The 56,319-nt window shown below is 74.9% G+C and carries 50 protein-coding genes and 1 tRNA gene (1 of these 51 running past the window's edge); 24 read left to right on the forward strand and 27 right to left on the reverse strand.

The window, feature by feature from the left end; translation table 11 throughout:
* Positions 1 to 45: 45 nt before the first annotated feature.
* Positions 46 to 1,257, reverse strand: a complete 1,212-nt coding sequence (locus PATMI_RS0117420; protein ID WP_026911796.1) for an aminotransferase-like domain-containing protein — start codon at positions 1,255 to 1,257, stop codon at positions 46 to 48.
* Between the two features lie 116 nt (positions 1,258 to 1,373).
* On the opposite strand from PATMI_RS0117420, the gene PATMI_RS0117425 reads away from it, so the two are divergent.
* Complete coding sequence (locus PATMI_RS0117425) at positions 1,374 to 2,066, forward strand: glutathione S-transferase family protein (protein WP_026911797.1); 693 nt, start codon at positions 1,374 to 1,376, stop codon at positions 2,064 to 2,066.
* 19 nt (positions 2,067 to 2,085) lie between these two features.
* Here the strand turns inward: PATMI_RS0117425 and efeB are convergent, their stop codons facing one another.
* Genes efeB through efeU form a run of 3 tightly spaced genes read right to left on the reverse strand, consistent with a single transcriptional unit; the run spans position 2,086 to position 5,422 of the window.
* Complete coding sequence (efeB, locus tag PATMI_RS0117430; protein ID WP_026911798.1) at positions 2,086 to 3,387, reverse strand: iron uptake transporter deferrochelatase/peroxidase subunit; 1,302 nt, start codon at positions 3,385 to 3,387, stop codon at positions 2,086 to 2,088.
* A 5-nt stretch (positions 3,388 to 3,392) separates the two neighbouring features.
* Complete coding sequence (gene efeO / locus PATMI_RS0117435; RefSeq protein ID WP_026911799.1) at positions 3,393 to 4,538, reverse strand: iron uptake system protein EfeO; 1,146 nt, start codon at positions 4,536 to 4,538, stop codon at positions 3,393 to 3,395.
* Complete coding sequence (efeU, locus tag PATMI_RS0117440) at positions 4,535 to 5,422, reverse strand: iron uptake transporter permease EfeU (protein ID WP_051471936.1); 888 nt, start codon at positions 5,420 to 5,422, stop codon at positions 4,535 to 4,537. The genes efeO and efeU overlap by 4 nt, the downstream gene beginning before the upstream one ends.
* A gap of 214 nt (positions 5,423 to 5,636) precedes the next feature.
* Between efeU and PATMI_RS0117445 the strand changes: the two genes are divergently transcribed.
* The 3 genes from PATMI_RS0117445 to PATMI_RS34930 all read left to right on the forward strand — a co-directional run bounded on the left by PATMI_RS0117445 (position 5,637) and on the right by PATMI_RS34930 (position 9,492).
* Complete coding sequence (locus PATMI_RS0117445) at positions 5,637 to 6,380, forward strand: HAD family hydrolase (protein WP_026911801.1); 744 nt, start codon at positions 5,637 to 5,639, stop codon at positions 6,378 to 6,380.
* A complete protein-coding gene (locus tag PATMI_RS0117450) occupies positions 6,377 to 8,818 on the forward strand; it encodes a glycoside hydrolase family 65 protein (protein WP_026911802.1) in 2,442 nt (813 codons plus the stop codon). The genes PATMI_RS0117445 and PATMI_RS0117450 overlap by 4 nt, the downstream gene beginning before the upstream one ends.
* A 68-nt stretch (positions 8,819 to 8,886) precedes the next feature.
* Positions 8,887 to 9,492 carry an MBL fold metallo-hydrolase gene (locus PATMI_RS34930; RefSeq protein ID WP_051471938.1) on the forward strand — a complete coding sequence of 202 codons (606 nt, stop codon included), beginning with the start codon at positions 8,887 to 8,889 and terminating at the stop codon, positions 9,490 to 9,492.
* A gap of 6 nt (positions 9,493 to 9,498) precedes the next feature.
* Here the strand turns inward: PATMI_RS34930 and PATMI_RS0117460 are convergent, their stop codons facing one another.
* Both PATMI_RS0117460 and ggt read right to left on the reverse strand, forming a co-directional pair.
* The gene (locus tag PATMI_RS0117460) at positions 9,499 to 10,032 is read right to left on the reverse strand and encodes a ribonuclease H family protein (RefSeq protein WP_051471940.1); all 534 of its coding nucleotides are present in this window, start codon (positions 10,030 to 10,032) and stop codon (positions 9,499 to 9,501) included.
* A gap of 48 nt (positions 10,033 to 10,080) precedes the next feature.
* Complete coding sequence (gene ggt / locus PATMI_RS0117465) at positions 10,081 to 11,895, reverse strand: gamma-glutamyltransferase (protein ID WP_026911804.1); 1,815 nt, start codon at positions 11,893 to 11,895, stop codon at positions 10,081 to 10,083.
* A gap of 69 nt (positions 11,896 to 11,964) precedes the next feature.
* On the opposite strand from ggt, the gene PATMI_RS0117470 reads away from it, so the two are divergent.
* A complete protein-coding gene (locus tag PATMI_RS0117470; RefSeq protein ID WP_026911805.1) occupies positions 11,965 to 12,225 on the forward strand; it encodes a hypothetical protein in 261 nt (86 codons plus the stop codon).
* Positions 12,226 to 12,258: 33 nt separating this feature from the next.
* Here the strand turns inward: PATMI_RS0117470 and PATMI_RS0117475 are convergent, their stop codons facing one another.
* The 6 genes from PATMI_RS0117475 to PATMI_RS0117500 all read right to left on the reverse strand — a co-directional run bounded on the left by PATMI_RS0117475 (position 12,259) and on the right by PATMI_RS0117500 (position 19,312).
* Positions 12,259 to 12,567: a hypothetical protein gene (locus PATMI_RS0117475; protein ID WP_026911806.1), complete on the reverse strand. Its 309-nt coding sequence runs from the start codon at positions 12,565 to 12,567 to the stop codon at positions 12,259 to 12,261.
* Positions 12,564 to 12,866 carry a hypothetical protein gene (locus PATMI_RS0117480; protein ID WP_026911807.1) on the reverse strand — a complete coding sequence of 101 codons (303 nt, stop codon included), beginning with the start codon at positions 12,864 to 12,866 and terminating at the stop codon, positions 12,564 to 12,566. The genes PATMI_RS0117475 and PATMI_RS0117480 overlap by 4 nt, the downstream gene beginning before the upstream one ends.
* Positions 12,867 to 12,989: 123 nt before the next feature.
* Positions 12,990 to 14,378 carry a polyprenol phosphomannose-dependent alpha 1,6 mannosyltransferase MptB gene (mptB, locus tag PATMI_RS0117485; protein ID WP_157260829.1) on the reverse strand — a complete coding sequence of 463 codons (1,389 nt, stop codon included), beginning with the start codon at positions 14,376 to 14,378 and terminating at the stop codon, positions 12,990 to 12,992.
* 556 nt (positions 14,379 to 14,934) lie between these two features.
* Positions 14,935 to 16,740 (reverse strand): adenylate/guanylate cyclase domain-containing protein, encoded by a 1,806-nt coding sequence (locus PATMI_RS0117490; RefSeq protein ID WP_026911809.1) that lies wholly within the window; start codon positions 16,738 to 16,740, stop codon positions 14,935 to 14,937.
* Positions 16,741 to 16,826: 86 nt separating this feature from the next.
* On the reverse strand, positions 16,827 to 18,611 hold the full coding sequence (locus tag PATMI_RS34935; protein ID WP_051471942.1) for a Vgb family protein: 1,785 nt from the start codon (positions 18,609 to 18,611) through the stop codon (positions 16,827 to 16,829).
* Complete coding sequence (locus PATMI_RS0117500; protein ID WP_169738389.1) at positions 18,608 to 19,312, reverse strand: Crp/Fnr family transcriptional regulator; 705 nt, start codon at positions 19,310 to 19,312, stop codon at positions 18,608 to 18,610. The genes PATMI_RS34935 and PATMI_RS0117500 overlap by 4 nt, the downstream gene beginning before the upstream one ends.
* Positions 19,313 to 19,423: 111 nt before the next feature.
* Between PATMI_RS0117500 and PATMI_RS0117505 the strand changes: the two genes are divergently transcribed.
* On the forward strand, positions 19,424 to 20,599 hold the full coding sequence (locus PATMI_RS0117505) for a pyridoxal phosphate-dependent aminotransferase (protein ID WP_026911811.1): 1,176 nt from the start codon (positions 19,424 to 19,426) through the stop codon (positions 20,597 to 20,599).
* Between the two features lie 3 nt (positions 20,600 to 20,602).
* Here the strand turns inward: PATMI_RS0117505 and PATMI_RS0117510 are convergent, their stop codons facing one another.
* The 4 genes from PATMI_RS0117510 to PATMI_RS0117525 all read right to left on the reverse strand — a co-directional run bounded on the left by PATMI_RS0117510 (position 20,603) and on the right by PATMI_RS0117525 (position 23,765).
* Positions 20,603 to 21,547 (reverse strand): DUF4272 domain-containing protein, encoded by a 945-nt coding sequence (locus PATMI_RS0117510; RefSeq protein ID WP_026911812.1) that lies wholly within the window; start codon positions 21,545 to 21,547, stop codon positions 20,603 to 20,605.
* Between the two features lie 92 nt (positions 21,548 to 21,639).
* Positions 21,640 to 21,713, reverse strand: a tRNA-Met gene (locus PATMI_RS0117515).
* Positions 21,704 to 23,269, reverse strand: a complete 1,566-nt coding sequence (locus PATMI_RS36065) for a PH domain-containing protein (protein ID WP_026911813.1) — start codon at positions 23,267 to 23,269, stop codon at positions 21,704 to 21,706. Before PATMI_RS36065 ends, PATMI_RS0117515 begins: the two co-directional genes overlap by 10 nt.
* Entirely contained in the window at positions 23,259 to 23,765 is a 507-nt protein-coding gene (locus PATMI_RS0117525; protein ID WP_051471946.1) for a PH domain-containing protein, read from the reverse strand. The genes PATMI_RS36065 and PATMI_RS0117525 overlap by 11 nt, the downstream gene beginning before the upstream one ends.
* 90 nt (positions 23,766 to 23,855) lie before the next feature.
* Here PATMI_RS0117525 and PATMI_RS31205 point away from each other — a divergent pair, with 90 nt between their 5' ends.
* Positions 23,856 to 24,788 carry a hypothetical protein gene (locus PATMI_RS31205; protein WP_051471948.1) on the forward strand — a complete coding sequence of 311 codons (933 nt, stop codon included), beginning with the start codon at positions 23,856 to 23,858 and terminating at the stop codon, positions 24,786 to 24,788.
* A gap of 64 nt (positions 24,789 to 24,852) precedes the next feature.
* Here PATMI_RS31205 and PATMI_RS31210 read toward each other — a convergent pair whose 3' ends face one another.
* The 3 genes from PATMI_RS31210 to PATMI_RS0117545 form a co-directional block, all read right to left on the reverse strand.
* A complete protein-coding gene (locus tag PATMI_RS31210; RefSeq protein ID WP_051471950.1) occupies positions 24,853 to 25,521 on the reverse strand; it encodes a ferritin-like domain-containing protein in 669 nt (222 codons plus the stop codon).
* A 19-nt stretch (positions 25,522 to 25,540) separates the two neighbouring features.
* Positions 25,541 to 26,287, reverse strand: coding sequence for a ferritin-like domain-containing protein (locus PATMI_RS31215; protein ID WP_084270038.1), 747 nt, complete (start codon positions 26,285 to 26,287; stop codon positions 25,541 to 25,543).
* A 79-nt stretch (positions 26,288 to 26,366) separates the two neighbouring features.
* Positions 26,367 to 27,533: an asparaginase gene (locus PATMI_RS0117545; protein WP_026911815.1), complete on the reverse strand. Its 1,167-nt coding sequence runs from the start codon at positions 27,531 to 27,533 to the stop codon at positions 26,367 to 26,369.
* 180 nt (positions 27,534 to 27,713) lie between these two features.
* Here PATMI_RS0117545 and PATMI_RS36850 point away from each other — a divergent pair, with 180 nt between their 5' ends.
* From PATMI_RS36850 to aspS, 4 genes are all read left to right on the forward strand, one after another.
* A complete protein-coding gene (locus PATMI_RS36850) occupies positions 27,714 to 28,079 on the forward strand; it encodes a hypothetical protein (protein ID WP_026911816.1) in 366 nt (121 codons plus the stop codon).
* Positions 28,080 to 28,126: 47 nt separating this feature from the next.
* Entirely contained in the window at positions 28,127 to 28,786 is a 660-nt protein-coding gene (locus PATMI_RS0117555) for an MBL fold metallo-hydrolase (RefSeq protein WP_026911817.1), read from the forward strand.
* Positions 28,786 to 30,063 carry a histidine--tRNA ligase gene (gene hisS, locus PATMI_RS31220; RefSeq protein ID WP_051471954.1) on the forward strand — a complete coding sequence of 426 codons (1,278 nt, stop codon included), beginning with the start codon at positions 28,786 to 28,788 and terminating at the stop codon, positions 30,061 to 30,063. The genes PATMI_RS0117555 and hisS overlap by 1 nt, the downstream gene beginning before the upstream one ends.
* A gap of 97 nt (positions 30,064 to 30,160) precedes the next feature.
* Positions 30,161 to 32,104 carry an aspartate--tRNA ligase gene (gene aspS / locus PATMI_RS0117565; RefSeq protein WP_084270374.1) on the forward strand — a complete coding sequence of 648 codons (1,944 nt, stop codon included), beginning with the start codon at positions 30,161 to 30,163 and terminating at the stop codon, positions 32,102 to 32,104.
* Between the two features lie 493 nt (positions 32,105 to 32,597).
* Here the strand turns inward: aspS and PATMI_RS31225 are convergent, their stop codons facing one another.
* Positions 32,598 to 34,703, reverse strand: a complete 2,106-nt coding sequence (locus PATMI_RS31225) for an MMPL family transporter (protein WP_036726059.1) — start codon at positions 34,701 to 34,703, stop codon at positions 32,598 to 32,600.
* 261 nt (positions 34,704 to 34,964) lie between these two features.
* Between PATMI_RS31225 and speB the strand changes: the two genes are divergently transcribed.
* Positions 34,965 to 35,945: an agmatinase gene (gene speB / locus PATMI_RS0117575; RefSeq protein WP_026911819.1), complete on the forward strand. Its 981-nt coding sequence runs from the start codon at positions 34,965 to 34,967 to the stop codon at positions 35,943 to 35,945.
* 18 nt (positions 35,946 to 35,963) lie between these two features.
* Here the strand turns inward: speB and PATMI_RS0117580 are convergent, their stop codons facing one another.
* Positions 35,964 to 36,530, reverse strand: coding sequence for a hypothetical protein (locus tag PATMI_RS0117580; protein WP_026911820.1), 567 nt, complete (start codon positions 36,528 to 36,530; stop codon positions 35,964 to 35,966).
* Between the two features lie 71 nt (positions 36,531 to 36,601).
* Complete coding sequence (locus PATMI_RS34940; protein WP_051471955.1) at positions 36,602 to 37,273, reverse strand: TetR/AcrR family transcriptional regulator; 672 nt, start codon at positions 37,271 to 37,273, stop codon at positions 36,602 to 36,604.
* A gap of 82 nt (positions 37,274 to 37,355) precedes the next feature.
* Here PATMI_RS34940 and PATMI_RS34945 point away from each other — a divergent pair, with 82 nt between their 5' ends.
* Positions 37,356 to 38,972, forward strand: coding sequence for a serine hydrolase domain-containing protein (locus PATMI_RS34945; RefSeq protein ID WP_051471957.1), 1,617 nt, complete (start codon positions 37,356 to 37,358; stop codon positions 38,970 to 38,972).
* A gap of 12 nt (positions 38,973 to 38,984) precedes the next feature.
* Here PATMI_RS34945 and PATMI_RS31240 read toward each other — a convergent pair whose 3' ends face one another.
* Both PATMI_RS31240 and PATMI_RS0117600 read right to left on the reverse strand, forming a co-directional pair.
* The gene (locus PATMI_RS31240; protein ID WP_051471959.1) at positions 38,985 to 40,286 is read right to left on the reverse strand and encodes an esterase/lipase family protein; all 1,302 of its coding nucleotides are present in this window, start codon (positions 40,284 to 40,286) and stop codon (positions 38,985 to 38,987) included.
* Between the two features lie 109 nt (positions 40,287 to 40,395).
* A complete protein-coding gene (locus tag PATMI_RS0117600; protein WP_026911821.1) occupies positions 40,396 to 42,051 on the reverse strand; it encodes a fatty acyl-CoA synthetase in 1,656 nt (551 codons plus the stop codon).
* Between the two features lie 184 nt (positions 42,052 to 42,235).
* Between PATMI_RS0117600 and mnmA the strand changes: the two genes are divergently transcribed.
* Entirely contained in the window at positions 42,236 to 43,663 is a 1,428-nt protein-coding gene (gene mnmA, locus PATMI_RS0117605) for a tRNA 2-thiouridine(34) synthase MnmA (RefSeq protein WP_051471961.1), read from the forward strand.
* 16 nt (positions 43,664 to 43,679) lie between these two features.
* Here the strand turns inward: mnmA and PATMI_RS31245 are convergent, their stop codons facing one another.
* Entirely contained in the window at positions 43,680 to 45,284 is a 1,605-nt protein-coding gene (locus tag PATMI_RS31245; RefSeq protein WP_051471963.1) for a sensor histidine kinase, read from the reverse strand.
* Between the two features lie 3 nt (positions 45,285 to 45,287).
* Positions 45,288 to 45,974, reverse strand: coding sequence for a response regulator transcription factor (locus PATMI_RS0117615; RefSeq protein ID WP_026911823.1), 687 nt, complete (start codon positions 45,972 to 45,974; stop codon positions 45,288 to 45,290).
* Between the two features lie 116 nt (positions 45,975 to 46,090).
* Between PATMI_RS0117615 and PATMI_RS0117620 the strand changes: the two genes are divergently transcribed.
* The 4 genes from PATMI_RS0117620 (at position 46,091) to PATMI_RS0117635 (ending at position 47,949) form a co-directional block, all read left to right on the forward strand.
* Positions 46,091 to 46,564: a hypothetical protein gene (locus PATMI_RS0117620; RefSeq protein WP_026911824.1), complete on the forward strand. Its 474-nt coding sequence runs from the start codon at positions 46,091 to 46,093 to the stop codon at positions 46,562 to 46,564.
* Positions 46,565 to 46,622: 58 nt separating this feature from the next.
* A complete protein-coding gene (locus PATMI_RS31250) occupies positions 46,623 to 47,102 on the forward strand; it encodes a hypothetical protein (protein ID WP_036726062.1) in 480 nt (159 codons plus the stop codon).
* A gap of 75 nt (positions 47,103 to 47,177) precedes the next feature.
* Complete coding sequence (locus PATMI_RS0117630; protein ID WP_026911825.1) at positions 47,178 to 47,597, forward strand: DUF6529 family protein; 420 nt, start codon at positions 47,178 to 47,180, stop codon at positions 47,595 to 47,597.
* 13 nt (positions 47,598 to 47,610) lie between these two features.
* Positions 47,611 to 47,949, forward strand: coding sequence for a hypothetical protein (locus tag PATMI_RS0117635; RefSeq protein ID WP_026911826.1), 339 nt, complete (start codon positions 47,611 to 47,613; stop codon positions 47,947 to 47,949).
* Positions 47,950 to 47,979: 30 nt separating this feature from the next.
* On the opposite strand, the gene PATMI_RS0117640 is transcribed toward PATMI_RS0117635, so the two are convergent.
* A complete protein-coding gene (locus tag PATMI_RS0117640; RefSeq protein WP_051471965.1) occupies positions 47,980 to 48,363 on the reverse strand; it encodes a luciferase domain-containing protein in 384 nt (127 codons plus the stop codon).
* A 245-nt stretch (positions 48,364 to 48,608) separates the two neighbouring features.
* Between PATMI_RS0117640 and alaS the strand changes: the two genes are divergently transcribed.
* The 6 genes from alaS to PATMI_RS0117670 all read left to right on the forward strand — a co-directional run.
* Entirely contained in the window at positions 48,609 to 51,302 is a 2,694-nt protein-coding gene (alaS, locus tag PATMI_RS0117645) for an alanine--tRNA ligase (RefSeq protein ID WP_245604188.1), read from the forward strand.
* A gap of 17 nt (positions 51,303 to 51,319) precedes the next feature.
* On the forward strand, positions 51,320 to 51,727 hold the full coding sequence (ruvX, locus tag PATMI_RS31255) for a Holliday junction resolvase RuvX (RefSeq protein ID WP_051472397.1): 408 nt from the start codon (positions 51,320 to 51,322) through the stop codon (positions 51,725 to 51,727).
* 246 nt (positions 51,728 to 51,973) lie between these two features.
* On the forward strand, positions 51,974 to 52,627 hold the full coding sequence (locus PATMI_RS0117655; protein ID WP_026911829.1) for a class I SAM-dependent methyltransferase: 654 nt from the start codon (positions 51,974 to 51,976) through the stop codon (positions 52,625 to 52,627).
* A 209-nt stretch (positions 52,628 to 52,836) separates the two neighbouring features.
* Positions 52,837 to 54,900: an endolytic transglycosylase MltG gene (mltG, locus tag PATMI_RS38565; RefSeq protein WP_026911830.1), complete on the forward strand. Its 2,064-nt coding sequence runs from the start codon at positions 52,837 to 52,839 to the stop codon at positions 54,898 to 54,900.
* On the forward strand, positions 54,897 to 55,736 hold the full coding sequence (locus PATMI_RS0117665) for a shikimate dehydrogenase family protein (protein WP_036726065.1): 840 nt from the start codon (positions 54,897 to 54,899) through the stop codon (positions 55,734 to 55,736). Before mltG ends, PATMI_RS0117665 begins: the two co-directional genes overlap by 4 nt.
* Before the next feature lie 195 nt (positions 55,737 to 55,931).
* Positions 55,932 to 56,319, forward strand: the beginning of a protein-coding gene (locus PATMI_RS0117670) for a GspE/PulE family protein (RefSeq protein WP_157260830.1). 1,406 nt of this gene lie beyond the right edge of the window; 388 of the gene's 1,794 nt are visible here — the first part of the coding sequence; the start codon lies at positions 55,932 to 55,934; the stop codon falls past the right edge of the window.

Here is a 56,319-nt window from a genome sequence, read left to right on the forward strand (position 1 = left end):
GTCGCGGCGCCCGCCGGGGACCGCGACTGACGGCGCAGGGCTCGGTCAGCGCCCGGCCGCGTCCGCGAACGCGTCCTTCAGTCGCCCCATCCCCGTGCGGATCTCGGCCGGGTCGTGGGTGGTGAACGACAGCCGCAGCGTGCGGGGGTCCGGGGTCGTCGCGTAGAACGGCGCGCCCGGGACGTAGGCGACCTGCCGGGCGATCGCCGCGGGGAGGATCGCCGTCGCGTCCAGGCCCTCCGGCAGGCGCGCCCAGATGAACATCCCGCCCTCGGGCCGGTTGAAGGTCGACCCCTCGGGCAGGGTGCCCGGCAGCAGCGCGAGCATCGCGTCGCGCCGCTCGCGGTAGACGTCGCGGAGCCGGTCGAGGTGCGCGTCGAGGTCCACGTGCGCCAACCAGAGCGCGGTCGCGGCCTGGTCGATCGTCGAGCTGTGGAGGTCCGCCGCCTGCTTGGCGATCGTCAGCGGGCGACGGAGGAGGGCGGGCGTCCGGACCCAGCCGATGCGGAGTCCCGGTGCCGCGACCTTCGACAGGGTCGACAGCGCGAGCGTGCGCTCGGCCGCGCCGGGGATCGAGGCCAGCGGGGTCGAGGCCTCGCCGGCGTACCGCAGCTCGCCGTACGGGTCGTCCTCGATCGCCCAGAGGCCGGTGCGCTCCATCACGGCGGCGAGCTGCACGCGGCGCTCCTCGCTCAGCGTGCGACCCGTCGGGTTGTGGAACGTCGGCACCACGTAGAGGAGCTTCGGCCGGTGCTCGGCCACGAGCCGCTCGACCGCCGCCGGGTCGATGCCGTCCTCGTCGCACGGCACGGGGACGGGGATCGCGCCGGCGAGCTGGAACGCCTGCAGGGCCGCCAGGTAGCTGGGGTCCTCGACGAGGATCCGGTCGCCGGGCTCCAGGAAGACCGTCGCGATCAGCGTCAGCGCCTGTTGCGACCCGCTCGTGATCAGCACGTCGTCCGGACCGGTCGGCAGTCCGCGGACGCTCAGGCGGTCGGCGACGCGGCGTCGCAGCTCGGGGTCGCCCTCCGTCGTGGAGTACTGGAGCGACCGGCCCGCGCTGCGCGGCTCCAGCGCCGCGGCGTACGCGGCCGCGATGCCCTGGTGGTCGAAGAGCTCCGGGGCGGGGAGCCCGCCGGCGAACGACAGGACGCCGGGCTTCTCGGTCAGCGCCAGGATCTCGCGTACCGGCGAGCTCGCGACCCCGCGCAGGCGCGCGGCGACGGGAGCTTCAGGACCGGGGGGCGTGACCGTCATCACCCCGCAGGATACGGGGGGAGCCGGCCCGGCGGTCCCCCGACCCTTGGCCGATGCAAGAACTTCTGGCGCGGCGGCATCGATGAGTCCGCGGTCCCCGGACGGTCCGTGCCCCGATGACCGCTCCGCACCTCGTCCTCCACCAGCACCCGTTCGCCTCGTTCTGCCAGAAGGCCGTGATCGCGCTGTACGAGCTCGACCTGCCCTTCGAGACCGCGCTGATCGACGGGCCCGAGGCCCACGCCGAGATGGTGGCGCTCTGGCCGACCGGGAAGATGCCGGTCCTCCGCGACGACGGAGTGGACGCGACGGTCGGCGAGTCCACGACCGTGATCGAGTACGCCGACGGGATCGCCGCAGGCGGGCCGCGACTCGTTCCCGCGGATCCCGGGGCGGCACTGACGGTGCGGATGTGGGACCGCTTCTTCGACCACTACGTCCAGGTCCCGATGCAGAAGGTCGTCGCCGACGCGCTGCGGCCTGAGGGCTCCGAGGACCCCTTCGGCGTCGCCGAGGCCCGGGAGACCCTCGACGCGTCGTACGTCACCCTCGACGACCGGCTCGCCGGGATCCCGTGGGCGGCGGGGGACGCGTTCTCGATGGCCGACTGCGCCGCCGCGCCGGCGCTCTTCTACGCCCGCATCGTGCATCCCTGGGACGAGGCCGCCCGTCCGCACCTGACGCGCTACTACCGCGACCTCGTCCACCGCCCGTCGGTGCTGCGCTCGATCGACGACGCCCGCCCGTTCCGCGGCGTCTTCCCGCTGCCGTGGCCCGACGACGCGGACGCGCACCAGCCGGCGCGCTGAGCGACCGCCGAGCGGGGCGCTACCGGAAGAGGCCCTCGCCGATGCACCCGCCGGGACGGATCCCCGGCGGCACGGCGAAGAGGCCGGAGCCCGTGTGCTGGATGTACTCCATGAGCGCGTCGCCGACGCCGAGCTTGCGCTGGATCGCCACGAACTGCCGGTGCGGGTCCTGCTGGAAGGCGATGAAGAACAGGCCCGCGTCGAGCTGGTTCGTGCGCGGGTCGACGCCGTCGGTGTAGGAGTAGCCGCGGCGCAGGATGTGCTGGCCGTCGTTGATCTCCGGCGACGCGAGGCGGATGTGGGCGTCGGGCGGGATCACGGTGACGCCGTCGCTGCCCTTGATGTCGAGGTCGACGGTGTCGAACTCCTTCGTGCCCGTGAGCGGCGCGCCGGAGACCTTGGAGCGCCCGAAGACGGCCTCCTGGTCCGCGAGGCGGTCGCGGTCCCACGTCTCGATGAACATGCGGATCCGGCGGGCGACGAGGTACGAGCCGCCCCGGAACCACTCCTGGGGCTCCTCGCGGCCGACCCAGACGAAGCGGTCCATGCCCGTCGTGTCCTCGGCACGGAGGTTGTTCGTGCCGTCCTTGAAGCCCATGAGGTTGCGCGGCGTGGCCTGCCCGCGCGTCGTCGACGAGGTGCGCCCGAAGCCCAGCTGGGTCCACCGCAGCGTCGCGGACCCGAACGCGATGCGCGCGAGGTTGCGCACGGCGTGGAAGGCGACCTGGGGGTCGTTCGAGCACGCCTGGACGCAGAGGTCGCCGCCGGTGCGGGCCGGGTCGAGCTGGTCGCCCGGCAGGTCGCCGAGCGGCTTCAGCGCGCTCGGGCGCCTGGACCGCAGGCCGAAGCGGTCCTTCCCGTCCTTCTCGAAGACGTCCGGGCCGATGCCGAACGTGATCGTCAGCTGGGCGGCGGGCAGCCCGGCGGCCTCGCCGGTGTCCTCGGGCGGCGTCTGCGGGTGGCCGGCGACGGCACCGGTCGGCCGACCCGCGCACATGAGCTCGGCGGCCCGCGTCCACTCGCGGAGGAGGTCGCGGAGCTCGGCGGCGGTCTCGATCGTGAGGTCGAACGCGCCGAAGGCGAGGCGGTCCTGCGCGGGGGTGGCGATGCCGGCCTGGTGCTCGCCGTGGAACGGGACGGCGTCCTGCGCGGCGCCGCCGCCGGTGTCGGCGTCCGCCTGCCCGGTGGCGTAGCCCGCGCCGCCGGCGGCGGCCAGCCCGAGCAGTCCGCCGCCGGTGAACAGCGCGCGGCGGCGGGTCATGCCGCGGCGCGGGGTGCTCTCGCCCCCCTTGGCCGTGCCCTCGTCGCCGCGCTCCGCCATGCGGGCTACTCCAGCACCTTGCCGGCGACCAGGGACAGCGGGTCGGCCAACGCGTTGACCTGCGACGCGAACGTCTTCGTGTCCGCGGGCGTGAGCTCGTCGTAGAGCGCGAAGCCCAGCGGCGTGCTGCGCTTGTACTTGTCGAGCCCCTTCTGGACGGCGGCGAAACGCGGCTCGATCTGGTCGATCAGCGCCTGCTGCTTGCGGGCGACGAGCGCGGGCTTCAGGAGGTCGAACGCCTTCTTCGAGCCGTCGAGGTTGCCCTGGAAGTCGGAGAGGTCGGTGTGCGAGTAGCGGTCCTCCTCACCGGTGATCTTGCCGGACGAGACCTCGTTCAGGAGCTCGAGCGCGCCGTTGGCGAGCTGGGCGGCCTGGAGGTCGATGTCCTTGATCTTCGCGTCGAGCGTCGCGACGTCGTCGACGAGTTTCGTCGCGTACGCCTTCGTGCCCTTGGTGGTGTTCTTCTGCCACAGGATCTGCTCGATCTTGTGGAAGCCGGTCCACTCGTCCTTGTCGGCGACGTCGTTGACGCGGGCGTCGATCTTCGGGTCGAGGTCGCCGAACGCCTCGGCGACGGGCTCGATCCGCTCGTACGGCAGGCGGGCGGGACCGAAGAGGTCCTTGGCGGCCTTCAGGTCGCCGTCGCGCAGTGCCGCGGCGAACCTGTCGACGCGCTTGACGAGCTCGTCGGACTGCTCCTGGACGTACGCGTTGTAGTCCGCGACGGCCTTCGTGAGGGCCGGGTCGGTCGGGCCCTTCGCCGCTGCGGCGCCGGTCACCGTGAGCTTGCCGGGCGTCCGCTCGGTGTCGCCGGGGCTGGCGCAGTAGACGACGTAGTCCCCGGCGTCGAGCTGCAGGGAGAAGTCGCCCGAGAGGCCCGGGGTCAGGTTCTCGCGCTCGCCGAGGATGATGCCGTCCTTGTTCTTCAGCTCGACCTCGGTGGTCTTGCCGGTGCCGTTGTTGACGGCCTCGAAGCGCACCTTGCCGGCCGGGGCCTCCAGCGCGCTCGGCGAGCAGCCCTTGTCCGTGAGCTCGACCTTGAGGTTCGTGGCGTTCGGGTCGTCCTTGTCGTCGCTGCCGCAGGCCGTGAGTCCGAGCGACGCCGTGACGGCGGCGGCGACGGCCAATGAACGTGGGGTGCTGCGGGTCATGCGGGGACCTCGGACTCGGTGCGGGGGTTCGTGGCGCGCGGACGTCCCGCGGGCCAGAGGACGAAGGCGAGCATCGGGAGGGCATAGACGAGCCAGCCGATCGTCTCGACGTAGCTGGGACGCGGCTGGATGCCGAACAGGCCGGTGACGAGCCCGGAGAAGATGTTGTCCTGATCCGGCGAGACGACGGCCGACAGGTCGAGCCCCGGGAACTGCTCCTGCCCGAAGTTGACCCAGCCCGCCTCGTGCGCCGTGTGCATCGCGCCGGCGACGAGGCCCGCGGCGATGATCACGAGGAAGACCGCCGTGAAGCGGAAGAACTTCGTGAGGTTGAGCTTCACGCCGCCGCGGTAGATGCCCCAGCCGATCGCGCAGGCGATGATGATGCCGACGAGCGCCCCGGCCGAGGCGTTGAAGGTCGAGATCTGCGACGAGTCCAGCTGGAACTGGGCGACGAGGAAGAACGCGGTCTCGACGCCCTCGCGCAGCACGGCGAGGAACGCCATGCCGACGAGGCCGAACGCCGACCCGGCGGCGAGCGCGCTCGCCGCGGACGTCCTGAGCGTCGTGCTCATCGTCCGCGCGTTCTTGCGCATCCACAGGATCATGCCGGTCACCATCACGACGGCGACCAGGGCGATCACGGTCTCGAGCTGCTCCTGCTGCTTCTGGGGGAGCTGCTCGTTGACGGCGTGGAGGGTCACGGCGACGCCGAGGGAGATCGCGACGGCGGCCAGGACGCCCAGCCACATCCAGCGCAGTGCGTCCTTGCGGCCTTCCTGGACGAGGAACGCGGCGATGATGCCGACGATCAGCGACGCCTCGACCCCCTCGCGGAGCCCGGTCACGAACTGGACGGTGGGGAGGGCGGCGGTGATGATCATGGGGTTCTGCTTCGGGCGCCCTTCAGTTCGGGCTCCCTACGCGACTGCAGGACGCTAGCACCGTGGGTTCGGGTCGCCAACTGTTGGCGCGTAGGCAGCTTCGAGCGCTCTGGCGCGCCATTGCGTACGCCGTTGGGAGCCCGATGGTGCGCGCCGGGGACGCCGTGCGCCCGCAGCACTCGGATTCGCGATCCGCATATGACACGCTCGGTCCATGACCCAGCTCCCCGACGGGGTCCGTGCCTGCCTGTTCGACATGGACGGCGTGCTGACCGACACGGCGCGGATCCACGCCGCCGCCTGGCAGGCCGCCTTCGACGCGTTCCTGGAGGACCGGGCGTCGGGGACGCACGGCGACGACGAGGACCTGCGGCCCTTCGACGTCGACGCCGACTACCGGGCGCACGTCGACGGCCTGCCGCGCGAGGACGGCGTCCGGGCGTTCCTGGCGTCCCGCGGGATCGAGGTCCCGGACGGCTCCGACGACGACCCGGCCGGCGCGCCGACCATCGCGGGGATCGCGACCGCGAAGAACGACCGCGTCGGGCCGATGATCGACGAGCAGGGCGTCGAGCTCTACCCCGGCACCGTCGTGCTCCTCGACGCGCTGCGGGCGGAGGGGACGCCGTGCGCCGTCGTCTCGTCCAGCGCGAACACGCGGCACGTGCTGGAGGCCGCGGGCGCCCTGGACCGCTTCGACGTGATCGTCGACGGCACCGCGCTGAAGCCCCGGGACCTCCGTGGCAAGCCGGCGCCCGACACGTTCCTCGCCGCCGCGCAGGACCTCGGGGTCGCGGCGAACGACGCCGCGGTCTTCGAGGACGCGCTGTCCGGCGTCGAGGCGGGCCGCGCCGGCGGCTTCGGCCTCGTCGTCGGCGTCGACCGCGTCGGGCACGCCGACGCGCTGCGCGAGCACGGCGCCGACCGCGTCGTCCAGGACCTGGCGGAGCTCGCATGATCGGCCACGACGTCATCCCCGTCGAGCCCTGGGGCGTGCGGGAGACGCGCCTGGACCTCGACCTCCTCCCGGAGACGGAGTCGGTGTTCGCGCTGGCCAACGGGCACCTCGGGCTGCGGGGCAACCTCGACGAGGGCGAGCCGCGCGGGTCCAGCGGCACGTACCTGGGCGGCGTCTACGAGTCCTATCCGCTCGAGTACGGCGAGATCGGCTACGGGTTCCCCGAGGACGGCCAGGCGGTCGTCGACGTCACCGACGGCAAGATCATCCGGCTGCTGGTCGACGACGAGCCGCTGGACGTCCACCGCGGTCGGCTGGACGAGCACGAGCGGTTCCTCGACTTCCGCACCGGGGTGCTGGAGCGCACGATGCGGTGGACGTCGGAGGCCGGGCGCTCGGTCCGCGTCCGCTCGCGGCGGCTCGTGTCCTTCGACCAGCGCAGCGTCGTCGCGATCCGCTTCGAGGTCGAGGCCGACGACGGGCAGCCCGTCCGCGTCGCGCTGCAGTCCAACCTGCTGGCCAACCAGGCGCCGCAGGAGCGCGCGAACGTCGACCCGCGCTCGGCGTCGGAGCTCCGCAACGTGCTGGAGCCGCGCCTGGCGACGCGGCACGACCACCGCGTCGTCCTCGCGCACACGACGCGGCGCAGCGGCATCTCGCTCGCCGCGGGGATGGATCACGAGATCGAGGTCGAGGACCACCCGAAGTCGCTCACCCAGGTCGACGACGACCTCGGCCGCGTGACCGTCTCGGCGCTTCTCGAGCCGGGCAAGCCGCTGGTCCTGACGAAGTACCTGTCGTACCACTGGTCGTCGCAGCAGTCGGTCGAGTGGCTGCGCGACCAGGTCGACGCCAGCCTGGAGAGCGCGCTGGCGGAGGGCTTCGACGGGCTCGTCGAGTCCCAGACCCGCGAGCTCGACGCGTGGTGGAAGGTCGCCGACGTCGAGCTCGAGGGCGACGACGAGGTCCAGCAGGGCCTGCGGTTCGCGCTGTTCCAGATGCTCCAGGCGTCCGCGCGCGCCGAGACGCAGCCGATCCCCGGCAAGGGCCTCACCGGCTCGGGCTACGACGGCCACGCGTTCTGGGACACCGAGGCGTTCGTCCTGCCGGTGCTCACGTACTCGCGGCCGGACCTCGTCCGCCACGCGCTGCGGTGGCGCCACGACACGCTGCCGCAGGCGAAGGAGCGCGCCGCCCAGCTGGGGCTGCACGGCGCCTCCTACCCGTGGCGGACGATCCACGGCGAGGAGTGCTCCGGCTACTGGCCCGCGGGCACCGCGGCGTTCCACGTCAACGCGGCGATCGCGGACGCGGTCCGCCGGTACGTGCTGGCCACCGACGACCGCGCGTTCGAGCGCGACTACGGGGCGGAGCTCCTGATCGAGACCGCCCGCCTCTGGGCGAGCCTCGGCCACCACGCGCACGACGGCAGCTTCCGGATCGACGGGGTGACGGGCCCCGACGAGTACTCGGCGCTCGTCGACGACAACGTCTACACGAACCTCATGGCGCAGGCGAACCTGCTGGCCGCCGCCGACGCCGTCGAGCGTCACGTCGACGTGGCGCGCGACAAGCGGGTCCACGACGACGAGGTCGCCGCGTGGCGGACCGCGGCCCACGCGATGTTCGTGCCGTACGACGAGCGGCTCGGCGTCCACCCGCAGGACCAGGACTTCCTCCAGCACGCCCGGTGGGACTTCGAGGCCACGCCGGCGGAGGACTACCCGCTGCTGCTCACGCACCCGTACTTCACGCTCTACCGGACGCAGGTCGTCAAGCAGGCGGACCTCGTCCTCGCCCTCTTCAAGCGCGGCGACGCGTTCACCGCGGAGGAGAAGCGGCGCGACTTCGAGTACTACGAGGGCCTGACCGTCCGCGACTCGTCGCTCTCCGCCGGGGTGCAGGCCGTGATCGCGGCCGAGGTCGGGCATCTCGACCTGGCGCACGACTACCTCGCCGAGGCGGCGCTGACCGATCTGCGCGACCTCCGGGGCGACTCCGACAACGGGCTGCACATCGCGTCGCTCGCCGGGGCGCTGACCGCCGTCACCAGCGGCTTCGGCGGCCTCAGGGACCACGGCGACCACCTGGAGTTCTCGCCGCGCCTGCCGGCCGCGCTGCCGCGCCTGAAGTTCCCGATCGTCTGGCGCGGGCTGCGGCTCTGCGTCGAGATCACCCCCGACGAGGCGTGCTACACGCTGGACGCCCTGGACGACGCCGCACCGGGGGAGAACGGGGACGGCGCCGACGGGACGCCCGAGGGCGTCGACCAGGACGAGATCGTGATGCGGCTGTCGCACTGGGGCGACGACTTCGAGCTGCGCCCGGGCCAGGAGGAGCGCCGCAGCATCGAGCCCGCGCCGGACCTCCGGCGCCCGCTCCAGCCCGAGGGCCGGGCGCCACGGCGGCGGGACCCGGACGCCGAGGGCGGACGCTGAGCGGCGCCGCCTGCCGGCGGCCGGTCCGGGCGGGGGATGGGCGGCCGACCCCGGGGTAGCCACCCGCAATGCGCGAGATCACCGAGGGCATCGTCCACTGGACCGCGGAGCACCCGAACATCGGACAGCGCGTCTCGTCGTACCTCGTCGTGCCGTCGGCGACGCTGATCGACCCGCTGCTGCCCGACGAGGGGGTCGACGGGATCCGCGGGTTCGTGCGCCCCGACCGCATCGTCCTCACCAACCGCCACCACGTCCGCGACGTGCAGGCGCTCGTCGACGCGTTCGGCTGCAGCGTCCACGTGCACGAGAAGGGCACGGCGCCGTTCCAGGACCTCGGCGTGTCGCCGCGGCCGTTCGCCTTCGGGGACGAGGTCGCGCCGGGCATCACGGCGCTCGAGGTCGGCTCGATCACCCCCGAGGAGACCGCCCTGCGGATCGACGTCGGCGACGGGGCGCTGGCCTTCGCCGACGGGTTCCTGAACGACGGCGGGCGGATCGGGTTCATGCCCGACGGCCTGCTCGGCGAGGACCCCGAGCTCGTCAAGAAGGGCCTGCGCCTCGCCGCCGCCCGCCTGCTCGACGAGCGGTTCGCGACGCTGCTCTTCGCCCACGGCGACCCGATCGTCGGCGACGGGCGCGAGGCGCTGCAGGCCGTGTCGGTCCCCGCGTAGCCCCGGTCAGGCCTGCGCGGCGGCCGCGGCGACCGCGAGCTGGTCGGCGCGGTCGTTGAACGCCTTGTGGGCGTGCTCCGCACCGGTCTCGTGGCCCCGGACCCAGTGCCAGCGGACCTGGGCGTGGCGGCCGATCTCCTCGTCGAGCGCCTTGACGAGGTCCTGGTTCTTGACCGGGTCACCGCCGGCGGTCTTCCAGCCCTTGCGCTTCCAGCCGGTGATCCACTGGGTCATCGAGTTCAGCATCAGCTGCGAGTCGGTGACGATGCAGACCGTCGAGCCGTCGGGGAGCGACCGCAGGCCGAACAGCGCCGCCGAGTACTCCATGCGGTTGTTCGTCGTCTGCGGCTCGCCGCCGGAGAGCTCCACCGGCGGCAGACCGGACTCCGCGGGCGGGACGACGATCGCGCCCCAGCCGCCCGGTCCCGGGTTGCCCTTGCACGCCCCGTCGGTCCAGATCAGCGTCTCGCCCGGCTGCTGCTCCACGGGCGTCTCGACGATCTTCTTGGCGGCGGGGCGGCGACGGCGGGCGGGCGGCATCGGTCGCGGAGACTACGGAATGTCGCGCGGGCCCCGCCCCGAGCGGCATCATCTCCGGGGTGTCACCACCCCGGCCGAGCCGCCACCGCGCCGCTCGGGCTCGGCGACGGCCTGCCAGGCGCCGCCGGTCGACCGCTCCAGCGCGGCGACGGCGCCGATCTCCGGGTCGGGGGAGAACGTCGGCGGCGCCTCGACGAACGCGTGACCGATCGCCTCGAGACCCTGACGCTCGGGCGAGGCCAGGAACGCGGGCTCGGCCTCCGTCGTCGCGGCGTTGCGCTGCGACAGCCGGGGTGCGGCCACGGCGTCGGGCAGGCTCATCCCTCCGTCGATGCGGTTGAGGATGGTCTGGAGGACCGTGGTGATGATCGTCGCGCCGCCCGGGCTGCCGACGGCGATCCACGGCTTCCCCTTCTTGAGGATCAGCGTCGGGCTCATCGAGCTGCGCGGGCGCTTGCCCGGGCCCGGCAGGTTCGGGTCGGTCGACGCGTCCAGGCCGGTGCCCGGTGCGGGGTCGAAGTCCGTGAGCTCGTTGTTGAGCAGGAACCCGCGGCCCGGCACGACGATGCCGGAGCCGCCCGTCTGCTCGATGGTCAGGGTGTAGGAGACGACGTTGCCCCAGCGGTCCGACGTCACGAGGTGGGTGGTCGACGCGCCCTCGCGCTCGGCCGCGCCGCCCTTCGGGGCCACGGACCCGCACGTGGGGTTCGCGGGGTCGCCCGCCGTCGCCGGGTTCGCCAGCGAGCTCCCGGGCTGCACGAGGCACGCCCGGCTCCTCGCGTAGGCCGGTGAGATCAGCCGCCCGCGGGGCACGGTCTCGCGGGTGTCGTCTCCGACCCAGCGGTTGCGGTCGGCGAACGCCAGGCGGCTGGCCTCGAGGTAGCGGTGGAGGTTCTGGACGCGTGCGCCGGCGGGGTTGCCGAGCGCCTCGACGATGTTCAGGGCCTCGGCCACCGCGATGCCGCCCGACGAGCTCGGCGGCATGCCGAGCACGTCGAGGCCGCGGAAGGTGCTGCGCACGGCCCCGCGGCGGCGGACCGCGTAGTCGCGCAGGTCCTTCGTGGCCATGCCGCCCTTGAGGACGGTGCCCTTCGTGACGGGCGGCCTCCGGGACGTGCGCACGACGTCTCGGCCGAGGGGACCGTCGTAGAGCGCGGACGCCCCGTCGCGGGCCAGCAGGCGGTAGGTGTCGGCGAGATCCGGGTTCTTCAGCGTCCGGCCGACGGGGGTGGGCTTCCCGCCGGGCAGGAAGAGCTTCCGCGTCGACGAGAACCGGGCGAAGCGCTCCTGGTTCTGCACGGTCTGGTCGCGGAACGTCTTGTCGACCGTGAAGCCCGTCGCGGCCAGGTGGGCCGCGGGGCCGAGGTTGTTCGCCAGCGTCTTCCGGCCGTAGCGGCGCGTCGCCTCGGACCACAGCGCCGGGGTTCCCGGGACGCCGACGGAGAGCCCGCTCGTGACGAGGTCGTCGAACGGTCGGGGCTTGCCGGTGGCGGGGTCGAGGAAGCTGTCCTCCCGCATGCTGCTCGGCGCGGTCTCACGGCCGTCGAGCGTGACCGCCTTCCCCTGCTTCGCGTCCCACAGCACCATGTAGCCGCCGCCGCCGACACCGGCGGAGTACGGCTCGGTGACGCCGAGCGCCGCGGCGGTCGCCACCGCGGCGTCGACGGCGTTGCCGCCGCGCCGCAGGACGCGGACGCCGGCCTGCGTGGCCTCGGCGTCGACCGACGCGACCGCACCGCCGGTGCCGACGGCGATCGCCGGGCGATCGGCGTCCGCGCCGGGGGCGGCGAGGGCGAGCAGGGCGGCACCGGCGAGCGGTGGGAGCGCGCCGCGGAGATGGCGGGGACGGAGGCGGGGGACCATCGCAGCCGCCTACCCCGATGCCGCCCGGTCGTACCGCGCCGGAGCCCGCCGTGGTGCGACCCTTCCCGGATGCCCGACGAGCGCCAGGACGTCCTCACCGCCTTCGTCGCCTTCGCCACGGAGTACGGCGACGGGCCGTTCGCGACGGCGGTCGCCGGATCCTCGCCGCGCCTCGAGGACGTCGCCAACGGCACCGTGGTCGTGCTGTCGCCGGCCGACGTGCCGACCCGGAAGTTCCTGCTCGAGGCCGTCAACCGGAAGAACCTCGACGACGCGGTCGACCTCGCGAAGGCGACCGGCTGGCGGATCGACCCGCCGCGCCCGGCCTGAACGGCGGTCCGCGACGGGCGCGACCGCGGGGACTCAGTCCTCCTCGGGCTCTTGGTGCACGAGCCCGGCGAGGGTCTCCTCGGCGACGAGCTGGGCGTCGTCGCCGTCGATCGTGCGGATCGCGATCGCGCCGTCCGCCTCCACGGGGGTCTTCGTGGCGATGGTCGAGAGGGCGCCGATCGCCGCGTCGAGGCCGAGGAACTCCGCCCACCGGCGCGCCAGGGCCCGGTGCCGGGCGCGCTCCTCCTCGTCGAGCGCGGACCAGTCCGAGCCGTAGGCGACGGCGGAGGTCCGCGCCGCCCGTTCGACGGCGCGGGCCAGGAGCTCGTGCTGCGTGCTCATGCGGGACCGTCGGGGGCGGGCCCGGCGGACGACTCCGCCACCTGCGCGCCGGGCGGGACCGGCGCGTCGGGCCAGTCCGCGAGGCAGCGGTACACGAGCGTCTCGGCGTCGTCCGCGGACTCCACCTGGTAGAGCCGCTCCTCGGGGCAGTCCTCCGGCCGCTCGATCCACAGCCGCGCGAAGAACGTCTCGTCCGGACCGGGCACCTGCACGTACGGCAGGCGGTGGGCCATGACGTGCGTCTCGCCGTCGAGGGGACCACCGACGAAGCGGGCGTTGATCGGTTCCGGCGTGATCACGCCCCGAATCGTGCCACGACCGCGAGCCCCGCGGCGGCCTGCGGCCGGAGGTGGCGCGATGCCGCTCGCCCGGGGCGGTCGGGCCGGGGGCCGGGCAGGCGCGCGAACGGCCGCGCCGCACCGTCAGAGGGGCCCGCGCCCGGCGGTCTGCATCCCGACGAAGAGGACGGTGAGGAGCACGACGGCCGCGGCGGTGGTGCGCCGCGGGCGCGCGGCGGCCAGGGGCAGCGCCCACACGGCGTACCAGGCGAAGCTCGTGCCGGCGGTGGCGACGACCAGCGCCGTCGCGATCGCGGCCCCCGTCGTCCACGGGATGCGGCGCAGCGCCGTCGCGACGAGCAGCAGCACGGCGACCACGCCTGCGCCGATCAGCAGTCCGCGGAACGTCGCGTCGGACGGGACCCCGGACCCCAGGCGCGACGCGACGTACGCCGGGACGCTGTGCCGGTGGCCGTCGGCGGTGTGGGTCCCGATCAGCCCGGTCGCCCGGAACGGAGCGGTGCCGAACGCCACGAGGGTGCCGGCGAGCACGACGACCGTCGTCCCGACGACGCCGAGGAGGACCCGGGGCCGGCGCTCGCCGGCGAGGAGGAACGGCAGCGCCAGCCCGGCGGACAGCTTGATCGCGGGGGCGACGGTCGCCAGGGCCGCGCCGGCGACGTCGGTGCGGCGGGCGAGCAGCCAGAGCCCCGCGGCGAGCGGCAGGACCATCAGGACGTCGTTGTGCCCGCCGCCGACGCCGTACGCGAGGAGCAGCGGGTTCAGCCCGAGCAGCACCGCCGCCGCCGAGCCCGACCCGGGACGCTCGTCGGTGCGCCGGGCGGCCAGCGCGACGAACACGGTCGCCCCCGCCGCCGAGATCGCGGCCACGCCCTTCAGGGCCCACGCGGCGCCGAGCGTCCCGAGCGACGAGACCGCCGCCGAGAGCCCGGTGAAGACCGGTCCGTAGACCGTCGGCGTGTCGTACCAGTCGGGCGCCACGTACGGGAACGACGGGTCGCCGGCGATCGCCCGCGGCCCGGTGAGGTACGGGTCGATGCCGTGCTCGCCGAGCATCCGGCCGTAGGAGACGTAGCTGAAGAGGTCGGTCAGCGGTCGCGGCGGCGTGAGGGCCAGCAGGACGTCGAGGGCCACGACGACGAGGAGCAGGGGCAGGAGCCGCACGGACCGGGCGAACACCAGGGCGGCGACGTACGCGACGACGAGGATCCACAGCAGCGTGGCGTGGTCCGGCGAGTGGACGTGGGGGAGCCCCTGGAGCGGACCCCGGGGCATCGGGGCACCCGGGACGTGCTCGTGGTGGCGCAGGTGGCCGAGCGCGATGCCGACGGTCGCCAGCGCGGCGGTGAGGACGGCCAGGTGCCCGGCGACGGCCCGGGCGGCGGCAGTGGCGGGGCGTCCGCCGGGGCCCGCGATCCGCACGAGCGGGACGCGGGGGACGCCGGTGCCGGGGACGGTGGCCGAGGGGACGGGTGCGGCGGACGGCGGGTCGGGGGCTCCGGACGGCGACACGTCCGGGACGGACCGGTCGGATCCGCCGGCCGGAGTGGGGCGGGAGCCGGTCGCGAGCGGGGGCTGGTCGGTGGGCGAGGACACGTCGGAACGGGGGCGGGACGGACCGCCGCGGGTGCACGGTACGCCGCCGCGGACGGCCGCGCGGCGGTCGGGCGCGGGCACGTGGCGTGGGGCCGTGCGTCTGGCGTGGAGGCGCTCCCGAGGTGCCCGGAGGCGATGCGGACAGGGTCCCGCCCGACGGTGTCGCGGGGCGCGCCGTCCGGGCGGGGCCGACCCTGCGGTGTCGTGGGCGCGGCACGGGGCGAGGTCCGGCTGGCCCGGGGCGCTGGAACGACCGATCCGCCCGGCAGGAGCCGGACGGATCGGTGAGCTTGCGGGGTCGGGACGGGCGTTCGGCCTCGTCCGGTCCGGTGCGTGGGTGCGTGGTGCGAGGACGCGCCGCGGGGCGTGAACTCATCGGCCGGATCCCCGCTTCCGGGTCCCCTGCGCTGATGGATCCAGTATTCGCCAGCGCCGCCCGTGGGTCTCGGGCGTCCGTCACCGCGCGAGCGCGTCAGGCGTCACGTTCGGGGCGGGGTTCCGCGGTCAGCCCCGTCGCCCACACCTCGACGGTCCCGGCGCGGCCGCGGACCGGGACCGGGCCGAGCGGGTCGAGGCCGTCCCGGTCGTGCATCCGCTCGACCGTGCCGGCGGCGACGAGCACCGGCTGGCCGTGCTCCTTCGTCAGGCCCTCGAGCCGGGCGGCGACGTTCGCGGCGTCCCCGATCGCGGTGTACTCCATGCGGCGCTCGGACCCGACGTTGCCCGCCATCACCGGGCCGGACGCCACGCCGACGCCCATGCTGAGCCGGTGGTCGAGGCCGTCGGCGCGCAGGGCGGCGTGGCAGCGCTCGAGCGCCGGCCCGACCATCTCGCGCGCGCAGGCGACGGCGCGATCGGCGTGATCGGACTGCTCGAGCGGAGCGCCGAAGACCGCCATCAGCCCGTCGCCCCGATAGCCGACGAGCGTGCCACCGTGCGTGTCGACGCAGTCGCTCATCGCCCCGAGGAAGCGGTTCAGGACGGCGATTCCGCGCTCCGGCTCCAGGGTCTCGAGCATGGTGGTCGATCCCCGCAGGTCGCAGAACAGGATCGTCGTGTCCACCCGGACGCCGCCGAGTCGGACCTCGTCGTCGGTCCGCGCGAGCACGTCGTCGACGACGTCGGTGCTCACGAACCGCGAGAAGATCTCCCGCGTCCGCTGCCGCTCGACGGCCTCGAACGCGGCACCGGCGGCGACCGCCCCGAGGGTGCCGAGCCCGAGCGCGAGGAGCGGCTCAGCGACGGGGAGGACGCGGTTCGCCACGAAGGCGACCCAGGCGATCGCGAGGACGACGACCACGCCGACCGATGAGGCGAGCAACGTCGAGAAGCCGCCGCGACGGAGCGCGACCACAGGCGCGGCGGCGGCGGACAGGAGAGTCAGGAGCCACCCGAGCGGATCCCACGCGTCCCGCAGCGGCACCCCGCGCAGGACGGTCGCAACGGCGCCGGCCTGCACCTCGGGCCCCGATATCTGTCGTCCGGAGTCCATGGGAGTCGTCTGGACGTCCTTCAACGACGGCGCGGTGGCGCCCACGATCACGATCCGGCCCCGGAGCTTCGCCTCCTCGGCACGGACGTTCAGCTTCGCGGGGTTCGGTCGGCCGTCGACGAGCCTGTCGGGCAGCGACGCGTTCCTTCGGCGTCCGCGCTCGGTGAGGATCGAGAACGGCACCTCGGGGAAGATGCCCTCGCCGCCGGCCCAGTCGATCAGCGCCCGCCCACGGTCGAAGAGCGACGGTTCGACGGGTCGTCCGGTCGCACGCTCGGCGGTCACGACGGCGAAGCTCTTCAACCGGTCGTGCTCGCGTGCGAGTCGGCGCAGCACTCCGTCGCCGTCGACGTCGACCCGGACTCCTCCGACCCGGACCCCGAACCGCCGCTGGGTCTCGACGCCGCCGAGCACCCGGGTCGACCCGTCGTCGGCCGACGCGAGGCCGGCCAAGACCACCCGTGGAGCGTCTCCGACGGCCAGGACGAGCGCATCGTCGGCGTCCGGATCGTCAGAGGGCTCGGAGAACTCGACGTCGTAGGCGACGACCCGCGCCCGCAGCGCCGTCAGGCGTCGCAGCACCTCGGCGTGGTAGGTCCGGCTGAACGGGAAGCGCGGCAGGTCACCGCGGGTCCGGTCGTCGATCCCCACGATCGTGATCGGGATGGGGCCGCGGCGGTCCGGGTCGCTGCCCCGGACCGCGAACCGCACGTCGAGAGACGAGTGCTCGAGGTCATCGAGCGTGCCCGCTGCCGAGGCCGAGAACGCGATCGCCGCGGCGACCATGGCGATCGCCAGCAGGATCCGGGGGCGTGCCCTGGTCCCGCGGGTCCGACTCCGCGCGCCGTCCCGCGTCGGGCGGCGCGTCGATCTCACCGCTTCTTGCGGACGCGAGCGCCCGGTGCCACGTAGGACTTGCCCTCGGTCAGGGTGACCCGGCGACTCCGGATCCGGTCCCGGACGCTCACGACACCGCGGAACACGCGCACCCGCGTGGTCGCGTCGCACCGGTCCTCGACGAGCCACCGCGTCCCGACGACCGACGCCGTCGCCCGGGCACCGCGCGTCCGGAAGTCGCCCTTCCCGTCTCCCCACAGGCGGCGCCCGACCTTCGGGGCCTTCTTCTTCTTCGCCTTCTTGGCCGCGCGGTGGTGCGCCGCGGGTCCGGCCGCGCGCGTGGTGGCGGTGGAGCCCTCGACGACCCGGTCGCCGCAGGCCAGCGCCCCGGTCAGCCGGACCTCGGTGGCGGCCCCGGGGATGCGGGCCTGATGGATGATGAACCGGCCGTCCCAGAAGATCGCGGTGCGCGTGATGCCGCTGTCCGGCGCGGTCTCGGCGGTGATGCGGACCCGGCCCTTCGTGGCGTCGACCTCGGTGCCGTCGGGCAACGAGACGCCGCCCGTGGCGAGGTCCTGGAAGACCTTCTTCCCGGGCAGGCGGACGCGGATCGTGCCGGAGACGACCTCGAGGATGGTCGAGCGCCCGGCGACCGGGGTCAGCGCGGGGGGCACCACGGGGGGCGGCGGCTCCTGCACCGTCGGCTGCGCGGTGCTGACGCGTCCGACGCGACCGTTCGCGCGGGTGTAGCGGAGGTCGCCATCGGTGCCCAGGATCAGGTCCGAGGCGGTGCCCGGGGGATCGGGCAGCGCGAGCCGGGTGGTCTCGCCGCCGGCGGTGATGCGGCCGATGGCCTGGCCCGCCTGGCCGCTGGCGACGAACCACAGCGCCCCGTCGTTGCCCGGCGCGACGTCGCCCGGGGTCCCGATGCTCGCGGGGACGGGCAGCTCGATGATCAGGCCGTTGTCGCCGATCCGGCCGATCCGTCCCGTCCCGGGGGCGCTGAACCAGATGCGCTGGTCGGGGCCGACGACGATCCTGGACGGGGCGCCTCCGGGGGTCGGCAGCGTCAGCCGGGTGAACGTCGGGCCGTTCGGACCGGGGACGGCCCGGCCGATCGTGTTGGAGCCGGGCTCGGTGAACCACAGCGCGCCGTCGGCGCCCTGGACGATGTCGTCGGGGTTGCTGCCGTTGAAGTCCGTCGACCACGTCGACACCTGGCCCCGGACCGCACCGGCGGTGACCTGGGCGTCGGTCGGCGCGGTGATCCGGCCGATCTGGCCCTGGTCGGGCCGCGTGAACCACATCGCGCCGTCGGGGCCGGCGGTGATGCCGAGCGTCCGGCCCGCGCCGCGGATCGCGTACCGCGTGACCACGCCGAGCGTGGTGATCCGGGCGATCCCGCCCTCCTGGATCGTGTACCAGAGGGCACCGTCCGGTCCGAGCGCGATCCGGTTCGGCGTCAGCGCCGGCGGCGACGCGGCGGTGGGGGTGGAGGCCACGTTGGCGCTGAACCCCTGGATGACGTTCGTCGCGCCGATCCGGCCGATGCGCCCGGCGCCCGGGTCGGTGAACCACGTGACGCCGTCCGGCGCCGGGGCGAGCGCCAGCGGCGTGGCGCCGGGCGTCGGATCGGTGATCTCGGTCGCGACCGCGGCGTAGGCGGCGGCGGGCAGGGCGAGCGCGAGCAGCGCGACGAGGAGCGCGGTCCATCGACGACGCCACCAGCGGGGGGACCGCTGCGCCGTGGGACGGCCCGGGTCGTCGGCCGTGCGCCCCGACCGGTCGGCGGACCGCCGCAGCACGCCGCGCGGCGTCACGCGCCGGCCCTCCGCCGCAGCGCCTCGGGGTCGTGGCAGACGATGCTGCGCCGCGCCGTCGTCACCCAGCCGAGGTCGCGCATCTGGCTGAGCGCGCGGGCCGTCGACTCGCGGGACGCGCCGACCCAGCCGGCGAGGTCCTCCTGCGTGAGCGGCAGGTCGATCTTCGTGCCGCCACCCTCCTCGGGGATCCCGAAGCGGTCGCACAGCTCGCCGATCCGCACGCTGAGGCGCCCGACGACGTCGTGCGCGGCGTGCTCGACGCGCTTGCCGTCGGCGTCGCGGAGCCGCTCGGCGAGGGTCCGCATGACGTAGAGCGCGGCGTCCGGCACGGTGGAGACGTAGCCGAGGAAGTCGGCCGGCGTGATCGCGAGGGCCTCGACGGCGTCGAGCGCGGTGATCGTCGCGGAGCGGACCTCGCCGTCGATCGCGGACTGCTCGCCGACGAGGTCGCCCGGTCCGCGCAGCGCGAGCATCACGTCGCGGCCCTCCGGGGTCACGCGCGTGAGCTTCACGTGCCCGCTGGTGATCACGAAGACGCGGTCACCGACCTGGCCGGTGTGGGCCAGCGCGCCGCCGCGTGGGAACCGGCGCGGCGTGGCCCGCCGGCGCAGTTCCTTGCGCTGCTCCTCGCCCAGCACGTCGAGGAACGTGGCGGCCTGCGTGGGGGCGGCTGATCGCACGGGGGGAACGGGGGGCACGGTCGGGGAGCGTACCGCGCAGACGGGCGTCCCGACACGGGTTTCGGGGCCGGCACGCCCCAGCGGGACCGCGTCGGGACCCCGCACGGCACGCTGCGCCACCATGGGGCGGTGCGCGCCTCGACCCGCTCCGCCGTCCCGCCGTTCGCCGTCATGGAGATCCTGGACGCCGTCGAGCGCCGCCGGGAGACCGGGGCGCCGGTGTACTCCCTCTGCGCGGGGGAGCCCGGCGGTGGCGCCCCGGCCGACGTCCGCGACCGCGCCGCGGCGCTCCTCACGGGCGGTGCGCCGCTCGGCTACACGCCTTCGCTGGGCCTCCCGTCGCTGCGCCGGGCGATCGCCGGGCACTACGAGCGCTGGTACGGGCTCGACATCGACCCCGAGCGGGTCGCGATCACCACCGGCTCCTCGGGCGCGTTCGTCCTCGCGTTCCTGGCGGCCTTCGAGCCCGGCGACCGCGTCGCGCTGGCACGGCCGGGCTACCCGGCGTACCGGAACATCCTCACCGCGCTCGGCTGCGAGGTCGTCGAGCTGCCGTGCGGCGCCGGGGAGCGCTACCAGCCGACCCCGGAGCGGCTCGACGCCGAGGTCGCCGCGAACGGGCCGCTGGCCGGCCTCGTCCTCGCGTCGCCGGCCAACCCGACGGGCACGATGGTCGACGCCGCCGAGCTCCACGCGCTCGACGCCTGGTGCGCGGCGCACGACACCCGCCTGGTGAGCGACGAGATCTACCACGGGATCGTCGCCGGGACCCGCGAGCAGAGCTGCGCGTGGGCGCACGGCGACCGGTCGATCGTCGTGTCGTCGTTCTCGAAGTACTGGGGCATGACCGGCTGGCGGCTCGGCTGGGCGCTCCTGCCGGACGACCTCGCGGGGCCGGTCGACGCGCTGGCCGGCAACCTCGCGCTCTGCCCGCCGACCCTGGCCCAGCACGCGGCCGAGGCGGCGTTCACCGAGCGTTCCTACGCGGAGTGCGAGGCCGCGACCGCCCGCTACCGCGAGCACCGCGCCCTGCTGCTGGACCGCCTGCCGGCGCTCGGCTGGGGCACGACCGCGCCGGCCGACGGCGCGTTCTACCTCTACGCCGACATCACCGACCGCATCCGCGAGGCGGGCGACGCCGACGCCGTCGCGTGGTGTGGCCGGCTGCTCACCGACACCGGCGTCGCGCTGACCCCCGGCACCGACTTCGACGCGGTCGACGGCACGCAGTGGGTGCGGGTCTCCTACGCGACGGACACCGAGACCCTGACCGCGGGCCTCGAGCGGCTCGCGGCCTGGTCCTGAGGCTCAGCCGCGCTCGGCCCGGACGTCGAACTCGAGCTCGAGGTCGTCCCACGGCTCGCGCGTGAGGACCCACTCCAGAGCGCGGCGGCGCTCGGCGATCGCGCCGGGCACGACGTCGGGCGGCAGGGTCGTCGCCGCGCCGCGGAGCTCGAGCTCCTGGACGGCGCGCAGCGCGCAGGTGAGCACGTCCAGCCGGGCGACGACCTCGGCGCGGGGCCGCAGCCGCAGGTCGTCGGCCGGGTCGCCCGCGGCGTCGGCGGGGCGCACGGGACGGAAGGTGTCGGGGTGGACGTCGCTGAACCCGGTGGCCCCGAGCTCGGGGAGCAGGCCGAGCGCCCAGCCGAGCGCGTGGAGCCCCTCGACGCGGCGGCCGATCCAGGCGCGGTGCTGCTCGAGCTCGGCGTCGCCCTTCTCGCGCTTGGCGGCGAGCACGAGGAACGTGCGCTCCTGCGGCGTCAGCCACGGCAGCAGGCCGCGCTGCTGGGCGGAGCGGCCGACGGTCATGGCGCTCGCGCCGTGCACCACGTGCAGCACCGCCATCAGGGCGCGGACGCGGTCGACGGCGGCCTGCTCGTCGCGGCGCGCGCCCACGTAGAGCTCGAGCAGCAGCGGCACGCGCTCGGGCGACGGGGTCAGGCCGGCGTGGGCGAGGGTCGACAGCGTGCGGCGCCGGACGTCCTTCGCGTCGACGCCCTGGAGCGCCAGCGCGCGCTCGGTGAGCCGGCGCTCGAGCGCGTCGAGCTCGTCCGCGGCCGCGACGTCGTCGGGGTCCGACGATCCGCCGAGCAGGTCGGCCTGCGAGCGGAGCTCCTCGACGGCGGTGTCGAGCGCCTCCGGGTCGTCGGGCGACTCGCGCAGCACGGTGGTCGCGATGCAGGACCCGACGGCGGACGCGAAGTCCCGGACGAGCACGTCCTTGTCGGACCGGTGGGTGCGGAACCGCAGCATCGCGCGAACGTAGCCCCGGAGGGTCTCCTTCGCCACCGGTGACGGAGGTCCTGCAGAACGGCGAAAGGCCCGCGGTGCGGGCCTTTCGAGGATGCCGGAGGAGGGACTTGAACCCCCGACACGCGGATTATGATTCCGCTGCTCTAACCGACTGAGCTACTCCGGCGGGGCGGCGAAGGATAGCGAGCCGTCGCGACGGACGGCGGGTGACGGTCGTCGGGACGTCCGGGCGCTCACGCGGCGCTGCAGGTCGTCGGCCGTCGCGGCGTCCAGATGACGGACCGCGCCGTGCCGTCCGGTGGCCAGGACGACGTCGAAGGTCGCGAGGTCCGCGCGGCGCTGGAACGGCTGGCTGCGCCGGTCGACGTGCTGGATCCGGCGGGCGAGGGCGAGCAGCGTCGTGCGGGCGAGGAGCTGGTGGCGGACGGCGAGGGTCTCGGGGCCGAGCGACCAGCCCGCGCCGCGCCAGCGGGCGTCGCCGATCGCGAGGCCGAGCAGCGGCGGGAGGAGCGCGGTGAGGTTCCACGCCCCGGGGAGGGCCAGCGCGAACACGGCCGGGACGAGCGACACCAGCACCGGCACGGTCCAGTAGCGGCGCCGGGCACGGGCCGGCGGGCGCTCCAGCTCGTCGACGGGCCAGGGGACCTCGGGCAGCATGCGGGTCAGCAGCGCCGGGAGCTCGCTGCGCCGGACGAGCGGGATCAGCGTGCGCGTGAGGTCGTCGTCGCCCCGGTAGCCCGCGACCTCGACCTGCACCGTCGCGTACCCGAGCGGCCGGCGCAGCAGGCCTTCGACGATGCGCACGCCGTGGATCCGGTCCAGCGCGATCGTCCCCGTCCGCTCGGTGAGGAGGCCGCGGCGGACGCGGAGGCGGCGGTCGTCGCGGACGACCTGGAACTCCGCGAACGCCAGCACGGTCGCGACGACCGACACCGTCGCGGCGGCGACGAGGCCGAGCAGGACGAGCACGACGACGGTGGTCGCGTCCGCGCCCGAGACCTCGTCGCCGACGCGGTCCCGCAGGCCGTCGGGCACGAGATCGCCGGCCTGGCTGAAGAGCGAGCCCACGAGCACGCCGACGAGCCCGAGCTGCGGCCCGGTGAGCGCGGCGATCACGAGCTCGCGGCCGCTCACCGCGTAGACCGGGTCGGGCTGCGGGGCGAACGGGGACGCGGGACGCGGGGCGGCCGTCGGAGGCGCGTGGCCCGCCGTCGCGTCGGGCGGGCCGCCGGTGAATGCCTCGTGCGGTCCGCCCTGCGCGACGCTCCCGTCGTCGTCGCGCTGCGTCCCGCCCGCGTGCCCGAGCGCCGCGCGGAGGCGCTCGGCCTCGTCGAAGGTCAGGGCGTCGAGCTTCAGCTCGGCGTGCTTGCCACCGCCGGCGGTCTGGACCTCGAGGGACACCAGGCCGAACGCCCGCTGGACGACGCCGCGGCTCGTGTCGAGCGCCGAGATCCTGGACGCGGGGACGACGCGCTCGCGCCGGGCGAGGATGCCGCTCCGGAGCCGCAGGCCCCCGTCGACGACCGCGTACCGCGTCGCGCGCCACTCGAGGACCCGCAGGCCGATGACGACCACCGCGATCGCGACGGCCGCGGGGACGACCCACTCGCGCAGGCCGACCGCGATGCCGATCAGCGCCGGCACGAGGCCCCGCAGCACGGCCAGCGTCCGGGTCAGGACCCACGCGGGGTGCAGGCGGCGCTCGTCGACCTCAGAGGTCATCGGGCACCCGCGCCAGCACCGAGACCCGCGCGCGCAGCCGTTCGGCCTCGTCGTGGTCCAGCGCGGGGATCGTGACGGAGCCCGCGGCCGTGTGGAGCTCGATCTCGGCGAGGCCCATCCGGGTCGACAGCGGCCCGCGGTGCAGGTCGACGTGCTGGACCCGGACCATCGGCACCACCGTGCGCGTGATGACGACGAGGCCCTCGTGCAGGTCGACCTCCTCCTCGCCGATCGCGTACCACCAGATCCGCCGGCGGACCGGCGGCACGACGACGACCACGGCCGCCGCGAGCACCCACGCGACCACCGCGCCGGCGACCGCGACACCGGTGGCGACGCCGGCCACGAAGAGCGCGACGGTGACGGCCGCCGCGACCGGCACGAGGACGGTCGCCAGCCGCACGCGCCAGTACGGGACGGCGCGCCGGGAGAGCTGCCGGCGACCGTCGTCGCCGGGCAGCGGCACGCCGTCGGCCGCGGGGGAGGACACCGACATGCCCCGACCCTACGAGGTCGGCGGCCAGCGCCCGTCCCACGGGGTCCCACACGGTCGCCGCGGTCGGGCCGTCGGCTAGCGTCCGCCGGGATGCCCGCCCCGCCCGTCCCGACGCTCCCCACCGACGCCGCCGACCCGCGGCTCCTCGTCGCCGTGCCGAACGTCAGCGAGGGACGCGACCGGTCGGCGATCGAGGCCGTCGGGCGGGCGTACGGGATCTTCTCCGGCGCCCGCGTCCTCGACGTCCACAGCGACCCCGACCACCACCGGACCGTCCACACGGTCGCGGGGGTCGCCGGCGGCCTGTGCGACGCGCTCGTGGCCGGCGCGGAGGCAGCGATCGCCAACGTCGACCTGCGGACCCCCCGGGGGCTCCACCCGCACGTCGGGGCCCTCGACGTCTGCCCGGTCGTCTTCCTCGACGAGGCGCGGCGGGGCGCCGCGATCCTCGAGGCGCTCGCACTCGGCGACGCCCTCGGGCGCCTCGGGCTCCCCGTCTTCCTCTACGGCGACCTGGGCGACGGCCGCACCCGCGCCGAGCTGCGGCGGGGCGGGGTCGCGGCGCTCGCCGAGCGGATGGCGACGGACGGACTCCGCCCGGACTTCGGGCCCGCCGCGCCCCACCCGACGGCCGGCGCCGTGCTGGTCGCCGCGCGCCCGCCGCTCCTGGCGTTCAACGTCGAGCTCGCGGCGCCGGCGACCGTCGAGCACGCCCGGGCGATCGCCGCCGCGGTCCGCGAGGGCGGCGCGGACGGCCTGCCCGGCGTCCGCGCGATCGGGCTCGGACTCGAGCACGCCGAGGGTCTCGCGGCGGGTGGCGCGACCGTGGCGCAGGTCTCGTGCAACGTCGAGGACCACCGTCGGGTGCCGCTCGCCGAGCTGGTCCGCGTGATCGCGCGGCACGCGCCCGTGGCCGCCTGCGAGGTCGTCGGGCTCCCGCCCGCCGCGGCGTTCGACGGCTTCCCCGACCACCTCGTCGTCCGGCACCGCCGGACGATCGAGGAGGTCCTGGCGGTCGGCTAGCGCGTCGGATCGGGAGAGGTCGGTCCGCGCCGGGGCCGCGTCGGGCCCCGGCGCGCCGCGGCCCTCAGCCCTGGACGATGAAGGGCTTGACGGCCACGAGGACGTCGGCCTGCTTCGACGCGACGTCGAACGCCTGCGGCGCCGGCGGCTTGTCGCGCTCGAGCCGGACGAGCGCCGCGTGCCGGGCCTCGACCTGGACGATCGAGCCGGCCGCCCCCAGGATCTTCTTCGTCTTGATCATCGGGGCGGCGCCGTTGTAGGCGCTGACCCCGGTGTCCTCGAGCGTGTTGGCCGTCTTCAGGAACGTCTTCTCGTCCGTCAGCGCCGAGTCGAAGTTGAACTTGGGGCGGGCGGCCTTGTCCCCGCCGAGCTGCTCGACCGCGGCCGTCAGCGCCTTCACGTGGGCCTCCTCGTCCTCCTGGATCTGCTCGACGAGCTTCTTCGTGTCGCTGCTCAGGCCGCTGACCTGCTTCAGCGCGCGCTCGTAGAACGTCGCCTCCAGGTACTCGAGGACGAGCGCGAAGTTCAGGACGATGATGTCCTGGTCCTGGTTGCTCTCGGGGTCCTTGCTCTGCGCGAACGCGTTGCGGACGGCGGGCGAGACGGCGGAGGCGCCGTAGATGCCGCCGGTCACGAGGGCCGTCCGCAGCAGGAACGCGCTGCGGGTCGTGCCCTCGACCTCGATGCCGGCCAGCTCGCGGGACGGCTCGTCGGTGGTGATGAAGTGGTTCATGGGGAGTCTCCGGTCGGGCCTAGGCGAGGAACGGCTGGACGCGCTTCAGCACGGCCTTCATGTCCAGGGGCGTGGCGAACGGGCCGTCCGGCAGCGATCCGCTGAGCCCACCCTTCGCGACCAGCGGCTGTCCGGCGGCCAGGTTCAGCGCGGCGGCGTGCCGGGCCTCGACGGTGTGGATCGAGAGCGCGGCGGCGAGGAGGTCCGGGTCCTTGATCCGACCGGCCTGACCGAGGTACGCGGCAGCCCCGAGGTTCTCGACGACGGCGGCGGTCTCGAGGACCTTCGCCGGCCCGGCCGCGAGGACGCTCTCGAAGTTCGTCCTCGGCTTGCCCGCGGACTTGCCGAGCTGCTTGGCGGTCTTCTCGAGCGCCTCGACGTGCGTCTGCTCCTGCTCGCCGAAGAGCTTCACCATCTCGCCGAGCTTCTTGTCCTTGACCACGCCCGAGTCGATCACCTGGGCGTAGAAGTCCGCCTCCAGGTACTCCAGGGTCAGCGCGTAGTTGACGATCTGGAGGTCGCCCGTGCCCGGGATGCGGAGATCCTTCTTCGTCGCCGCCTTCTGGGCGACCTCGTCGGGGGACTGCGACGTGACGGGCGGGTCGGACGACGCGTTGTCGTCGTCGCCCCCGCAGGCGGACAGCACCACCGCGAGGGCCCCGGCGCTGCCGAGGCCGAGGCCCCGCAACAGGTTGCGACGGGAGGAGCGCTCCTCCGGCGTACGGGGCTCGTCGAGCGGTGCTGCGGCTTCCAGGGATTCCGGCATGGGGCCTTCCTTCGCGGGGACGATCCCCGCCTACCCCGGACCGTGACGCCGGACACGCAGCCGTGGGCCGGTCGGGCCGTCAGGTGCGGTTCAGCGCACCACGGCGCGGCGCCGGCCGACCGACGAGGGCGACCTCGCCCGCGACCGTCCGCCGCATCAGCGCGCGCGTCCGGGCGGGATCACCGCCGGTGACCTCCAGCGCCCACATGAGCTTCACCGTCGCGGTCGACGTCAGGACGCCGGGGAGGAACCCGATGCCCGACGCCGTCAGCGTCGGCAGCGACGGGTAGTACGACCCGGCCGTGTCCGGTGCGGCGGCGACGGTGCCGACGACGACGCCCCCGCGGGCGGTCACGTGCTCCGCCAGGCGCGAGAGCGACGAGTCGTCCGTGCCCGTCGGGCCGGTCGCGCACGGGTACAGCTCGACCACGAGGCCGCGCAGCCCGCCGGCGTCCACCGCGGCCTCGAGCGCGGCGACGGGCAGCCCGGGGTGGACCCGCAGCTCGAGCACGCGCGGGTCGAACCGCGCGACGGCGGGGTGCGACGTGAACCCCATCGCGGCGCCGGATCGGACGGCGGGGGCCGTGCCGTTGGCCCCCGACACCGCGGTGGGCCGCGGCCCGAGCGGCTGGGGGAGCGGCCACGGCACCAGGCGTCGCAGCCGGCCGCGCTCGACCACGGCGACCGCGCCGCCGTTGGGCGACACGAACGCGCGGCCCGAGGCCCGCTCCTTCCGCACCCGTGTGCCGAGGTGGACGAGGGCGTCCCCGTCCGCGTCGCCGCCGAACACGATGTAGACGCCCGCCGGGAGCATCCGCAGGGCGCTGAGCGCGTTGCGGACGTTGTTCCGGGCGTCGCTCTCGGGCGCGTCGGGCGGCAGGTTGCTGCCGGTCAGCACGATCGGCATGTCGAGGTCCGCCAGCGCGAACGACAGGGCCGCGGCGGCGTAGGCCATCGTGTCGGAGCCGTGGAGGATGCAGATCGCGTCGACGCCGCGGGACGCGAGCTTCCGGCACGAGGTCGCGATCGCCTCCCAGTCCGCCGGCCGTGCCTCCTCGGAGTGCAGCTCGACGGGCCGCTCGATCGACAGCTGGTGCGCGCCGAACGCGGCGAGCGGACCGCCGAGCCAGCCCGGCATGCCGCCGGCGTTCGGACCACGGACGAGCTTCACCACGTCGGCGTCGCCGGGGTTGGTCGAACCGATCGTCCCCCCGGTGAGGACGAGGCCCAGGCGCGATCGCGACATCGACCCGACGATACGCCAGGCGACCCGTGGGCCCGTCCTCCCCGTCGTCGGACGTCGTACGCGCCGCCGCGGGACGCCGGCGCCGCGGCCGGTCGACCTCCGGCACCCGTCGCACCGGGCCGCCGGGCGGACGGAGGGCCGCGCGGGAGGGGGCGGGGGACGGTACGCTGGGCCGTCCAGATGGCCCGGCAGACCAAGCGCAAGACCAAGCACCGCGGCAACGCCGCCGGGATGATCGAGAGCCGCGGCGTCACGCATGCGCGCTCCGGCGGTCGCAGCCAGTCCGCCGGGGGCAAGGGGGCGAAGACGGATCCACGCCTGCGGCCGCCGACGTGGCGCTCGGCGTTCATCCGCGCGCTGTTCGCCGCGGGCATCTTCGCGGTCGTGATGCTCGTCGTGCTGAAGGGCCAGCCGGCGGGCGTGCTGATCACGACCGTGCTGCTCCTCGGCGTCTACACGCCCTTCGGCTACTACTTCGACGGCTGGATGTTCCGCCGCCGCATGGCGCAGATCAACGGCCAGGCCACCGCCAAGCGCAAGCGCTGATCCCCGCGCGCTCGGGCGGCAACGAGACCGGAACGGAAGGACCCACCATGGACGTCCGCATGTACACCGTCGGGATGATCCAGGAGAACTGCTTCCTGGTCAGCCATAAGGACGCGTCGGAGGCCGTGATCGTCGACCCCGGTGACGACGCCCCGAAGCTCCTCGCCGCGATCGAGGAGCACGGCCTGACGCTCGTCGGGATCCTCATCACGCACACGCACTTCGACCACATCGGCGCGGTCGCGGACCTCCATGACGCCACGGGTGCGGAGGTCTGGTGCCCCGAGGGCGAGCTCGAGACGCTGCACGACCCCAACGCCGTCATGCGCTGGGAGGGCTTCGGCCCGTTCCGCGGCTACGACGCCGAGCACCCCGTCAAGGGCGGCGACGTCGTGTCGCTCGCCGGGTTCGACTTCCAGGTCGTCTCCACACCGGGCCACAGCCCCGACCACGTCACCTACGCGCTGCCGGACGAGGGCGTCCTGTTCTCGGGCGACGTCCTCTTCCAGGGCTCGATCGGCCGCACCGACCTGCCCGGCGCCGACCACCCGACGCTGATGCGCTCGATCGCGACGCTGCTGGACCGCTTCGACGACGCGATCACCGTCTGCCCGGGGCACATGGGCCCGACGACGCTCGGCCAGGAGCGGCGGACCAACCCGTTCATCCTGGACATGCTGGACAACGGCCCCGCCCACCCCGCCTGATGGCCGGCGCCAGGAAGCTCACCGCCCCGCGCGGCACCCACGACGTCCTGCCCGAGGAGACCGCGCGGCGTCGTCGGATCGAGGACGTCGCGACGCTCGTGCTCGAGGGCGCCGGCTACCGGCGGATCGAGACGCCGATCTTCGAGGACACCGACCTCTTCGCCCGCGGCGTCGGCGGCTCGACCGACGTGGTCCAGAAGGAGATGTACACCTTCGAGGACCGCGGCGACCGCTCGCTGACGCTTCGCCCCGAGGGCACCGCCGGTGTCGTCCGCGCGTACCTCGAGCACGGCATGCACAAGCTGCCGCAGCCGGTGAAGCTCTGGTACTGGGGTCCCTTCTTCCGGTACGAGCGCGCCCAGAAGGGCCGCCAGCGCCAGTTCTGGCAGCTGGGCATCGAGTCGCTCGGCTCCGACGACCCGTCGGTCGACGCCGAGGGCATCGTCCTGCTGCACCGCATCCTCCGCGACCTCGGCGTCCCGGGCCTGCGCCTGCGGCTCGGATCGCTCGGCACGCCCGCCGGCCGCGAGGGCTACCGCGAGACGCTCGTCGCCTACCTCCGCGAGCACGAGGACCGCCTGTCGGACGAGGTCCGCGAGCGGATCGACCTGAACCCGCTGCGGGCCTTCGACAGCGACCACCCCGGCACGAAGGAGGTCATGGCCGGCGCACCGCTGCTCCTCGACCACCTGCCCGCCGAGGACACCGAGCACTTCCACGAGGTCCGCGCGCTGCTCGACGGCGCCGGCGTCGAGTACGAGGTCGACCCGACCCTCGTCCGCGGCCTGGACTACTACTCGCGCACGCTGTTCGAGTTCACCTCCGACGCCCTGGGCGCCCAGTCCGGTGTCGGCGGAGGCGGGCGCTACGACGGCCTCGCCGAGCTCATCGGCGGCCCCGCGACCCCCGGCTTCGGCTGGGGTGCGGGCATCGAGCGGATCCTGCTGGCGCAGGCGACCGGCGACCCGGACCACCCGGAGCCCGGCCACGACGCGGACCCGGAGGGCCTCGCGGCCGCCGACCTCTACGTCGCCTGGACCGACGGCCACCGCCGGACCGCGTTCGACCTGGCCGACGCCGCCGCTCGCGAGGGCCTCGCCGTACGTCTGGACCAGGCGCCGGGTCGCGGCCTGAAGGGCCAGATCCGTCGCGCGGAGAAGTCCGGCGCGCGGACGGTCGTCGTCGTGGACGACGAGGGCATCAGGATCGACCGGTCTCCCGGCGGTCGGGCGACGGGCATGACCGTCGCCGATGCCCTGGCGGCCGCGCGGGTCTGAGCGGACCGGAGGTCCGGGGGAGGGCACGCGGCTCGAACCCACCGCCCCGGCCCACCTGGAGGTCGGCACCGGCCCGTCGCCGGTACCGTTCACCGCCATGCCTTCCCCGGAGCCCTCCACGTCGACCGACCACCCCTCCGGCACGAAGAACGAGCGCATCGCAGCCCTGGTCCGCGACACCGTCGGGGCCGCCCCGGTGCACGCCAACCGCTACCGCTCCACGTGGGCCGGGCTCCTCACCGACGAGGCCGTCGGACAGTCGCCGCGGGTCGCCGGCTGGGTCCACCGCCGCCGCGACCACGGTGGCCTGATCTTCGTCGACCTGCGCGACCGCTCCGGCCTGCTGCAGGTCGTCTTCGACCCGGACACCAGCGGCCCGGAGATCTTCGCCGCCGCCGAGCGGCTGCGTCCCGAGCACGTCATCTCGGTCGCGGGCGAGCTCCGCGGCCGTGGCGCCGAGCACGTCAACCCGAAGATGCCGACCGGCGCGGTCGAGCTGCGGGTCGACGCCCTCGACGTCCTCGCCGAGGCCGAGACGCCGCCGTTCCCGGTCGACGAGGACGGCCCGGTCGACGAGCTGCTGCGCCTGCAGCACCGCGTGATCGACCTGCGCCGCGAGCAGACGCGCGACGCGCTGCTCCTGCGCTCCCGCATCGTCCGGGCGATCCGCGACGCGATGGAGGACGAGGGCTTCCTCGACATCGAGACCCCGTACCTCACCCGCTCGACCCCCGAGGGCGCGCGCGACTTCCTCGTGCCGTCGCGCCTGCAGGCCGGCTCGTTCTACGCGCTGCCGCAGTCGCCGCAGCTCTTCAAGCAGCTGTTCATGATCGCCGGCTTCGACCGCTACTACCAGGTGGTCCGCTGCTTCCGCGACGAGGACCTCCGCGCCGACCGCCAGCCCGAGTTCACGCAGCTGGACGCCGAGCTCTCGTTCGTCGACGAGGACGACGTGATCGGGATCTTCGAGCGCGTGATGTCCCGCGCGTTCGTCGCCGGCGGCCTCGACCTGCCGCAGCCCGCCTGGGAGCGGATGGCCTACGACGAGGCCGTCCTGCGCTACGGCAACGACCGTCCCGACCGGCGCTTCGGCCTCGAGATCCAGGAGCTCTCCGGCGCCCTGGCGACCACGGAGTTCAAGGTCTTCGCCGGCACGCTCGCCTCGGGCGGCGTCGTCCGCGGCATCAACGCGGGCGGCCTGACGGTCCCGCGCAAGCAGCTCGACGAGCTCACCGACATCGCGAAGAAGGCCGGCGCCGGCGGCCTCGTCTGGGGCTTCGTCGAGCCCGACGGCTCGTGGCGCTCGCCGATCGCGAAGTTCCTGACGCCCGAGGAGATCGAGGCGATCAAGTCGACGCTCGACGCCTCGCCCGGCGACCTGCTGCTGATCGTCGCCGACAAGGCCCCCGTCGCCGCGAACGTCCTCGGCGTCCTGCGCCTGGAGCTCGCCGACCGCTTCGACCTGCGCGAGGATCGCAACGACGTCCTCTGGATCGTCGACTTCCCGATGTTCGAGGGGACCGCGAACGACGGCACGAACCTCGGCGGCGGCCGCTGGGACGCGGTCCACCACCCGTTCACGCAGCCCTGCGCGCCCGGTGGTGCCCCGGTCTCGGCCGAGGACCTCGCCCCGGGCGGTGCGTTCAACGACGACGAGCGGACGCCGGGCGACCTGCACTCCCGCGCCTACGACCTCGTGGTCAACGGCTGGGAGGTCGGCGGCGGCTCGATCCGCATCAACCGCCCCGAGCAGCAGCGCGCGGTCCTCGACCTCCTGGGCTTCTCGACGGAGGAGGCCGACCAGCAGTTCGGCTTCCTGCTCGAGGCGCTGAAGGCCGGCGCCCCGCCGCACGGCGGCATCGCGTTCGGCGTCGACCGCCTCGCCGCCCTCTGCGCCGGCCGCGACTCGCTGCGCGACGTCATCGCGTTCCCGAAGACCTCCTCGGGCGGCGACCCGCTGACCGGCGCCCCGGCCCCGGTCGACACGAAGCAGCTCGGCGACCTGGGCCTGCGGTCGACGATCGCGCCGCCGGCGGGCTGAGGTCCGCGGCCCGCGACGCACGGCCTGCGGCGCACGGCCCGTAGCGCACGGCCCGCGAACCGCGGGCGGGCCGGGTCGGTCCCTCGAAGGCCGGGGGCGGCTGGGCCCGGCCCTCGGGTGGGCCGGTGAGGCCGGGGCCGGCGGAGGGCCGACCGGCTGGGTCCAATGGAGACCCGGCCGACTGGGCGGGATCTCGATCCTGCGTTCACGTCGCTGTGCGAAGACAACGTAGAAGTGGCGGTCGGGCGCAGCTTGGTCGGCGTGGAACCTCCATCCCGATTCTGCGTTCGCGTCGCTCAGCGACGACAGCGTAGAAGTGGTGGGCGGGTGCGGCGTGGTCGGCGTGGGACCTCCATCCCGATCCTGCGTTCGCGTCGCTGTGCGACGACAACGCAGAAGTGCCACGTTTCGGCCCCGCGCCCCGACGCGCTCTGCGCCCCGACGCGCCCCGCGCCCCGCGCCCCGACGCGCGCCGCCTCCCCACGCGCCCCGCTCAGCCGCCCCGCCCCGGCGCCGGCCCGCCCTCCGAGATCCCGATCCGCGCGTGCAGCCGGCGCAGCGGGGCGGGGGACCACCAGTTGCGGGCGCCCAGGAGCGCCATCAGCGACGGGACGAGGAACGTGCGGATGATCAGGGCGTCGAGGAGCACCGCGAACGCCGCGCCGCCGCCGAGCTCCTGGAGGAAGACGACGCTCGAGAGCAGGAACGCCCCGAGGGCGACGGCGAGCAGGATCGCCGCCGCGGTGACGATGCCGCCGGTGCGCTGGATGCCGACGGCGACCGCCTCCTTGTCCCCGAGCTCCGGGTGCGCGTCCCGCGCCTCCTTGATGCGGGTCAGCAGGAAGACCCCGTAGTCGGTCGAGAGCCCGAAGACGACGGCGACCATCACGAGGAAGTCGGTCTGCTCGATCCCGCCCTGGCTGCGGTAGTCGAGCAGGCCGGTGGACCGCCCGTCCTGGAACACCCAGACCAGCGCGCCCGTCGCGGCGGCGGTCGTCAGGAGGTTCATGATCAGCGCCTTGACCGGCAGGACCACCGACCCGGTCATGAGCCAGAGGATGATCAGGGTGCTCGCCGCCAGGAGCAGGATCGCGATCGGGAGCCGGTCGCTGACCGCGGCGCGCTGGTCCTGGAGCGCCGCCGCGCCGCCGCCGACCTGCACCGGGTGGTCGCTCGGCACCGCACGGATCTGCCGGACCGTGTCGAGGGTCGCGGGCGCGATCATCGACCCCCGCAGGTGCGCGTCCATGCGCCACAGCCCCGGTCCCACACGGCGCGGCGCGTCGACGCGCTCCACCTGCGGGAGGGCGCGGATCCGGTTCGCGTAGAGGATCAGCCCGATGCCCGCGTCGTCCGGGGCGCGGACGACGACCGTGGCGTCCGTGCCGTCGAGCGCCGGGAACCGCTGCGCGATGCGGTCGTCGACGACGCGGGCGCTCTTCGACTCCGGCAGCACGCTGGCGTCGACGCCGGCCCACTCGGTCCGCAGCGCCGGCGAGGCGATCAGCAGGACGACGGCCGCCGTGGCGAGCGTCGCGAGCAGCGGCCGGCGCATCGAGGCGTGCGCGATCCGGTACCAGCGCCCCTCGCGGACCGGGCCCGGTCGCACCCGACCCAACCGGGCGCCGAGCAGGACGAACAGCGCGGGCAGCAGCGTCAGCGCCACGGCACCGGCGACGACGGAGACCAGCGCCCCGCCGATCGCCATCGACTGCAGGAAGGGCACGGGGAACGCGTAGAGGCAGGCGATCGCCGACGCCACCGTCAGGGCGCTGAAGACGACCGTCCGGCCGGCGGTGGCCATCGTCCGGCGCACGGCGTCCGGGACGTCGAGCCCGGCGCCGAGCTCCTCCCGGAAGCGGGAGACGAGGAACAGGCTGTAGTCGATCGCGAGCCCCAGCCCGGCGGCGATCACGAGGTTCAGGCAGAACGGCGAGAGGTCGTAGGCGAGGTTCAGGATCCGCAGCAGGGCGAACGTCAGCAGCACCGCCAGCACGCCGACCGCCAGCGGCAGGAACGCCGCCACGCCACGGAAGACGAGGAACGTGAGGATCGCGAGGAGCGGGAACGCCAGCAGCTCGTTGCTCGCGAGGTCCTCGGCGGCCTGCCGGTTGACCTGGACGATCGCGACGTCGGGGCCACCCAGGTCGACGTCCTTCGCCCCGGAGAACGCGTGCTCCAGGCGCTCGACGGCCGCGATCCGGTCCGCGTCGGCGCGGAGGGTCGCGAGGACCAGGCTCGATCGTCGTCCGTCCGGGTCGCGCCCGGCCAGTGGCGTCTCGCCGTGCGCGGGAGGGGAGACGACGCTCGCGACGTCGCGGTCGGCCCGCAGGCGCCGCGCCACCTCGTGGACGCGGTCCGAGCCCCGCGGTGCCTCGACGAGCGCCAGGACGCCGGGCTGGGTCGCCGTCCCGGTCGCGCGCTCCAGCGCGACCCGGGCGTTCCACGACTCGGAGTCCGGGGCCTCGAAGTCGCGGTCGCGCTCCAGGACGCCCGCGGCGGGACCGCCGAACGCGGCCGCCAGCACGAAGACGAGGAGCGCACCCCAGACCACGCGACGTGGGTGGCGGAGACCGAGGGCTGCGAGGCGGGCGAGCATGGGCGTGCGGGCGTCCCGACCCCTCGGGGCCGGAGGGACCCGCGTACTGTGACAGTGTCAAGCCGTGGGCGTCAGGTCGTCCGCGCCCGCGACGCCGCGACGGCGAGATCGGCGGCCGCCGTCGCCCGCGCCCGGCGAGCCGTCCGTCCCGGGGCACGAGGCAGCGACAGCCTGCCCCCTGCCGGCGGCCGGACCGGCTGCGAGCATCGAGACCGGCGTCCCGTCCGGGGCCGCGCACCGCGAACGCACCGAGGAGCCCCGATGATCGACCCCCTCTCCCGCTGGGCCCAGTACGGCGAGAAGCCCGACTACGCGGGGCTGCTCAGCTTCTCCGGGATGCCCTACACGGAGGACCCGGCCGAGCTGCGGGGCGTCGACGTCGCGATCGTCGGCGCGCCGACCGACGACCTCGTCTCCGACCGCCCCGGCGCCCGCTTCGGCCCGCGGGCGATCCGCGCGGCGAGCTGCCCGCCGGGCCCGCACCTCGAGGTCGGCGTCGACGCGTTCGCCGAGCTCGAGGTCGTCGACTTCGGCGACGCCCCGGTCCTGCCGGCGGACCCGGCGCGATCGCACGCCGCGATCGAGGCGACCGTCGGCCAGGTGCTCGCCGCCGGCGCGCTGCCGGTGATCCTCGGCGGCGACCACTCGATCGCCGAGCCCGACATCCGGGCCTGCGCCGCGGTCCACGGTCCGGTCGGGCTGATCCACTTCGACACGCACACGGACACCGGCCGCGAGGTCTTCGGCGTCGAGGTCTCGCACGGGACGCCGATGTACCGGCTCGTCGAGTCCGGGCACGTCGACCCGGCCCGCTACGTCCAGGTCGGCCTGCGCGGCTACTGGCCCGGGCCGGAGGAGTTCGGCTGGCAGCGGGAGCGCGGGATCACGTCGCTGTTCATGCACGACGTCCGCGACCGCGGGATCAAGGCCGTGATCGCGGACGCGATCGCCGCCGTCGGGGGGCTCGGCGGCGGGCCGGTGTTCCTGTCGGTCGACGTCGACGTGCTCGATCCCGCGTTCGCGCCCGGTACGGGGACGCCCGAGCCGGGCGGGATGACGTCCGCCGACCTGCTCTGGGCCTGCCGGACCGTCGCGGCGGGCGTCGACCTCGTCGGCATGGACGTCGTCGAGGTGCTCCCCGAGCGGGTCGGCTCGCGCGACGTCACCGCGCTCGTCGCCGAGCGCGTCGTGCGCGAGACGCTGACCGGCGTCGCGATGCGGCGCCGCGCGGCCGCGGGCTGAGGCCGCCGCGCGGGCCGGTCAGGGCGTGGAGGTCGTCGGTGCGCGCCCGGTGGTGCGGGTCGACGGCGGGAGCCCGACGCCCTCGGCGACCCGCTTGGCCGGCGCCTCGAGCGACGGCGCGCGCCGGGCGAGCTCCTCGGTGGCGGCCCTCGCGCCGTCCGCGTCGTGCGCGGCGGCCGCGTCGCCGATCCGCTTGAGGTCGCCGTCGAGGGCCCGCGCGATGCGCGTCATCTCGTCGAAGTCCTTCCGCACGTCCTCCGGCGGGTCGAGCCGCTCGAGCTTCGTGAGCCCCGCGTCGAACGCGCGCTCCACGTCGCGGATCTCGGTGGTCACCTGCTCGTCGGTCTTGCCGTCGGCGCCGGTCAGGACCTCGCCGATCCTCGCGGTGATCGCGTTCAGCTCCGTCCGCTGGGCGTCGTACTGCCGCTTGAACGCCCCGGTGTCGGGGCCGTCGCCCCCGCCGCAGGCGGCGAGGCCGAGCCCCAGGGCCAGGATCGCGGCCGTCGTGGCGGCGTGCCGCCGGACGGCGGACCCGCGGGCGGTCCGAGGTCGGGAGGTGGGAGGGCGGGTCGTGATGCTCGACATGCGGCCATCGTGGCCCGCACCCGCCCCGGTCGGCATCGGGAGACTCCCCAGACCTGACCCCGGTGCTCGCCCTAGGTGTCGCCGTGGTCGGCCAGGCCCGCGAGCGCCCGGATGCCCGGGTAGAAGAGCGTGATGATCCAGTCGACGAGCTCGTCCGGCGGCACGTCGCGGTTGGCCCGCCACCAGTAGGCCAGCCCCTCGAAGGCCCCGTTGAGCGCGTGGGCCAGGGCCTCGACCCGCCACTCGTCGAGCCGCACGCCGAGGCCCTCGACGGTCTCGCGGGTGAGGGCGGTCAGGAGCGCGCTCTGCTGGGCGCGGATCGCGAGGATCGGCTCGGCGCCCGGCTCGGGTCCGGCGGTCAGCAGGAGGTCCCAGCCGCCCTGCTCCTCGGCCACGAAGCGCAGGAACGCGACGGCGCCCGCCCGCATCCGCTCCTCGGGGTCGGTCTCCGTCAGCGCCGCGGTGGCGACGACCTGGGCCAGCGCCTGTCCGGCGCGCTCGACGCACCGCAGGTACAGCGACTCCTTGCTGCCGACCAGGTCGTAGACGACCGGCTTGGAGACCCCGGCGCGGGCGGCGAGCTCGTCCATCGAGGCACCCTGGTACCCACGCTCCGCGAACAGCCCCTGGGCGATCGAGAGCACCTGCTGCTCGCGCACCTGCCGCGGGACGCGACCGTGCGGGAAGTCCCCGACGGCCGGGGTCGGAGGCGGGAGGCGATCGGTCGGCGGGTCGGTCGGCATGCGGCGCGCCCCATTCTCCGCCATCCGGCGGCGGGGGACCATCGATCCCGCGCCCGATCGGTGTACTGGTACGTTCATCGCCATGGTCGGACGACGGGTGCTCCGGACGCTCGCGACGACGGGTGCGGCCGCCGTGCTCCTCGCGCTCACCGCGTCCGCCGCCCCGGCCGCGTCACCCGCTCCGGGGATGCGCTGCGCCCCGCCGACCGGCGCGGCGGAGCTGCCCGCCAGGTCCCCGGCGGCGCTCGGCCTCGACGAGGGCGGGCTGCGGCGCGCGATCGACGCCGCGACGGCGAAGGCCGGCGGATCGGTCGCCGTCTACCGCTACGGCTGTCTCGCGGCGTCCAGTCACTCCGAGGGCCCGGACCGCGGGTACCAGAGCTGGTCGGCGTCGAAGTCGGTCGTGTCGATGGCCGTCTCGCGGGCGATAGAGCTCGGGCTGCTCTCGATGGACGACACCGTCGGGTCGCTCGTGCCCGAGGCCGACGCGCCACACGGGGCGATCACCGTCCGGCAGCTCCTGCAGCAGAACAGCGGCCTGCACCAGCACCTGGTCCGCGACTACAACTTCATCCTCGACGACCATCTCCAGAACGCGTTGACGCTGCCGTTCGACCATGCGCCGGGGACCCACTTCACGTACGGGCAGGTGACCGTCTCGCTGCTCGCCGAGGTCGTCGGCCGGGCGGCGGGGGAGGACTACCAGGCGTTCCTCCGGCGCGAGCTCCTGGCCCCGCTGGGGATTCCCGGCGACGCCGCCGCGATCCACCGCGACCGTGCGGGCCGGACCGACGGGTACATGGGGATCGAGATGCCCACCCGGTACTGGGCGCGGCTGGGGCAGCTGCTGCTCCAGGACGGCCGCTGGGGCGGCCGGCAGCTCCTGGACGAGGACTGGATGGCCCAGGTCGGCCGGAGCTCCCCGACGAACGCCTGCTACTCGCTGCTGTTCTGGCCGGACGCACCGGGCTGCGCCCCGCGCTGGGCGCCCGCCGACGGCTACGAGATGAACGGCCTCGGCGAGCAGATCGTCTGGGTCGTCCCGAGCCAGGGACTCGTCGTCGTCCGCTTCGGGACGATGACCGGCGGCGTCAAGGACCCGCTGAAGGAGGGCGTCACGAAGGCGGTCGTGGCCCCGCGCCCCGTCCCGCTGCGGCCGGAGGAGCCGGAGGACGGGGAGCCCGCGCTCGACCCCGACGCCGCGTTCCGGACGATCCTCGACCTGCGGGACGTCCTCGCCGTCGCGGGCGTGCAGCTCGCGCAGCTGCCGGGCCGCGGGCCGGCGCGGGCCCGTGCCCTGCAGCTCCCGGACCGGGCGCTCGCCGCCCGCCCCGACGGCGACGTGGTGGTGCCGGTCGCGTGCCCGCCCGTCGCGCGGGTCGCGTGCGCGGGGCGCCTGCGGGCGACCACCGTCACGGGCGACGCGACGCTGTCGAGCGCGACGTTCCGGGTCGCCGCGGGCGGGCGCGGGACGGTCCGCCTCGGGTCCGCCGCGCTGGACCGGGTCCTCGCGGGCACCGCGAAAGCCCGCCGCGGCGCGCGGTCGGGGGCCACGACCCGAGCGGTGACCACGCGGATCACGCTCCGCTCGCGGACCGACGACGCGGCGGGCGGGGTCCCGACCGCGAGGAGCGTCGACGTCCGGGGCCCGGTGCGACGGACGACGGCCGCGCGCCGGAAGCACGCCACGCGCCGCTGACGCGGCGGCCGCTCAGGCCAGCGGCTCGACGTCCCCGTCGATCACGCCGTCGCCCGTCCCGCCGCCGGCCGGCAGGGCACCCACCGGACGCAGCCAGCGGCGCACGTGCTCGTACACGCGGTGGTGGTGCAGGAGCCCGAAGTGGTCGATGCCGCCGAGGATCACGACGTCGTCCTCCTCGAACGCCAGCCGCCGCTCGCCGCGGGCGCGCGACGCCGCGCTCGACGGCGTCACGAGCAGGTCGCCCAGGACGTTCGCCGCGAGCCACGACTCGGGGTTGCGGGCCATCGTCACGCCGACCGCGTGGTGACGGACGCCCTGAAGCAGCGGCACGTGCGTCCCGCGCTCGCCCCACGGCCAGCGGTCGACGGGCAGCGGCAGGTCGTCGATCACGATCGCGCCGTCGCGGAGGTCGAGGACCCCGTCGCTGCGCAGCTCGAGCAGGTCCGCGAAGAGCTGCGTCTCCGGCAGCAGGCCGGCGGCCCAGTGCGCGGTCGCGGCGGCGCGCTCGAGGTTCGCGCCCAGGTGCGGGGCGCCGAGCGTCACGACGTCGTTCAGCGGCTCGAGCCACCCGTGGCCGGTCTCCTGCCCGACGGCGCAGGCGCTGCGGGCGACGAGGCCGCCCATCGAGTGCCCGATCAGCGCCAGGTCCCGGACGCCGCCGGGCCAGGCCGCGACGAGGCGCTCCAGCAGGCTGGCCAGCTCGGCGCCGTTCTGCGGGATCCGGCGGCCGCTGTTGTAGCGGATCGAGACGACGTCGTAGTCGAGGTCGCGGTGCAGGCGGCGGGCGTAGTACGCGTCCTCGTCGTCGCCGAGCTCCCACGCCGCGTCGGTCATGCAGAGGCCGTGGACGAGGACCGCGACCCGGCCGCTCGGGAGCGGGAACGCGCGCCGGAGCCCCTCGGGGTCGAGCGGGACGTCGGCCCCGCGGACCCGCGCGGTCATCCGGAGCGCGAGCGGGCTGTCCTCGGCCGCGAACCGCGCGCCGAACGCCCCGTTCAGGGCGCCGAGGAGCGCGTTGCCGATCGGGCGGTCCGCGAGCGCGGCGAGGTCCTCGTCGGGCGGGCGGACGACCGCCGCGGTGCGTGCGGCGCCGTGGAGCGCGACGCTCCCGATCCCGCGGACGGCGGCGTAGACCCCGTCGGCGATCCCGTCGTGCGCCAGGCGCACGGTCGAGGCCGCGGGGCCGACGGCAGTGGTCGCGCCGAACACCCGGCGGGCGATCGCGCGGTGCGTGGACTGCACGTGGTCGACGCCGCCGCGGAACGCGCGCGCGGCGCTGTCGCCGGCGGCGACGAGTTCGTCGGTCCTCATCGTGCCGCGTCCGGGGTGGTGTCCGTCGCCTGCGAAGCCATCAGTGCACAATCGTACACCGAAGTGCGCGTGCGGTTTCACGCACCGCCACGGTCGGGGCCGGCGCGGGTCAGCGCGGCCCGGCGATCTCGTCCGCGACGTCGGCGAACCGCTCGCGGAGGTCGCGCTTGAGGATCTTGCCGCTGGCGTTCTTCGGCAGCGCGTCGATCACGCGGAACGCCTTCGGGACCTTGAAGCCGGCGAGCCGCTCGCGGGCGTGGACCCGGAGCGCCTCAGCGTCGGCCTGCTCGCCGTCGCGGAGGACGACGATCGCGACGACCGCCTCGATCCACTCGGGGTGCGAGAGCCCGACGACGGCGACCTCGGCCACGGCGGGGTGCTCGTAGATCGCCTCCTCGACCTCGCGGGAGGCGACGTTCTCGCCGCCGGTCTTGATCATGTCCTTGATGCGGTCGACGACCGTGATGTAGCCCTCGTCGTCGGCCACGCCGAGGTCGCCGGAGTGGAACCAGCCGCCGGCGAACGCCGCGGCGGTGCGGTCCGGGGCCTCCAGGTACTCGAGGATCGCGTGGGGGCTGCGCAGGACGATCTCGCCGACCTCACCGGCCGGCAGCTCGGACCCGTCGGGCGCGGCGATGCGGGCCTCGACGTTCGTGGCCGCGCGACCTGCGGACCCCGCCTTGCGCAGCTGGTCCTCGGGACGCAGCACGGTCGCCAGCGGCGCCATCTCGGTCTGCCCGTAGAAGTTCCAGAGCCGCAGCTCCGGTCGGCGGCGGCTGAGCTCCCGCAGCACCTCGACCGGCATGATCGCCGCGCCGTAGTAGCCCTTCGTCAGCGTCGACAGGTCCCGGGTGTCGAAGTCCGGGTGCCGCAGCAGCCCGATCCAGATGGTCGGCGGCGCGAAGAACGTCGTCGCGCCGTGCTCCTCGATCGTGCGCAGGACCGTCGCAGGATCCGGGGCACCCAGCAGGATGCTCGTCATCCCGAGCTGGATCGCCGGGACGAGGAACACGTGCTGCTGCGCGCAGTGGAAGAGCGGCAGCGCGTGGACCTGCACGTCGGAGACGTGCATCTCGCCGTCGATGATGCACGTCGAGTAGTTCGTGATCAGCGACTCGTGCGAGAGCACCGCGCCCTTCGGCCGGGACTCCGTGCCCGACGTGTAGAGCACCTGCGCAGGGGCGTCGGACGCGATCACGAGGTCCTCGCCCCACGGGCCGTCGTGCCCGGGCGATCCCTCCAGGAGCGCGGCGAACGGCTCCGACCCGTCGCGGTCGCCGTCGGCGTCGATCACCGCGCGGACGCGCAGGCGGTCGGCCACCCCGGCGATGCCGACCGCCTCGTCCGCGGTGGCCAGGAGCGCGTCCTGGGCGATCAGGCCGACGGCGCCGGAGTGCTCGAGGACGTAGGCGACCTCGGTGCCGCCGAGCATGAAGTTCGCCGGGACGAGGACGGCGCCGGCACGCGCGACCCCGAAGATCACCTGCACGTAGGGCAGGCCGTTGCGGGCCAGCAGAGCCACGCGGTCGCCGGGGCCGATGCCGCGTGCGTCGAGCGCGGCGGCGATCCGGTCGGCGTCGGCGTCGAGTTCCGCGAACGTCCGGCGGCGCGGGTCGGGCACGCCGGCCTCGACGACCGCCGGGCGGTCCGGGAACCGTCGCGCGGAGCGGTGCAGCAGGTCCCCGAGCGTCTGGCGGCGCGCCCGGGCGACGATGCGCTCGAGGTCGGGGGACGAGGCGGTCGTGGAGGAGGCGGTCGAGCTCATCGGCGCCATCCTCGCACCCGCGGGCGGGCTTTCGGGACGGGTTCGGCGTCCGCGGGAGCGCGGGCCCGGCGCGTCGGGCGGTCTCCGCGTCGCGTACGACGTACCCGCACCCGGTATCCGCCGTTCGTCCGGTCGGATCGTCCGTGGCGGCGGGATCCGCGGCGCTCACGGCTACCCTCCGTCGGTGGCTGATTGGCGCTACGAGGAGCACCTGCGCTCGCCCGTCGGGCTGGCGGAGCTCCCGCCCACGGGACACGACGGCGTCGCCGGCGGGGCCGCGTGCGGCGATCTCGTCCGCCTCGTGATCCGGGTGGAGGGCGATCGCGTCGCGTCCGCCGGGTTCGTCGCCGAGGGCTGCGGCGCCCTGACGGTCTGCGGCTCGGTGGCCTGCGAGCTCCTCGAGGACGCGACGGTCCGCGACGCCGCACGGATCTCGGTCGACGGCCTCGCGGAGGAGGTCGGGGGCCTGCACCCGGGCAAGCGCCACGCCGCGGAGCTCGTCGTCGACGCGCTGCACCGCGCCCTCGGCGCCGCGGTGGCCGCCGACGCCACGCCGTCCGGGGCGGAGCCCTCCGGCACGCTCGTCGCGATGAGCGGCGGCGTCGACTCGGCGGTCGCCGCGCTGAAGGCCGGCCCGGACGCCGTGGCCGTCACCCTCGAGCTGTGGCGGGACCCAGCGAACGACGCCGAGTCGTCGTGCTGCTCCCACTCCGCCGTCCGTCGTGCCCGCGACCTCGCGCACCGGATGGGCATGCCCCACCTGACCCTCGACCTGCGCGACGCGTTCCGCGACGGCGTCGTCACCCCGTGGATCGAGGACCACCGCGACGGCCTCACGCCGAACCCGTGCGTCCGCTGCAACGGGAACGTCCGCCTGGACGCGATGCTCGACCTCGCCGACCGCCTCGGCTGCGCGACGCTCACGACCGGCCACTACGCCCGGACGACCGACGACGGCCTCCTGCGCCTGGCCGTGGACCCCGGCAAGGACCAGGCGTACATGCTGAGCGCGCTGCGTCCGTCGTCCGTCGCCCGCATGCGCTTCCCGCTCGGGGCGCTCCTGAAGCCGCAGGTCCGCGCGCTGGCGGAGGAGGCCGACCTGCCCGTCGCCCGCACACCTGACTCGCAGGACCTCTGCTTCCTCGCGGGCACCGGGCGCTCGGCGTTCCTCGAGCGCCACGGCGGGCTCGTCGACCGGCCCGGCCCGATCCTCGACGCCGACACGGGGGAGACCCTCGGCGAGCACCAGGGCGCGCACCTCTACACGCTCGGACAGCGCCGCGGGCTCGGCGTGGGCGGCGGCACGCCGCGCTACGTCGTGGCCACCGACGTCGCCACGAACGTCGTCACCGTGGGGCCCAAGGAGCGCCTGATGACCGACGAGGTCCGCCTGCGCGACGTCGTCCTGCACCGCGACGCGTGGCGCGTCGACGGCGTGAAGCTCCGCTACCGCCAGCAGCCGCGCCGGGCCAGGGTGGTCGCGTCCCCCGAGACGGGCGTCAGCGGTCCGGGCACGGTGATCCTCGAGGAGCCGCTCCTCCAGGCCGCGCCGGGCCAGACGGCGATGCTGCTGGACGGCGACGTCGTCGTCGGCGTCGGCACGCTGGCCTGAGGTCCCGCGCGCCGCGTCACACCGGTTCGGCGGCGAGCCGCAGCACGAAGGTCGCGCCACCCCCGGGCGTGGCCGACACGGACACCGTCCCGCCGTGCACGGCCGCGACCTGCCGGACGATCGCGAGCCCGAGGCCGCTCCCGTGTCGCCCTCGAGCGGAGTCGCCGCGGCGGAACCGGTCGAAGATCCGTTCGTGGTCCTCCGGCGGGACCCCGGCGCCGTGGTCGACGATGCGGACGACGGCGCACGGCGCCGTGGACGGCGGTGGATGCGCACCGGTGGACCGCGACGACCGCCCCGCCCAGAGCGGCGTGCTCGTCGGATCGTCCCCCGGCTCGGCGCCCTCGAGCGCGTGGTCGAGTCGCAGCGGCGCGCCGACCGGCGGGGCGTCGTCGTGCTCGACGAGGACCTCCACCTCGACCGTCCCGTCGCCCTCGGCCCCGTGGAGCGCCGCGTTGTTGACGAGGTTCGACACCGCCCGCGCCAGGCGATCCGGTCGGCCGGAGACGGCGACCGGCTCGACCGTGGTCGTGAACGTCACGCCGCGGTGGTCCCTCCGCGCGCGCCCGACGCACTCCTCGACCAGTGCGTCGAGGGCGACGGGCTCGTCCGCCCCGTGGTCGGGGTCGTCGCCCCGGGCGAGCTCGATCAGGTCGGCGACCAGGGTGCCGAGGTCCTCGGCCTGGTCGCGGACGTCCGCGAGGATCCTGCGGCGCTCCTCCGGGCTCAGCGCGTCGTCGTCCTCGAGCAGCACCTCGGCGTTCGTGCGCAGGCTCGTGACCGGGGTGCGGAGCTCGTGCGACGCGTCGGCGACGAGGTTGCGCTGCTCGACCATCGAGCGGTCGAGCTCCTCGCGGGAGGACTGCAGGCGGGCGAGCATGCCGTTGAAGCGCCGGGTGAGCTCGCCGACCTCGTCCTCGGTGCGGACCGGGAGCCGACCCGCCAGGTCGGCGGTCGCCTCGACGTGCGCGGCGGCGTCGGCGAGGTCGGTGACCGGCCGCAGCACCCGTCGCGCCGTCGCGCGGGCCAGCAGCGCGGCGGTCGCGACGACGAGGATCCCGAGCCCGAGCAGGACGATCCAGAGGGTGCGCAGCGCGCTGTCGACGCCGGACATCGAGCGGGCGAACTGGAACCCCTGCACGTCGAGGCCGAGCTGGGCGTACCGCGCCTGGGCCTGCGGCGAGAGGGCGACCGTGATCATCCGCAGGTGCGTGCCGTCGACCGTGACGTCGCGGGGGCTCGTCCGCCGGCCCGCGGCCACCGCCCTGCGGTCGGCCGAGGTCACCGGCAGCGCGACGTCGCCCCCGACCGGCACGGCGTCCGTGGCGTTCAGGGCCTGCGCGTAGTCGGCGGGCCCGCCGTCGCGGATCGGGGGGCGGGGGAGGACGAACGTGCCGCCGGATCCGGCGTCCTGCGGCGCGGTCCCCGGCTGGCCGCCGAGCATCCGTGCGAACCGTGGACCACGACCGTCGACGGCGGCACGCGCCTGTGCGCGGAGCCCGTCGTCGAGGTTGCCGCGCAGCACGGACCGCGTCGTCAGCCACGCCGCCGCGCCGGCGGCGACCACGACGAGCAGGGCGACGACGGCGACCGTCAGCGACAGCCGGCGGCGCAGCGGCACGCGCTACGCCTCGCGGAGCGCGTACCCGACGCCGCGGACCGTGTGGAGCAGCCGCGGCTCGCCACCCTCCTCGGTCTTCCGGCGCAGGTACCCGATGTAGACGCCCAGCGCGTTCGACGTCGCACCGAGGTCGTAGCCCCAGACGTGCTCGAACAGCTGCGAGCGGCTGAGCACGACCCGGGGGTGGCGGAGGAAGAGCTCGAGCAGCGAGAACTCCGTCCGCGTGAGCTCGATGTGGCGGTCGCCGCGGAGGACCTCGCGGGTGGACGGGTCGAGGTGGAGGTCGCCGAAGCTCACGGCCTCGCGGCCCTCGTCGTCCTCCGGCACCTCGGCGCGCCGGAGCAGCGCACGGACCCGGGCGCGGAGCTCCCGCAGCGCGAACGGCTTGGAGAGGTAGTCGTCGGCGCCCGCGTCGAGGCCGTCGACGCGGTCGTCGATCCCGTCCCGTGCCGTCAGCATCAGGACCGGGGTGCGATCGCCCGCGGCGCGGAGCCGCCGGCAGACCTCGAGGCCGTCGACGCGGGGCATCATCACGTCGAGCACGACGAGGTCCGGCGTGCTGCCCGCCAGCCGGTCCAGCGCCACCTGCCCGTCGACGGCGACCGCGACGTCGTGCCCGTCCAGGCGGAGCGCGCGCTCGAGCGCCGTGACGAGAGCGGGTTCGTCATCGACGACGAGGACCTGGGCCATCGGCGCAGCGTACGCCCCGATGCTGGGAAGTTCCTGTGCCATCCCGAAGAGGCGGCGAAGAGCGGTTCCGCCGTACGGCTGTGGACGGCTCCCACCGGACGGAGCAGGATGCCCGCATGTCCTCCGTCACCGTCCCGACCGACCAGCACGACTCCCGCGTCGCCCGCCTGCGGCGCGTCGCGATCCGGGTGGCGCTCCCCGCGCTCCTCCTCGCACCGCTCCTGATCCCGCCGGCCGCCGACGCACGCACGTTGCGCGGGAACAACGTCTACGCCTACGGGGACGGGAAGGTCAACTGCTACGTCGTGCACTACGGCGGAACCGGCATCGAGTGCATGTCGCAGGCCGTGCCGTCCGGCGACGGCGACGGCTACCTCGCCCTGCGCCGGACGGGCCGGGCGCGGGTCGGGGCGCGCGGTGACTACCCGGGCTACGGCGGCACGCGCCGGAAGCTCCGGTCCGGCGACACCTGGCGCCCCGGTCACAGCGCCCGCGGCATCACGTGCGCCATCCAGCACGGCGTCGTGAAGTGCATCAACCGCAGCGGCCACGGCATCGCGCTCAGCCCGTCCGAGTACTACCGGTTCTAGTCTTCCGCGCACCCTGTACACGACGTCCTTCGACCGACCGACCCATCCGGAGCCCCTCATGACCCGCCGTCGCACTCCACGCCGACCGTCCACGATCGCCTCCCGGCGCCGCCCGCGAGGCCGCGCGCTGCTGCCGCTGCTCGCGGTCGTCCCGCTCGCCCTGCCCGCCGCGGCGGACGCGAGGACGGTGCGCTCGAACAACGTGTCCGCGTTCTCCGACAACGGCGTCAGCTGCCTGGTGGTCCGGCAGTTCAAGGGCGTCCCGAACCAGGGCATCGAGTGCTCCTCGCAGGCCGTGCCGCGCAAGGAGCTCGACGGGTACGTCGAGCTCCACCGCACGGGCCGGTCGAAGCTCGGCGAGCGCGGCGACTTCCCCGGCTACTCGGGGAAGGCGACGAAGCTCAAGGTCGGCGACGTCTGGCGTCCGGGCCACAGCGCGAAGGGCATCCGCTGCGAGTTCGAGAGCCAGGGCCTGCGCTGCAAGAACAGGAGCGGCCACGGCTTCGTGATCGAGCCCGAGGCGTTCCGGCGGTTCTAGCGTCGCCCCCCGGACGCGCCGCGCTCCGACGAAGGTCCGTCGACGTGGCGCGCTGCCGCTGCCAGCATCCGCCCGGTGGAGGACGTGCTCCAGCGGTGGACGAACGGCAACCTGACCGAGATCAAGGTCGTCCTCACGTCGGTCGTGGCGGCGCTCGCCGTCTACCAGCTCGTCCTGATCTCGGTCGTCTACGGCAAGGTCCGGCCGCCGTTCCTCGCGGGTCGCGCCGCCGGGCTCACCCATCGCGCCTCCGGGGACGCGATCGTCGTGCTGATCCTGCTGATCGGCGCCGCCTGCCTGTCCTACGGCGAGGTCGAGGACGACGCGGGGCTCCACGCGGTCGCGGGCTGGGCGCTCGCCGTCGTCCTCGCACTGAAGATCGTCGTGGTCCGCTGGTGGCACGCCGCCGGCCGGTTGCTCCCGGTCCTCGGGATCGCCGTCTTCTCGCTGCTCGTGCTGATCTGGGTGGCGACCGTCCGCTCGTTCCTCTCCTGATGCCGGAGCCGTCGTGACCGACCAGCCCGCCGATCCCGACGACCGCACGAGCCCGGCGGAGGACGGGCCCGCGGCCCGCGCGGCGCACGCCGGGCGCGAGGCCGCCGAACGCCGGCGGGGCGTGGTCCAGCTCGTCGGCTCGCTGCTCGTCGCGCTGGCGATCGCCGGCGGCACCGTCGCGGCGGTCACGTCGAAGCTCGGGACCACGAGCGTCGCGGCGCTCGAGGCCCGTGAGGAGCGGGCGAAGCAGGCCGAGGACGTCCGCGAGGAACGCGCGAAGGACCGCGAGGACGCGGCGAAGGACCGACGCAAGGCGCGCGAGGACGCGGCGACGGACCGCGGCCGGGACTAGGACGCCCGGCCGGCGGACGGGCGCGAGGTCTCAGACGCCCGCGTCCTCCGGCAGCCCGTACCGCGCCACGATCCGGTCGTAGTTCAGGCCGAGCAGCTCGACGACGTCGGCGACGTCCCCGTCGCTCGTGATCCGCCGCGCGCCGAGCGTCGGCTTGTCGGTCACGGGGTGCGGTTCGACGTGGCCCTCGTCGCGCAGCCGACGCCCGAGCTCCATCCCGAAGGCGAAGTGCGCGACGCGGTCGCCGTGCAGGTGACCGACCTCGCGGCGGCCGAGCATCAGCGACATCTCGCCGCGCTCGCCCGGGCCGGTCAGCGTCACGCCGGGCCACGCCGTGGCCGTCGCGAAGATCCGGGCGCTCGGGCTGCTCCCGGCCGCGGCCGTCGGCGTCGTGTGGGTCTCGGTGGTGCTCATCGGGTCCTCCTGGTCCGGGGTCGGACCGACGATGCACCTTCAAGCGTGGTCGAGGTCAAGGGCGCCGGGCGATTTCGGTCGGTCGCAGACCCCGTGCGCCCACCGGTGCGCCGGGCGTCGGCCGCCCGGGACGTCGACCGCCTAGGGGGTCCTCCCGCGATGGTCGCGGTGGGTCCGGGATCGAACCGCCGCCCGCGCCCGGCGACGGCCCATCGCCCCGCAGGCCCGTCGGTCACAATGGAGGGGTGAGCACCAGCCTGCCCGTCACGAGCGACGAGATCCGCGAGACCTTCCTGCGGTTCTTCGAGGAGCACGGCAGCCGCCGGCTGGCGTCGGCGTCGCTCGTCCCGGCGCAGCACGACCCCTCCGTGATGCTCACGACGGCCGGGATGCACCCGCTCAAGCCGTACTTCCTGGGCGCCGACACCCCGCCGTCCAAGCGCCTGACGAGCTGCCAGAAGTGCTTCCGGACGCCGGACATCGACAACGTCGGCGTCACCGCCAGGCACCTGACGTGCTTCGAGATGCTCGGCAACTTCTCGATCGGCGACTACTTCAAGCGCGAGGCCATCGCGTTCGCCTGGGAGCTCACCGTCAAGGGCTTCGGGTTCGACCCCGAGAAGGTCTTCGTGACGGTCTTCGGCGGCGACGAGGCCCTCGGCCTGGGCGTCGACCAGGAGTCGATCGACTTCTGGCTCGAGGTCGGCGTCCCGCGCGAGCGGATCATCGAGCTCGGTCGCGAGGACAACTTCTGGCAGGCCGGCCCGAACGGTCCCTGCGGTCCGTGCACCGAGCTCTACCTCGACCGCGGCCCCGAGTACGGGCCCGCCACGAAGCCGGGCGAGGACGAGTCCGACCGCTTCATGGAGTTCTGGAACCTCGTGCTCATGCAGTACGAGCAGACGACCCACGACGACGGCACCTCGACCCTGAAGCCGCTGCCGACGAACAACATCGACACCGGCATGGGCCTGAACCGGATGGCGATGCTGCTGCAGGGCAAGGAGACGATCTTCGAGACCGACCAGTTCGTCCCGCTGATCGCGCTCGGCGAGGAGCTGTCGGGCAAGACCTACGAGTCCGGCGACGAGGCCGTCGACCGGGCCATGCGCATCCTCGCCGACCACACGCGCGGGATGACGTTCCTGATCTCCGACGGCGTCGTGCCCTCCAACGAGGACCGCGGCTACGTCCTGCGCCGCCTGATGCGCCGCGCCGTCGTCCAGGGCCGCCGGATCGGCATCGAGGGCGAGTTCCTCGGCCGCTACCTCGACGCGGTCGTCGACGTCATGGGCGCCGCGTACCCCGAGCTCGTGGAGCGCCGCGAGGAGATCCGCACCTGGGTCACCGCCGAGGAGCAGGGCTTCGGCCGCACCCTGACCGCCGGCCTGAAGCTCCTGGAGGGCCTGCTCGAGGCCGGGACCGTCTCGGGCGCCGACGCCTTCCTGCTGCACGACACCCACGGCTTTCCGGTCGAGCTGACGGTCGAGCTGGCCGAGGAGCGCGAGATCGCGTGGACCGGCCAGGACGAGTTCGACCGCCTGATGGCCGACCAGCGCGACCGCTCGAAGGCCGGCTCGCGCCGCGGCGACCACGGCGGCGCGTCCGCCGGGTCGATCGCGTCGCTCGTGGCCCCGACGCCCACCGAGTTCACGGGCTACGCCGCGCTGGAGCAGCACACGACCGTCGCGGGCATCCTCGAGCGGGACGGCAAGACGTACCTGAAGCTCGCCGAGTCGCCGTTCTACCCCGAGGGCGGCGGCCAGGTCTCCGACGGCGGCACGATCGTGCTGGAAGACGGCTCCGAGGCCGCGACCGTCGTCGGGCTCGTCCGCGCCGGCGACGACCAGGCGATCCTCGTGCAGCCGGCCGACGGGGTCGGGGACGGGCGCCTGAGCGCCGACGTCGCGTTCCGGTCCGGTCAGGCCGTCGTCGCCCGTGTCGACCGCAAGGCCCGCCACGCGACGGAGTGCAACCACACCGCGACGCACCTGCTGCACGCCGCTCTGCGCGAGCGGCTGGGCGATCACGTCCACCAGGCCGGCTCCGCCGTGCGCCCCGACAAGCTGCGCTTCGACTTCAGCCACCCGGGCAAGCTCACGCCGGAGGACGTCCGCTGGGTCGAGGACCGCGTCAACGAGCGCGTCCTCGCCGCCGACCCCGTCCGCGCGATCACGACGACGCTCGACGAGGCCCGCGCGATGGGCGCCCAGGCCCTGTTCGGCGAGAAGTACGGCGACGTCGTCCGCATGGTCGAGGTCGGCGACGGCGAGTTCAGCCGCGAGCTCTGCGGCGGCACCCACGTGCGCAACACCGCGGAGATCGGCGTCTTCAAGATCACGACCGAGACCTCGAGCTCGGCGAACGTCCGGCGCGTCGAGGCCATCACGGGCCCGGTCGCCGTCGACTTCCTGCGCGAGCGCGACGCCGTCCTCGACGAGATCAGCGAGGCCGCGAAGGTCCCGGCCGGCCAGGTCGTCGAGCGGATCGCGAAGCTGCGCGACGACGCGAAGGGCGGGGCCGCGAAGGCCGCCCCGGTGGTGGACGAGAGCGCGCTGGCGGCCGAGGCGATCGAGGTCGGCGGGGACGCGGTCGGCGGCGGGGCACCGGTGCCGGTCGTCGTCGCGCGCGTCGAGAACGTCCCGCCGAAGGAGCTGCCCGCGATCGCCGACCGCGTGAAGGGCAAGCTCGGCGCCCCGGGCGTCGTCGTCCTGGCGTCGCCGTCGGAGGACAAGGTCGCGCTGATCGTGGCGGTCGGCCCGGAGGTCGTCGAGCGCGGCGTGAAGGCGGGCGACATCGTCAAGGCCGCCGCCGCGGTCGTCGGCGGGGGCGGTGGCGGCAAGCCGACGATGGCCCAGGCCGGTGGCAAGGACCCGGCGAAGACCGACGACGCGCTGCGCGCCGCGCACGACGCGATCGTCGCGGCGCTCGGGGGCTGAGAGCGCCCGTGCGCGTGATGGCCCTCGACCACGGGTCGGCGCGCACCGGCGTCGCGCTCAGCGACCCGTCGGGGACGATCGCCTCGCCGCTGCCGGCGATCCTCCGCGTCGGTGCCCGCAAGGGCCGGCGCGAGCTGCTGCGCCTGATCGCCGAGAAGGAGGTCGAGCGCATCGTCGTCGGCCTCCCGGTCGGTCTGCAGGGGCACGACACGGACCAGACCCGCGAGGCCCGCGCCTTCGCAGCAGCGCTCCAGGAGCACGTCGGCGAGGCGATCCCGGTCGAGCTGTACGACGAGCGCTTCACCACCCGCATGGCGCAGGCGGCCGGCGGCGACGCGGACGAGGACTCCCGCGCGGCCGCGGTGCTCCTCGAGGAGTGGCTCCGCCGTGGGATCTCCCCGACGGCGGCGGACGACCGCGGCTGAGCGGGCCCTCGGCGCCGCCCGCCGCCGCGGGTGGCGGCGGTATGCGCGCCGGAGCGGCACGTTCCGCTGCCGGTCGTCGCGATCGCGCGGGTGGCAGCGGTCCGAGCGCTCCGGCCTCGGGGGCAGCGCGGCGGGAGCACCGCCGCGATCGATCGTCGCGCCGCCGTGAGCCGGTCACCCACCCCGGCCGGACCCGTGGGACCGGGGGAGACGTTCGCCCGTGCGCGGCCGGGTAGCGTCGGACGCGTGCCGAGCCTCCAGGACACGTGGAGCACCGACCGGGTCGTCGCCGCGCTCTACGACACCGCCGTCCAGTACCGCGCCACCGCGTGGGCGGGCGCACGGGTGCTCTGGGGGTTCCCGTTCTCGGTGATCGAGCAGGAGCTCCGGGGCGTCGCGGCACTGCCGCGCGGGACGCGGATCCTCGACCTCCCGACGGGCGGTGGCCTCGCGTTGAACGGGCTGGCCCCCGACCACGGACTCGACTACGTCGCGGCGGACCTCTCGTCCGAGATGCTGGACCGCACCCGCGCACGGGTCGCCGAGCGAGGGCTGCCCGACATCCGGGTGACGGAGGAGGACGCCGCCGCGCTGACGTTCGACGACGACGCGTTCGACGTCGTGCTGAGTCTCACGGGCCTGCACTGCTTCGCCCGTCCCGCCGCCGCGCTCGCGGAGTTCCGTCGCGTCCTGCGCCCCGGCGGCGAGCTCCGGCTCACGACGGTCGTCCGCGGCGCCGGTCGTCGGCACGACGACGCCGTCCGGCTGCTCCGCGGCCTCGGCGTCTTCGGGCTCGTCGGCACGCCCGACGACCTGGCCGCCTGGCTCGACGCGGCCGGGTTCGCAACCGTGACGCAGACGCAGTCGGGCGCCCTCGCGATCGTGCGCGCGACCGCCTGATCGCCGGCAGGAGGCCCGCCGTCCGCGGCATCGGGGTCCGGCCGATCGTGCCCGTCGTGGGCGATCTCGCGGAGAGCACCGCGCGCACGCGCCGTGCGTCGTGTCGACCCCGTGCACCGCAAGTCCGCGCCCGCAGGGCGATCGGTCGCGCACGCGTCAGGCTCCTCGACTAGCGTTCCCGCGATGCCGACGTCGGACGGGACCCAGCGGTGAGTCCTCGCGGAAAGCGCGGGGGCGGGGCGCGGTCGGAGGACGACCGCCAGCGGGCGCGCCTCGAGCGCGAGCAGCGGCGCGCCCAACGCGAGGGCCGACCGGTCCCGCGCAGCATCGACGACCTGCCCGTCGCCGAGCCGTCCCTCGGCCTCGGGGGCGCGCAGGACACGGCGCGACCAGGCGCCCCGGAGACGGCCGCGACCGGCGATCGCACGACGCCCGAGAGCCCCGAGGACGCGGCGGCCGTCGGACGTCGCGAGCGCCTCGCGGCCCTGCGCGAAGGGACCGAGACGGGCCCGACCCGCTCCGGCGACCGTCCGGACCCGGTCACCGACGCCCGTCCCGCCGCCGCGACGGGCCCGGCGGCCGACGACCGCGGCGCCGCAGCCCGCCCGGAGCCGGACGCGCGCCCCGCGGCCGGTCCGCCGCCGAGCACCGACCCGCGCCCGGCCGGCGACACCGTCCGCCGCGCCTCGGCGCCCCGCGACCCGGCGGCCGGACGGTCCGACGCCGACGGGCAGCCCGCGGCGCGCCGTTCCGCACCCGCACCCGACCTCGCGCCGGCGGGCACCCGCGGGCCCTGGTGGTCGCAGGGCGCCGCCGGCCCGCCGCCCCCGCCGCCGCAGGAGGCGCCCGAGCGCCCGACGACCTCCGGCGCGCGGCCCTCGGCACCCGACGCTCCGACGGACCGGCCCGCCCGGGCGTCCGCCGCCCAGGAGACCCGCCCGAACCCCGCGGGCCCGCGCATCGGGCCGCCCGGCACCGGTGCACCGCCGCAGCGGCAGGACCCCGACGACTGGTTCGGCACGGACGACGGGCACGACGACCACGCCGACCACGCCGACCACGCCGATCACGACGACGACCAGACGCCGATCGGCACGATCGACGCCGCCACCCGGAACACGCTGCCCGAGTCGCCGAAGAAGCGCCGGTTCCGGCGCGACCGCGACGCGTCCCCCGCCAGCGTCCACGTCCGCAAGGCGCCCGCGCGCCGTGGCGTCTCCCGGATCGCGGCGATCGTCGTCCTCGTCCCGTTCGTCCTGGTGCTCGCGGCGGTCGTGTTCCTCTTCCAGCCGTTCCACGGCGAGGGCGAGGGCGAGATCCGCGTGCGGATCAAGCCCGGGTCCTCGGTCGACGACATCGGCAAGCTGCTGAAGGAGAAGGGCGTCGTCAGCAACTCGCTGGCGTTCGCGATCCGCGCGCGGATCTCCGGCGACGGCGGCAACCTCAAGGCGGGCGTGCTGCGCCTGAAGCGGGACATGTCCTACGGCGCGGCGCTGAAGGCGCTCCAGCAGGACCCGCTGCCGCCGTCGGTCGTCCGCGTTTCGATCCCCGAGGGCCTGTCGCGGAGCGAGATCGCCTCGTCGATCAAGAAGGCGGGCGTCTCCGGCAGCTACCTGACGGCGAGCGCCAGGTCGAAGGGCTTCAACCCCCGGACGTACGGCCAGCCGCGCAGCCGCAAGGGCCTCGAGGGCTTCCTGTACCCGGCGACGTACGAGCTCCAGCGCGGGGGCGCCACGTCGGCCGCACTGGTCGCGGAGCAGCTGAAGGCGTTCGAGGAGAACTTCTCGAAGGTCTCGATGCGGCGCGCCAAGCGGGCGAACCTCTCCGACTACGACGTGCTGATCATCGCGTCGATGGTCGAGCGCGAGGTCCGGGTCCCGTCCGAGCGGAAGATCGTGGCGTCGGTGATCTACAACCGGCTCAAGAACGACATGCCGCTCGGGATCGACGCGACGACGCGCTACGCGCTCAAGAACTGGGACACGCCGCTGAAGAACTCGGATTTCGACCCGAACGACCCGTACGACACCCGGCGCCGCAAGGGCCTCCCGCCGACCCCGATCGGGTCGCCGGGCCTGGCGTCGATCAAGGCCGCCGCCAACCCGGCCTCGACCTCGTACATCTACTACGTGGTCAAGCCGTGCGGCGGCGGGCGTCACAGCTTCAGCACCAACAACGCCGAGTTCCAGAAGGACGACGCGGCGTACAAGGCCGCACAGCAGCGCGCCGGGGGCGACCCGTCGGCGAAGGACGCGAAGGGCTGCAGGTCTTGACCGAAGCCCCGTCGCCGGCGGCCGCGGGCCTCGACCCGGCCCGCCCGTGGCGCCTCGGCGTCTTCGGCTGGCCGGTCGCCCACAGCCGTTCGCCCGCGATGCACGGCGCGGCGCTCCGCGCGCTCGGCCTCGCGCACTGGACGTACGGGGCGCTGCCGGTCCCGCCGGAGCACGTCGCCGCCGCGTTCGCCGCGCTGCCGGACTCCGGGTTCGCCGGCGCGAACGTGACGATCCCGCACAAGCACGAGGCCCTCGCCGCCGCCGACGTGGCCACCCCGGCCGCCGCGGAGATCGGTGCTGCGAACATGCTCACGGTGCTCGGCGACGGGACGATCGAGGCGGACAACACCGACGCACCGGGCCTGATCGACGTGCTGGGCGAGCCGGCCGCCGGGCGCACCGCGCTGATCCTCGGCGCCGGCGGCAGCTCCCGCGCGTGCGCGTGGGCGCTGCGCGAGGCCGGTTGCTCCCGCGTCGCCGTCTGGAACCGCACCGCCGGGCGCGCCGTGGAGCTGGCCCACGACCTCGGCGTCGACGCGGTCGACGCCCCGTTCGACGCCGACCTGCTGGTCAACTGCACCGCGGTCGGGCTCCACGACCCGGAGGAGACGTTCGAGCGCCTGCCGGTCCGGGCCGCGGACCTCGGCGTCCACCGCGTCGTCGTCGACCTGGTCTACCGCGCCGGCGGCACACCGCTCCTGCACGCCGCGGCGGACGCCGGTGCGCGGACCGTCGACGGCCTCGCGATCCTCGTCGCCCAGGGCGCCCGGAGCCTGGAGCGCTGGACCGGACGGCCCGCGCCGCGGGACGTCATGGACGACGCCGTGCGCACCTGATCCGGCCGCCCGGCGGCCGGTCGGGGCGCCCGGCTCCTCGCCCGGGGGCCTCCGGCACCACCGCCCGTCCACCCCGACCCCGCGGCTCCACCGGCCCGGGCCTCACGATCCGTCCAGGCGGCGACGACGGCGTCCCGCTCGTCCGTGCGTCGATTCGTCCAGGGGTGGAGGTTCGCCCGGATCTGGCCGATACTCGTGAAGACCGTGTTGGACCAGCCGTCACTAGGAGCCGAGGAGGGCACCGTCGAGCATGCCCATCCGGGTGGCCTCGACGGCGAGATGCTGCCCCTGGAGCGGGCGCTGTCCTCCCCGCGCCTCGAGCTCGCCGGCATGCCGCTGACCGAGATCCTCGTCGCCCGCGGCGCCGAGCCCCAGGGGGTCCGCGACGCCGTCGCCGCCGCCCGCGACCGCGAGCTGCCGCTGGACCGCGCCGTCGTGGAGCTCGGCGTGGCCACCGGGGACGGGGTCGCCCGCGCCCTCGCGGACCGCTACGGGCTCGACCACCTCGACCTCGCCCACACCCAGCCCGACGCCTCGGTCACCGGGATCCTCTCCGCCGACGACGCGCGCACCTACCAGGCGG

The sequence above is a fragment of the Patulibacter minatonensis DSM 18081 genome (genome assembly GCF_000519325.1).
In the GTDB taxonomy this organism is placed as follows: domain Bacteria; phylum Actinomycetota; class Thermoleophilia; order Solirubrobacterales; family Solirubrobacteraceae; genus Patulibacter; species Patulibacter minatonensis.

Coding starts and splice junctions, on each gene's coding strand:
- efeU (WP_051471936.1), bottom strand. CDS start 5,422: ATGATCATCACCGCCGCCCTCCCCACCGTCCAGTTCGTGACCGGGCTC.
- PATMI_RS31225 (WP_036726059.1), bottom strand. CDS start 34,703: ATGCTCGCCCGCCTCGCAGCCCTCGGTCTCCGCCACCCACGTCGCGTG.
- PATMI_RS0117510 (WP_026911812.1), bottom strand. CDS start 21,547: ATGCTGCGGTTCCGCACCCACCGGTCCGACAAGGACGTGCTCGTCCGG.
- PATMI_RS0117555 (WP_026911817.1), top strand. CDS start 28,127: ATGGACGTCCGCATGTACACCGTCGGGATGATCCAGGAGAACTGCTTC.
- PATMI_RS0117580 (WP_026911820.1), bottom strand. CDS start 36,530: ATGTCGAGCATCACGACCCGCCCTCCCACCTCCCGACCTCGGACCGCC.
- ruvX (WP_051472397.1), top strand. CDS start 51,320: ATGGCCCTCGACCACGGGTCGGCGCGCACCGGCGTCGCGCTCAGCGAC.
- efeO (WP_026911799.1), bottom strand. CDS start 4,538: ATGACCCGCAGCACCCCACGTTCATTGGCCGTCGCCGCCGCCGTCACG.
- PATMI_RS0117475 (WP_026911806.1), bottom strand. CDS start 12,567: ATGAGCACGCAGCACGAGCTCCTGGCCCGCGCCGTCGAACGGGCGGCG.
- PATMI_RS0117450 (WP_026911802.1), top strand. CDS start 6,377: ATGATCGGCCACGACGTCATCCCCGTCGAGCCCTGGGGCGTGCGGGAG.
- PATMI_RS0117525 (WP_051471946.1), bottom strand. CDS start 23,765: ATGTCGGTGTCCTCCCCCGCGGCCGACGGCGTGCCGCTGCCCGGCGAC.
- PATMI_RS34945 (WP_051471957.1), top strand. CDS start 37,356: ATGGTCGGACGACGGGTGCTCCGGACGCTCGCGACGACGGGTGCGGCC.
- PATMI_RS34940 (WP_051471955.1), bottom strand. CDS start 37,273: ATGCCGACCGACCCGCCGACCGATCGCCTCCCGCCTCCGACCCCGGCC.
- PATMI_RS36850 (WP_026911816.1), top strand. CDS start 27,714: ATGGCCCGGCAGACCAAGCGCAAGACCAAGCACCGCGGCAACGCCGCC.
- PATMI_RS0117460 (WP_051471940.1), bottom strand. CDS start 10,032: ATGCCGCCCGCCCGCCGTCGCCGCCCCGCCGCCAAGAAGATCGTCGAG.
- PATMI_RS31240 (WP_051471959.1), bottom strand. CDS start 40,286: ATGAGGACCGACGAACTCGTCGCCGCCGGCGACAGCGCCGCGCGCGCG.
- PATMI_RS31210 (WP_051471950.1), bottom strand. CDS start 25,521: ATGAACCACTTCATCACCACCGACGAGCCGTCCCGCGAGCTGGCCGGC.
- efeB (WP_026911798.1), bottom strand. CDS start 3,387: ATGGCGGAGCGCGGCGACGAGGGCACGGCCAAGGGGGGCGAGAGCACC.
- PATMI_RS0117420 (WP_026911796.1), bottom strand. CDS start 1,257: ATGACGGTCACGCCCCCCGGTCCTGAAGCTCCCGTCGCCGCGCGCCTG.
- PATMI_RS34930 (WP_051471938.1), top strand. CDS start 8,887: ATGCGCGAGATCACCGAGGGCATCGTCCACTGGACCGCGGAGCACCCG.
- PATMI_RS0117445 (WP_026911801.1), top strand. CDS start 5,637: ATGACCCAGCTCCCCGACGGGGTCCGTGCCTGCCTGTTCGACATGGAC.
- PATMI_RS0117640 (WP_051471965.1), bottom strand. CDS start 48,363: ATGAGCACCACCGAGACCCACACGACGCCGACGGCCGCGGCCGGGAGC.
- PATMI_RS31205 (WP_051471948.1), top strand. CDS start 23,856: ATGCCCGCCCCGCCCGTCCCGACGCTCCCCACCGACGCCGCCGACCCG.
- PATMI_RS31250 (WP_036726062.1), top strand. CDS start 46,623: ATGACCCGCCGTCGCACTCCACGCCGACCGTCCACGATCGCCTCCCGG.
- aspS (WP_084270374.1), top strand. CDS start 30,161: ATGCCTTCCCCGGAGCCCTCCACGTCGACCGACCACCCCTCCGGCACG.
- PATMI_RS36065 (WP_026911813.1), bottom strand. CDS start 23,269: ATGACCTCTGAGGTCGACGAGCGCCGCCTGCACCCCGCGTGGGTCCTG.
- PATMI_RS0117620 (WP_026911824.1), top strand. CDS start 46,091: ATGTCCTCCGTCACCGTCCCGACCGACCAGCACGACTCCCGCGTCGCC.
- PATMI_RS0117425 (WP_026911797.1), top strand. CDS start 1,374: ATGACCGCTCCGCACCTCGTCCTCCACCAGCACCCGTTCGCCTCGTTC.
- PATMI_RS0117545 (WP_026911815.1), bottom strand. CDS start 27,533: ATGTCGCGATCGCGCCTGGGCCTCGTCCTCACCGGGGGGACGATCGGT.
- hisS (WP_051471954.1), top strand. CDS start 28,786: ATGGCCGGCGCCAGGAAGCTCACCGCCCCGCGCGGCACCCACGACGTC.
- PATMI_RS0117470 (WP_026911805.1), top strand. CDS start 11,965: ATGCCCGACGAGCGCCAGGACGTCCTCACCGCCTTCGTCGCCTTCGCC.
- PATMI_RS0117490 (WP_026911809.1), bottom strand. CDS start 16,740: ATGGTCGCCGCGGCGATCGCGTTCTCGGCCTCGGCAGCGGGCACGCTC.
- PATMI_RS0117600 (WP_026911821.1), bottom strand. CDS start 42,051: ATGAGCTCGACCGCCTCCTCCACGACCGCCTCGTCCCCCGACCTCGAG.
- ggt (WP_026911804.1), bottom strand. CDS start 11,895: ATGGTCCCCCGCCTCCGTCCCCGCCATCTCCGCGGCGCGCTCCCACCG.
- PATMI_RS0117615 (WP_026911823.1), bottom strand. CDS start 45,974: ATGGCCCAGGTCCTCGTCGTCGATGACGAACCCGCTCTCGTCACGGCG.
- speB (WP_026911819.1), top strand. CDS start 34,965: ATGATCGACCCCCTCTCCCGCTGGGCCCAGTACGGCGAGAAGCCCGAC.
- PATMI_RS31215 (WP_084270038.1), bottom strand. CDS start 26,287: ATGCCGGAATCCCTGGAAGCCGCAGCACCGCTCGACGAGCCCCGTACG.